Consider the following 57,671-nt stretch of genomic DNA (forward strand, 5'->3'; position numbering starts at 1 on the left):
TAAGGTTCATTCTCCCGGTAAATGGACTGGTCATTGGACTTAGCTGCCAAAGCTTCCATGGCAGGACTAATGTCTACTAGGGTAGTGGATAGGGAGAAGTTGCGGTAGAGTTTATAGACCTTGTCAATGTAGTAATTGAGGATGACTTCGCTTTGGGTGGTGGCAGACAGAAGCAAGGTTTCGGCGGTCACGTAAGGGTTGCCGTCGCGGTCGCCCCCAATCCACATACCCATGGTGATGGGCTTGGCTTGGTCGAGCTCGATCCCCTTTTGAGCCGCTAAGTGGCGGTATTGCCGACTTAACTTGGTGATGGCCCGGATTAAGGAATTGTTATAGTAGGCGGTCACATTGGTGATTTCATTACGAACGGTGAGTTTCTTTTCCCGGATAATGTCCGTCTGCATAATAATTTCAACATAGCGGCGCAGGTCGGTGTACCATTTGTCGCGGTTGACCACGCCAGCCTTGACGTCATGGTACTTGCGCAAGAGTTGGTGGATTTGATTGGTCAATTCCAGGATGGTCTTACGTTGAACTTGGGTCGGATGGGCCGTTAGGACGGGAACCACATTGACGTGTTCGAGAATTTCCTTGGCCTGGTCACTTTGGCTGACCCGGTCAATGGTTAAGGCGAGTTTACCCAGGTAGTCTTGGTCGGTATTGTTTTGATAGTTGATTTCATAGGCGAAATCGACATCTTCAGAAATATTAATCAGTAGCGGCAAAATCGAAAAATAGCGGGAAACGACCACCATTTCATCGTTACTGAGCTGGGCGACGACACTTTCCAGTTGCTTGTAGTCTTCCTTCATGGAGAGATCAACCAAACCTTGGATCATTTCAAAGACTTGGTCCCCCACCATCTTATGGGTGGTGTCATCAAGGATTTCCTTTAAGACATGAACTTCTTCTTTGACCATGGATTGGGTGATATTGGCTTCCAACTTTTTGACTGGCACACTGTTCACTCCTTTATGGAACCGCACGTTCCTTATTTGTCCCTATGATACCACTTTTCCAGCTAATGAAACATGGGGATCGCCCCTTAGGAAACGCTTACTTTTTTTATTTTCTTAACTGATCACTGAAATAATATTACGTAAATATTACAGGAGTTTGTCATAAAGCCAGCTTTAATCAGATTTTCTTTACTTTTAAAGTTAACGAAAACTCATAAAAATGCCTATAAATAAGGTTTTTCACTACTTTTTTGGAAAATAGCATTAGAAAGTTTAAGGAATGGTTAATATTACAGAAATGTTACAATATGACTTTAACTTCTTTTCAGGGCTTGTTATAATATAAGTGAAAAGAGAGCATGGTATGCCGTCTTTCCCTAAGGGAGGTTATTAAAATGAAAGCAAGAAATCAAAAAATGAATCAATATAATAAATGGATCAGCCTGGCGTCACTGTCCTTATTGTCGGCGGCAGCTTTACAAGTGGCAGACGCACCAGAAGTCTTAGCAGAAGCTAATCCAGGTAGTGCATCCAGTGGCTGGGTTCAAGAAGGGCACAGTTTCAAAACTCTTGATGAAGCGATGACCTATGGGAACCAACACGCAGATTGGTCCAAGTATAAACAATACCGGGTCAATTACGCCGGTCCTAATCGCTTTGTCCTTAAATGGGAATTGAAGAATCCTCAAGCGAGTGGTCAAAACACTGAAACGACAAGCCCAGTCAAAACAAGCAGTGAAAAACCTGTAGCGACCAACAAAGCGGTTGAAAAACCAGCTGTCAGTGGTCCCTATACCGTACAATCCGGCGATTCGCTCTGGAGAATCAGTCGCAAGCATGGCGTAAGTATCCAAGACCTCATGACTTGGAACAAGTTAGGCGCTAACTACATGTTACATCCAGGTGACAAGTTAGTGGTTCAAGCGCCTGACAAGGCAGAAGTTCCAGCTGAAAAACCAAGTGTGGAAAAACCAAGTGAAGCCGCAAAGCCTGATGAAAGTACAACTCCTAGCGCATCCTACACGGTTCAATCCGGCGATTCCCTCTGGAGAATTAGTAATAAGTATGGGGTAAGTATCCAAGACTTAATGACTTGGAACAAGCTAGGAGCTAACTACATGCTCCACCCAGGAGATAAGTTAGTGGTCAAAGCGCCTACTAAGGCAGAAACTTCAACAACAAAACCAAGTAGCGAAGCTAGTCAAGAAAGTGAAAAACCAGCTAAAGCGGACACGACTAAAGTAAAAGATGGTTGGCAAAAAGAAGACCAAAGCTTTAAGACTGTTGAAGAAGCCATGGCCTTTGGTCGTCAACATGCTGACTGGTCTAAATATAAACAATATCGGGTCGACTATGCTGGAAATGGTCGCTATGTTCTCAAATGGGAATTAAGAAAGCCAGATGCAAGTCCTGAAGCTAATGAAGAAAAGCCAGCAAAACCAGCTGAAAACACAACCTCAAGTGCATCCTACACGGTCCAATCCGGTGATTCGCTCTGGAGAATTAGTAACAAGTACGGGGTAAGCATCCAAGACCTCATGACTTGGAACAAGTTAGGCGCTAACTACATGCTTCACCCGGGTGACAAATTAGTGGTTCAAGCCCCTGCTAAAGCAGAAGTTCCAACAACAAAACCAAGTACCGCAAAACCCGCTGAAAGCACAACTCCTAGCGCTTCCTACACCGTCCAATCCGGAGACTCACTCTGGAGAATTAGTAACAAGTACGGGGTAAGTATCCAAGATCTGATGACTTGGAACAAGTTAGGTGCTAACTACATGTTGCATCCAGGAGATAAGTTAGTGGTCAAAGCGCCTGCCAAAGCAGAAGCTTCCACAGAGAAACCCGCTGAAACTTCAAAACCAGCCGAAAACACAACCTCAAGCGCTTCCTACACGGTTCAATCCGGCGATTCCCTCTGGAGAATTAGTAACAAGTATGGGGTAAGCATCCAAGACTTAATGACTTGGAACAAGTTAGGTGCTAACTACATGCTTCACCCCGGTGACAAATTAGTGGTCAAAGCGCCAGCCAAAGCAGAAGCTTCCACAGAGAAACCAGCCCAAGCGGTTAAGGTCAATACCAATCATGGCTTCGTCCGTGAACCTCGTCGTTTTAGCTCCATCCAAGAAGCCTTGAACTACGGAAATGGCGTCTTCAATTGGCGCAAGTACAAGAAGTTCTATGTCAATTACGCCGGACCTAATAGCTATACCTTAGACTGGGAATTAAGATAAAATAGACGTAAAAAAAGCCTTCAAGTCAATACTTGAGGGCTTTTACTATGGTCGAAATAAATTTTCAGCCTTATTCATCGTCTCCCTTGTTACGGAAGCCTTTCATGAAGTGGCGGACTCTCGGGATGGCGTAGGTCATCATTTGGTAGAGGCCAGGGATGAGGACATAGTCAAATTCACCGATTTTATCGGAAACCTTGGTCCCCCACATGCGCTTGAAGACCCAAAGTCCCCGGTAAGGCGAGTCTTCATCCGGATCGACGCTGACCCCACCAAAGTCATAGGTAGTAGCGCCTTTATCACGAGCGAAGCGCATGAGATCGTATTGGAGTTGGTAGTTGGGGCTGAGCTTGCGGTAGTGGTTAGAAGAGGCCGCATAGAGATAGTAGGCCTTCTTACCGCAGAAGCAGAGAATAGCTGCTGATAGGGGTAGGCCGTTGGGGTGGTCTTTGCGCAAGTCGTCCGCGTCCGCAATTAATTTTTCTTGCTTAGCTTGCCGGGTAGCCAGTTCCTTCAATTGGTTGTCTTTCTTCTTACTATCGCGGCGGGCTTCCACCTTTTCCCGGTCTTTTGCAATCAGGGCTAGTTCCTGGCGGGCTTCTGCTTCCATCTTGTCAGGCATTAACTTAATCATAAAGTAATATAAGTGGCCTTGGGGATGGAGGTTGTCGTAGAGGGCTTCAAAGTAGGAAATATCCCGGGTAGCAAAACCGTCCCGCTCCCCAGTTTCTTCCATTAAGCGGTGGAAGACATCCAGTTCGTCCCGGCTCCCTTCAAAGACTTCTAGACCCGACTTCATGGCCTTACGAACCAGGTTTCTGGTCTTGGCTTCATAGGAATTTAACAGGTCTTCGTCCGATTGGTCGATGGGGGTGTACATGGTTTGGCGGGGTTGGATATACTGTTCGCTCATCCCATCCTTAAAACCGGTATGGCGAAAGCCCAGAGTCTCTAAAAGTTTTAATGTCTCTTCATGACCTTCTCGCTCCAAGTCGGGGTCGATTTTTAGATAGACGGCGTGTTCTTCTTTAGCGGCCTTGACTGCGGCTTGGGTGATAGCAGCAACGGCATCGTGGTTCTTATAGTCGACCACAAAGCCCCGTGAAGCATAGGCAAAGGTCAATGGCGTGCCTTTGATTTTCTTGAATTGAATGTTAGCGACCGCCTCAACCTGGCCGGCGTCATCAGCCACGGCAACATTTTTGGAGTACCAACCGGTAAATTCCTTGGCTTTAGCCCAGTCGGTAAGTTGCAATAAGTCACCATTGGGATGGTTTTCAACGAAGTGGTTGTGGTCCGCGTCACTTAATTGGACGCTATGGTATTGAGTCATTTATTTTCAAATCCTCTCGCATGTTTTACTACTCCCTTAATCTTACCACGGCTTTAATTTTTTTGAAAAGCTGGCCCAAATTTTAAGGAAAGTTTTAGGCCAAATCGTCTTATTTTTCCGGCTGGGCCAGATGGTGGCTGTTGTTCGTCTGACTTTTAGCCAGGTCGCGGTAGAAGTTGAGCCAGATTTGCGCCACCCGGTCCTCACTGTAGTAGTGGGAGGCCGCTTGAGCCTTGTCCTGGTAGCTTTTGAGACTTTGGGGGTCTTGAGCCAGTTGAACAATCTTTTCGCCCATGGCAGCTCGGTCAGCACAAGGAATATAGTAACCGCCTAAAATATCTTGGTAGAGATCCAAATCACGCAGCATAACCGGAGTTTGGCAGGCAAAGGCCTCGAGAATACTCATGGGAAAGAGCTCGCTGTAACTGGGCAGGAGGAAGAGGTCGGCCAGGTTGTAATACTTGACCATGTCGGCCCGGTCCACCACCCCGGCAAAGTGAACATTGGCTGGCAGGTGTTTGAGGGCCTCTTGGTAGCGGTCATGGTCATCACTCAACTTCCCAAAAGTAAAACCACCCACCCAGTAAAAACAAATCTCTGGATGGTCGACGCCTAACTGGATAAAGTCATCGATCCCCTTACGACCCTGGATTTGCCCCACGCCTAAAACCACAAAGTCATTGGGACTGAGGCCTAGGGATTGGCGGAAGCTAGCTTTTTCTTCTTGGCTTTGCGGGTAGAAAGTATCGGTTGAGACAAAGTTGGGGATATAGGAGAGTTTCTTGGGATCAAAGTGGTAGTCTTGGACCAACTTATCAATAAAAACGGGGTTCACCACCACCAAATGGTCCATTCGCCGGTAGAAGGCAATCAGATACTTATCGAAGAGGGTCTGGATCCAGCCGGGCAGGTGGATAGACCCCCGCAAGGTCTCAGGGAGAAAATGGACATAGCCCAAGCGGACCCCGCGACGGCGTTTTAAGAAAGTTGATAAAAAGAAGGGAAAATTAATGGTATGGTAGTGGGAAATATCGCTGGTTTTAAGGGCATTATAAGTGACTTTGAGGTCTTTGGGGTAGTGCTTAACCAGGGTATTAACCAGTTCCCGGTAGGCACTGCCCACTCCTTGACCGGCTTTACTTTCGGCTTTTGAGAACATGTTAATCGATAAAGACTGCATAGAAAATCCTTTCTAAGGCTGGCGGGGCTAGGGATTTAGAGACCCAGTAGCTGGCCGATCCAGCTGGACAAGTAGAGGAGGCCGTAAGTATAGATAAATAAGGTAAAGGGTTTTCCTAGAGATAAGAAGAGGAAGAACCGTTTAAAGGACATGTTGGAGAGGCCAGCTAAGAGACAGAGGGCGTCCGCCGGAGAGACCGGAAAGAACATGCCAAAGATAAAGATCCGGTCAAAGGCCTTGGTGTTGAGATAGTGGATGTACTTGTTGTAGGACTTGGGCCCAATTAAGGCCATGACCAGGTGGCGACCGTAGCGACGGGCCAGCCAGAAGTCAATCACACTACCGATCATAATCCCGATAAAGTTTAAGAGAAAACCGTACCAGACCCCAAAAATGGCGGCCCCGGCCGGACAGGTCAAGCCTCCGGGAATAACGGGAATAACGGTTTGGACAATTTGAATCAGGATGAAAAGCCAGGGCGCCCAGCCACCAAAGCCACGCAAAAAGGCCTCCAAGTTATCTTGGGAGGAAAAGAGCCCCCTTTGGTAGGCCGCGTAGATCAGCCAGATGGTTAAGATTACCCCTAGAATTCCGACCAGATTGAAGACCCGGTTGGCTAAACGGGCCCGCTTAAGCGACCGCGTTTCCCGGGCCAAGTGTTGGCCTTTATTGGAATCAGATTTCAAGGCCTTCTCTTGCTTTCCAGCCCCATTCCGCTGGTCCGGCTTGTCTTTAGGACAGGAGGGCTCGGGGGAGACTGAATTCGGGTGAAAATCCTTGGGTGTGGGCATAGCGGTCGCCTCGCTTTCAACGTGTCTAGAGAAAAAATCAGGTCTTGAAAGCTGTCACAACAGCTCCGTTAAATCCATTATACGTTAAGGAGAATTGAAATAATATATAAAAAAACTAAGGATTTTTTTAAGAAATAGGTGCAAAGTGGCCCAGATGGCTTTGAATTTAAGCTTTTCTTAAGCAGATTTTAAGGCGAATGAAATTATTGCTGGGCGGATCTTTGGTAGAATAGATTCAAAACCAAAAAAGTTTCACAGAAAGTGCGACAAGCGCAAAAAGAGGCTAGGATTTTTTGCCTCAGTCTTATTAAAAATAAACAGAGGAGGGATCCTTGTGAAATTATTGATCGTTGATGACGACAAGGAAATTGTTGAATTACTAACTATTTATTCCAGCAATGAAGGTTATGATGTGATCCAAGCTTATGACGGGGATGAAGCTTTAAAGCGGATTAGTGAAAACCCCGATATTGCTTTAATTATTTTAGACATTATGATGCCCGGTAAGGACGGCTTGACCGTGGTTAAGGAATTAAGGAGCCGGGATGTTGACGTACCGATTCTTTTATTGAGCGCCAAATCCGCTGATATGGATAAGATTTCCGGCTTAACTACGGGTGCCGATGACTATGTGACCAAGCCCTTTAACCCCTTAGAAGTGATGGCCCGGGTCAAGTCACTCTTACGCCGGTCGGGAGCGAGTGACCAAGGCAGTGGCGATACCATTGAAATTGGTCCCTTGATCATCCATAAAAACTCCCACGAAGTAAAAACCATTGACGGGGAAGACATCCAGTTAACCGCCCTCGAGTTTGGTATTCTCTATCTCTTGGCTTCCCACCCAAATGAAGTCTTTTCAGCCGATGAAATCTTTGAACGGGTCTGGCAACAAGAATCCGTGGTCTCCGCCAAAACGGTCATGGTCCACGTCAGCCACCTCCGCGATAAAATCGAAACCGCAACCGGCGGCGACAAAGTCATCTCCACCGTCTGGGGCGTCGGCTATAAGATCAGTGAATAAAAGAAGGATGTGAGAACGCGACTAAAGACTTGAATTGCTGGAAGAAAATACCATAAGCACAGCAAGTCTGTGCGTTGGAATTTTCTGAAGCAACTTCAAGGCTAGCGTTCGAACTCAACTAGAGAGTGCGACAAGCGCGTTAGAAGGCAAGACCACTGGAGCTAAAGGGAGAAGAATTCTCAAAGAGAATTCGCAGGTCTTTAGTGAAGTGGACGCTTGCTCTGCGCTTGGAACAGGTTTAGAAGAGAGTGCGACAGTCACAACAAAGGACGAAAACGCTACGCATACTATATCTGTAACTCGCTAACGCTTCGAACAGCTATAGCAACTGGAGAAAACTGGGATAAGCTCAGTTATAAGGATGTGAGGACGCCTTCAGAGACTTGAAGCAACTTCAAGGTGGGCGTCTGAACGCGACTGAAGAGTGCGACAGTCACATAAAAGGGTTTAAGACAAGTATAGAGTAGCGTTTTGACGCTACTTTTTGCCCTGCCCATCGCCTAGGAAAGAAGGAAAAGAGCGCATGCCCGCTAAAAGACGCCTACGTATTTTTACGGAATTACTATTTGAAACCATCGCCGTGACAGCCTTACTGGTGATCGGTTATTTTGGGATGGTCTTTGTTTTTATTACCCTGACCGACTATTTCATGCCGCTGGTGGCTTCGGAAAATCCCTATTGGTTGCTCTTCTTTCCCCGTTTCCAACGCTATTTTGTCCTTGGTTTTACCGCTTTTTACTTGATGGCGGGCTTGATGATTTTGATTTGGCGGGTCTACCGGCGCAACCGGACCATTCAATTAGGCTTTATCCTCGATGAGCTCCACTACATCTCCAAGGGCAATTACAACCATAAAATTTCCACCAAGCATATGAACAGTATGGAACCCGTGGTTTCGTCCATTAACCGTTTGGTCGATTCGACTGTCAAAGCCATGGAAGAAGAGCGCCGGATTGAGGAATCTAAAGACGAACTTATCGCTAATATGAGTCACGATATCCGCACGCCCCTGACCTCGGTGATTGGCTACTTGGGCCTGATTGAAAATAAGCAAATCGATGACCCCGAGAAGATCCAAGAATATGTCCACATTGCCTATGACAAGGCCCTGCAGATGCAGAAGATGGTGGAAGACTTGTTCGAATACACCAAGATTCAAAATATCAACACTAAGATCAACACGCAAAAGACCAATGTGGTCCGTCTCTTAGAGCAATTAAGTGCTGAGTTTGAGCTCCAGGCCGATGAGGTCGGCCGGCGGATTGAGGTGGATAGTTCGGGTCAAGAGGACATTTGGGTCGAAATGGACCCTGAAACCATCGTCCGCCTTTTCTCCAACTTGATTACTAACGCCATTAAATATGGTGGGGAGGGTGACTATATTCTCCTTAGAGTGATTCCCAAAAAACAAAGCACCCGCTTTGAAGTGATTGATGACGGGAACGAAATATCGAAGGAGGCTTTGGAAAACCTCTTCCAACGTTTTTACCGGGTGGACCCCTCTCGGACGACCAAGGGGAGCGGGCTCGGACTTGCCATTGCTCAAACCATTGTCAACTTGCACCACGGCAAGATTTGGGCTGAATCCGACCATGGCCAAACCCGCTTTATTTTCGTCCTACCCAATCAACAACCCCGCGACAAGGAGGCTGATAAGCATGAAGACAGTGACTAAGAAGATCGCCAGCAGTGTGGCTGGGGCAATCCTGGCCCTGCTCTTGTTTGCCAGTCCAGTCTTAGCCAGTGGCGAGACGGTGGCTGATTTTTCTGACCAACTCACCCAGAGCCAGCAATACGGCTTCAAGCATGCCATCGCTATTGACCAAGAGTCGGGACAAATTCTCTACCAGAAGGCCGCTGATGACTTGCATGGGATTGCTTCCTTGACTAAGTTGCTGAGCCTCTATGTGATCTATGACCAACTAGCCCAGGGCAAACTTTCCCTCGATGAAGCCGTCCCCGTCTCACCTGCCTTGGCTAAGCAGTCCCAAGCAGAAGGCCTATCCAACGTGCCTTTAGTGGCGGGACCGGCCAACTACAGCGTCGACCAATTGATCGATGCGGTCATTATCGCTTCCGCCAACTCCGCCACGGTGGCCCTAGCAGAAAAGGTGGCTGGCAGCGAAGACCACTTTATCGAACTCATGGCCCAAAAGTTAGACCAACTCGGCATCAAAGATTATAACTTGGTCTCCGCTTCTGGCCTCCGCGGCGAACTCCGAGCTGACGCTCGCCCTGGCCAATACAGCGAGACGGAAGAAAACCAAATCTCAGCGAAAAGCCTGGCCCTCGTGGTCCAAAGATTGCTCAAGGATTACCCCGATATCCAAAGTCGCTCCCAAGTGGAAGAAAAAGTCTTTCAAGTGGCTCCTGACTGGCAGGTGACCATGACCAATAGTAACCAACTCCTGCCCGGGATGACCTACGGACGGCGGGATATTACTGGACTGAAGACCGGGACGGAACTGGGGGCTGGCTATTGTTTGGTAGCCACCAGTTTCATCAACCAACGACCGGTTATCCTAGTGACTTTGGGAGCGGGAAGTAATGAAGACCGTTTTGTGGAAACTTCCCGCCTGCTCACCGACCTCCAAAACCGTTTAGATTGGATTGTCTTGATTCCCCAAGGCGCCCTCTATAACAATGGTGAGGAAGTCGAGATCTATGGCGGAAATAAGGCCACGACCCAGCTCCAATACGGCAATACCGTGGCCTGCTTTGTTCCGCAAGATTACACCATTAGTGACAGTCCCGAAGCTGACTTTACTGAACCGGCTTCTTATTCCATGAACGGTAATTTGGAGGTCAACGCCCCTCTTGAGGAAGGGGAGGCAGTCAATACGGAAATCCTCCATATTCCCTTTGTGGACAGCGTGGACGGTCAATTAGCCTTGGCGACGGACTTGATGCCAACGGAAAATGTCAAACGGGTCAGCCCCTTCGTTCAAATCACCCGCAAGGTCCATGAAAGCATGCAGTTCATCAGTGACTGGTTAAATGCCAAAATTGCGGAGTATAGTCATTAAAAGAAATGAAGAAAGCCCCTCAGTGGAAGTGTCTTATCCACTGAGGGGCTTTTTTGACTGCTTTAATAGGCTCGTGTTAATCTTTTTTCTTTTTCAGTTGCTGGTTAATTTGATTGATCTTGTGACGATTGTAAAAGTAGTAGCAGGTCCAAATGGCAAAGAAGATTAGGGCGAATTGAAGACAGGCTCCCACTAGAATCGGTGCATCTAAAGGGATCCAGTGGTTGGCAATATTCATCACAAGAAAGGCAAAAAGAGAAACAGTGAAATGGATGGAAACCTTGGTTAAGAGGGGCCAAGCGCTGTATTGATAGATCGCTGAGGTCCCGCCGATCACCGCGCCGAAGAAGATGACTGAGCCTAACATGGTGACATAGGACCAATCTTCAGTGTAGAGAGCGCCCATAACCACCCAGATAATGATGGCTAGGGAGATACTTTGTGTGATCGCGTTGAGAATATTTTTCATGGTGAGACTCCTTTCAGATACCTAAGCGGACTTTGAGGCTGTTGACGAAACGCCGGGAAACATTGACCCGTTGACCGGTAGAAAGGTAGGCATACATATTCCCGGAAAATGCCATCTCCAAACGTTCAATAGCTTGGATGCGGACCATGGCGTACTTAGAAATACGAATGAAGTCCTGGCTGTTTAACTTATCAGCTAGGCTGGAGAGACTTTGCCGGGTCTGGTACTTGCCTTTTCTAGTCGTGATGGTCAAGATGCCCTGGCTAACTTCCAAGTAAAGAATCTCCTGGGTGTGAAGGATAAAATACTGGTCGTCGACTTTCAGGGCAATATCTTCTTGGTTTTGGTTTAAACAGGGGCTAATCTGCTGGGCCAAGGTCTGGGCTTGGGACTCGGTTTGGGCGTGGATAGTGATGTAGTTTTCTTCTAAGCTTGGATCAATGACTTGCTGGATCTTGATCTTACGGTCATCCATAAATTCACTACCTTTCTAGGGAGATGATGAAGAACTTAGCCGGCCTTTTTTTTCAGTTTTAGTATAGCAAATCGCTTGGATAGCAGGGAGATTTCTAGCTAAGCGGTGGAAAATGTGGTCCAAGCGGTGAAGAAGATGGGTTGAATTCAATTGATTTTAAGAAGAGACTGGATTGTTTGCTCTAGTCTCTTTTTTATTTTTTTGAAAAAATATTCAGCTAAATTTAACGACTCTTTATTATATAAAAAGTACATCCCAAATGATCGCTAGGGGGAATCGTTTATAAAAAAGAATGCTGGTGTTAAGGGGATTTCTAGAGACATGGCTTCTTGAAGAGGCATTTAGGCTAATTTTAAGCCGATTGACTTTTTTATTTAAAGGTTATATCTTCTTAATCACTATACAAAAATAAGTAGATTACACGATTGGAGTGATCAGATGCAAAAGAGTGTCAAGCGAACTCAGACCTATCTGGGTTTAGCGCTAGTTATTATATTATTGGGGTTTGGATATTATTTAAATGGCTTAAAGGCTATTCTCCCCTTACATTTATTAGCCGGGGTGTCCTTTGGCTATGCCTTGACTCGGTCCCGCTACGGTTTTGCGGGTGGGGTGAAACGCCTCTATATGCGTGGTGAAGCGAGTTTATCCAAGGCCTTGTTGCTATTATTTGCTTTTACGTCATTTGTCTTTGCAGGTGTTCAATGGAAGGCGGCCAGTCAAGGGGCCTTGCCAGCCTTCGTTGAAGGAGCAGGCGACTTTATTATTCCAGGTACCCAGAATGTTGAGTTTGTTAACCTGGCAACCCTAGTCGGGGGCTTTCTTTTTGGTGTTGGTATGATCATGGTTGGTTGTTGTGCTTCAGGTACCCTGTCAGATTTAGGAGAAGGACGAGTTCGTGCTTTGATTTCCCTGATTTTCTTTGTTTTATCAGCGGCACCTGGACAAGCTGCCCGCGCAGTCTTTGACCGGACTGCTCTCGGACAGGTCGGTTTCCGACTCCATCTTCCCCAAGTCTTTGGTTATTTTGGGGCCCTGGTGATAACCCTAGCCCTACTCGCTGGACTCTGGTGGTGGGTAGTGAATTATGAGAAAAAACGCAAGGAAGATAAGACTTACCTCGATCCTTATGGGGATTGGGAAGAGGTTGAGAAACCGCTCGAGCTGTCGACACCAGCGCCACTATTCTCATATGCGACCTATCATAAGTTATTTATTGAACGCTGGACCTTCTTCACCGGGACTGTCATTATTGCGCTCACAGCAGTCTTTGTCCTAGTGACAGCTGGATCGCCTTGGGGGGTTACCTCACCTTTTGTCACTTGGGACGTGGCTCTCTTACAAAACTTTGGTCTTGAATTTTCAAAAGCGAATTTTGCTGGCTATTTGGAAAAGGTCAACCGTGGTCTCTTAGTTGACGGCCCAACGATTCGCAATATCGGTCTATTTGCAGGGAGCTTGCTGGCCTTCTTACTAGCTAACCGTTTCCGGATTCGGTCAGGTTTCTCTATTAGAGACGGGATTTATTATGCCATTGGCGGAACCTTACTAGGCTTTGGCTCACGATTGGCTCTGGGCTGTAACATTGGTGCCTTGTATTCAGCAATTTCAAGCTTCTCTATTTCGGGCTGGTTCTTCCTTTTTGCTACCATTGCTGGTGGTGTGGTTGGCCTCAAGCTCTTCCAAGGTAAGATTAATATTATACCGATTCCTATCCAATGTGAACGTGAACGATGAAAGGTGTGACTAAATATGTCAAAACATAATAGAGTTGTTGTTGTTGGAGGTTGTGCCGGTGGGGCGTCAACCGCTGCCCGTATCCGCCGCCTGGATGAATTTGCGGAGATCACTATCTTTGAAAAAGGCCCCTATGTGTCTTATTCCAACTGTGGTATCCCTTTCTACCTGAGTGGACAAGTGGCATCCAGTGAGAATTTACTCTTGATGACGCCGGAAAATTTTGACCAACAATATAATATCCAAGCCAAGGTCAACCATGAGGTGGTCGAAATTGACCGCCAAGAGAAAACAGTCACGGTCTTAAATCATGAGACTGGAGAAAGCTTCAAAGAAGCTTATGACTACTTAATTCTGGCTCCCGGAGCCCGTGCTCTTAGACCAGAAAGTATTCAGGGAGTGGATAGCGACCATGTCTTTACGATTAAGACGGTTCCTGATGTCCGCAAGCTGGCTGACTATCTGAGTGAGCATGAGGTAGAGGATGTGGCGGTAGTTGGTGCTGGCTTTATTGGACTAGAAGTCTTAGATAACCTCCATCAACTGGTCTTGAACCTTTCCTTAATTGAAGCGACTGACCAGGTCCTAACTCCTATCGATGAGGACCTGGCCCAAATTCTTCACCGGTCTCTTTATGACCATGGGGTGAAACTTTACCTGGGTCAGAGCCTTAAAGCCATTCAAAAGGATGCGGTGATTCTCAAGTCAGGAGAAAAAGTCAAGGCCCAGGCTGTGGTCTTGGCACTTGGGGTGGCCCCTAACAGCGATTTAGCTAGTCAAGCTGGTCTAGAAACCTCTGAAACGGGACACATTGTGACCAACCACCACTATCAAACCACTGATCCTAATATTTATGCGGTGGGAGATGTTATTGAAATCAATGACTATCTCACCGGTAAGCCAAGAAGCCTCGCCTTAGCGGGTCCTGCCCAGTGGCAAGCCCGGGCAGCAGCAGACCATATTTATGGTCGGACTGTTCAGAATAAGGGTGTGCAAGGGTCGCTTTCGATTAAGCTCTTGAATTATAACGTGGCCAGCACTGGTTACAACGAAAAATTCTTGCAAGCTGAGGGGATCCCTTATGACTTTGCCTATATTATCCCTAAGGACCGGGTAGGCCTCATTCCAGGGTCTAAAAATCTCTTCTTTAAACTCTTATTCGCTAAGCCATCTGGACGGATCTTAGGGGCTCAGGCCATCAGTGAAGGGGATGCGGTTAAACGTGTCGATGTGGTAGCCACAGCCATCCGGGCAGGGTTTGACCTGGAAGACTTGAAAAACTTAGAGTTAACCTATTCTCCCCACTTTGGAACCGCAAAAGATCCGGTTAACCATGCGGCTTTAGTCGGCTTGAACATATTGAATGGAGAATTCAAAAAGGTGCCGGTGACGGCTGTGCGTGGCTTAGTCGAAGAAGGTGCCTTCATCATTGATGCGCGCGAGGAGGATGAATATGAACAAAGTCATCTCAAGGGCGCTAAGAATATCCCACTGAGTCAATTTAGACAACGTTTGGATGAAATTCCTAAGGATCAACCGGTTTATATCCACTGCCGGTCCAGCCAACGGTCTTATAACATGGTTCGGGCCTTAGAACAGCGAGGCTATAGCAATGTTTATAACATTGATGGGTCTTACCTGGGCCTTTCCGAATATGAATATTACCATGACCAAGTGACCGGCCGGAAATCGCTCCTTACCGCCTATAATTTTGAATAAATGATCGTTTAGCGAGTGAGGAGATGGGAATGAAGAAGTATAGTCAATCAAAGGGCCTAGGTCTGGTCTTTTGGCTACTTATCTTAGTCAGCTGGCAGCTTGCCTTTGCAGGTAGCGATGGCCAAGGCCTGAATATACCTTCTATCACGGAAATTTGGCGAGCCTTTCGGGTTCTCTGCCAGGAGGGCTATGCCGGGATTCCTTTGTTGATCCATTTAAGGGCTAGCTTTGTACGCTTGTTTCTTGCCTTATTATCCGCGACAATGTTAGCTCTGCCATTAGGTATTTTGAGTAGCTTTAGCTCTGTAGTTCACTACATCGTCCAATCCCTGGTGAATTTTGTCCGGCCCATTCCTCCCTTAGCCTATTATCCTTTGCTGATTATGTTAGTGGGGATCAGTGATACTTCCAAGATCATTCTCTTGTTTATTGCTGCTTTTGCGCCCCTCTACTTAGCAGTGCTTTCCGGGATCGAACAGGTGCGTTCGGACTATATTCTGACTGCTGAATCGCTAGGGGCTTCTCAACTGATGATCATGCGTAAAGTGATCTGGCCCAGTGTCTTAGCTAATTTTATTGTGGGCTTACGGACGGCCTTTGGCTTTGCCTATACCACCCTGGTTTCAGCGGAGATGACGGCCGCCGAGTCAGGATTGGGATGGCTGGTCATTGATGCCTCACGTTATTTGAAGATTGATGTCGTTTTTGTCGGAATTGTTTTGATGGGCTTAACCGGATTAATCTTTGACCGCATACTGGATTACATCGAAAAGCAAATCATATTTTGGAAAGGACAGGGTTAAGGGTGGCAAGAAGGAGACAATGGATAAAGATTGCAATTGGTGTTTTCATCGTCGTCGGTTTGTTGATCAGCGGCTGGCACTATGGTTTATTTGATAGAGATGCAGACTCTGGGGCTCATGAGGTGCGGATTGCTTATCTCCGGGTTCCTAATGATGAACTACTGGCTAAGAGTCAGGATACTCTTGAAGACAAATTAGCAGTAATTGGGGTAAAGGCTAAGTTCGTCGAGTTCGATTCAGGGGTTGAAGCCAATAAGGCTTTAGCTTCGGGAAGTATTGACTATGCCAGCATGGGGATTACCAATGCCGTCGTTGCCTTGGCCAAGCAAATCCCTACTGAACTAATCTGGATCCATGAACTCCTAGGTGAAACGGAAGGCTTAGTGGTCAAAGATTCCATTAATAGCTTGTCAGACTTGGCCGGACAAAGGGTGGCGACGACTTTTGCTTCCACCTCACACTATAGTTTGGAGAAGGTGCTTGAAGCCGCCAATCTTAGCGGTCAAGTGAAGCTTATTGATATGAAGTCAACCGATATTGCAGCTTCCTGGGCCAGTGGCGATATTGTTGGCGCCTATACTTGGGAGCCCAATCTTTCCCAACTCGTGAGCCAGTCCGGTCATGTTTTGTTGGATTCTAAAGCTCTCCAAGACCAAGGCATTATGACAGCTAATGTGATGTTGGGACGGAAAGCCTATTTAGAAGACCATCCCAAAGTGACCCAGGCGATTATCCAATCCTTAGAGGAAGCTCATCAGCTCTATGCCAGTCAGCCTGACCAAGCGGCGAATAGCTTAGGCAAGGAACTTGGAATGCCAGCAGATGAGGTGCTCAAACAAATGAGGGGATCCAAATGGTTAAGGGCCAGAGACCAAGTTCAGTCTGACTACCTGGGATCCTCTGAGAAAAAAGGTCAATTGGTTCAAGTAATCCAATCGATTGCTGATTTCTTATCAAGTAACGGTCAGTTATCGGATGAGCCTAGTCAGAAAGCCATCGAAGACTTCCTTCGTCCAAGTGACATTGAAAGGTATTTAGATAAGGAGAGATAGCTATGACAGAGTCCTTATTAAGGATGGAAGATGTTTCCTATCGCTATGATTTCCAATCACCTGAAGTGATCCAGGGACTTAACTTTTCTATGAATAGGGGAGAGTTCGTCTGTGTCTTAGGGCCTTCAGGTGTGGGCAAGAGCACTTGGCTTAACTTGCTAGCCGGTTATGAGCGGATCAGCTCGGGTAAACTCGCTTTCAAGGGCGAGGAGATTACCGGTCCTTCTTGGGAGCGGGGCGTAATCTTCCAGCGTCACACTCTCTATCCTTGGTTGACGGTGGGGGAGAATATTGCTTTTGGTTTGGAAGCGCGCAAGGATAATCCCCAGAAAATCAAAAACCGGGTAGCCTATCTCTTGGAAAATATCGGTTTAGCGGATTACCAGGATGCTTATATCTTTAAACTATCGGGCGGCATGCAGCAACGGGTCCAGCTGGCCCGGAGCTTGGCTCCCCAGCCGGAATTGATTTTAATGGATGAACCTTTTTCGGCCCTGGATGCCTTGACCCGACTGGATATGCAGCACTTTGTCAGACAAACTTGGCAGCAGGAAGAGACGTCTATATTCTTGATTACTCACGATATCGATGAAGCCTTGACCTTGGCGACACGTTTGATTGTCATTCCAAAAGGCAAGCCTGGACAGTTCGTAGAGTTTTCCCTTGATTATACTCAGCGCATCTTAGCCGGGCAGACGGCCAAGGACTATGTCGATGAGCGCTATCTAAGGGTTAAGGATCAAATTTACTATCATTTGAGCATAAAGCCTTAGTCTTTGGATAGTGGCTCATCTTGATCTATAAATTTTCGTTTTGTATATGAAATAGGCCGGTGCGCTAAGTTAGCGACCGGCTTTTTAGTTTTTAACCGTATAATATTGATGAGCATTCGTTCTGCTTTTGAATTTTGGCCGTTGAAAAGCCATGGCACCGGCTCGAGCCAAGGTCTCTCGCCTAGCGAGCTTCAAACGGATAGTACGGCTGATGCCTACTATCCGGTAATTCACATCGCTTGCTTCTTCATGGCTAACGGTCAAATTCAAAGTGTTACTACTGCTCATAGGTAATTGATCATAAAGAATCTAAACCTTTATTTTTCTAAGTCTATTAAGAAAAATTCGTTATGAAAAATCTTACTTTCCGATATATGACTATTTTTATTGGATAGTTGTGTAGAGTCATTATTTAAATGGTGAGTCCAATAATTTAGCAAAGCAATAAATCTTCCTGCTTTTAGCGGAAGGACACAAAGTATGTATAAGAAAAAATAAGAGTAAAATCCTTGAACAACAGGGTTGCTATTTTCAAGATCAAAACTTCCCTTTTCTAAGGCGTTAAGCAGATAAGGAATGACTAATAATGAAAATAAGCTTAATTCTAGCTTACTAAATCTATAAGAAGTATGGTCAATTTTTTTAATCAAGGTAGAGTCTTTAAAAAATAATTGTTTAATGATAATAATTAAAAAACTAGAGATAATACATGTTAAAGTGAAACCTAATAAAATAATTATATCTTTTGGAAGAGAAGAGTTAAGTACGTATAAAAGAGAGGCAAATAATGAAAATAATATTACAGTTTTATATAAAAATGATCTATTGCCGATAACTTTAAAGTTTATGTTAAGAGATATAAAGCGATCACTCTTCAATCTAATTAGATAAAAATAAATGGTATAAGTCATTGAAATAAAGATAAATGTAACAAGAAAAGTAGTAGAAAAGTCAATATCTGATTCATATTTGCTGGCAATAATCGCATACGGTAAAAGTATAAACATTAAGACAGTACTTTCTATAATAGTTATTATTAATCGAACAGGAGCTTCAAACTCTTTTCTATCTTTGTCGTTCATTAGGAAGTACACTCCTTTAAATAAGATTTTGTTTTAGCTAAACGCTAGTAAGTATAACTATTGTTTCAAAAATTTAAAGCTAAAATTACTTTACCATTTTATTTACTTAAGAATAGGTAATTTTTAAATTATCTTATTTATAGGCTAATTGAATAGTTAAGAATAAGAATTGAATGGCTATAAAAAAGGCTCCGATTGTTTTCGGAACCTTTTCTTGTTTTCTAATCAAAATATCTGGGGATGATTTTGATTATTTACTAAATATTTTCCTTATCCACCACTAAGTTGCCTTGGACCCAGACCTTGCGGATGTTTTCGGGGGTGACTAGGTAAATGATGCGTTCAAAGATTTCTCTAGGATCATTGAAGACGCCGAAGTCAGGGAGAATGTTATTAGCAACTTTGGTGTCGACTAGTTGGAGGTCACAGGCTTGGCCGCTTTCGATACTGCCTAATGGGAGATCGAGAGACTCGCCACCACCCTTAGTAGCCAGGTAGAAGGCTTCCACCAAGGAAATCCGGCTGTCACTGACCCCGCGTTCTTCAGGCCCCACTTGGGTATCGACCCCGTCTTCGAGGATCCGAGAAGAGACCACGGCTTGGCGGATATTTTCATAGAGGCTTGGGGAGAAGCCGCCAGAAATGTCCGTCCCTAAGCCGATGTTGACCCCTTGGGCCTTCAAGCGCTTAACTGGGAGAACCGCATTGGCGAAGTAGGCATTGGAATAAGGGCAGTGGCCGATACCAGTTCCGGTTTCTTGGAAAATTTTGCCGTCAGCTTCATTAAGGAAGTTGCAGTGAGCCATGACCGACTTGGGGCCTAAGAGGCCGAAGTTGCGTAAGACCTCGGTATCGCGTTTACCCTGGAAGCGTTCCATGACAAAGTCGTGCTCCCATTGGCCTTCGCTGCAGTGGGATTGAACATGAGCACTGTATTTTTGTGCTAATTCCCCTAAACCAGCTAAGGCTTCATCGGTACAGCTAGGGACAAAGCGCGGGGTAACGACCGGATAGACGCCTTGCTTGTAATCTTTGCTGAGTTGGCGGACTTCTTGGATGAAGGTCTCGGTATCTTTGAGGGCTTGGTCAGTAGAAGCGTCCCGGTAAAAGTCAGGGTTGGCTTGGGGATCATCCATGACCACCTTACCGACTAAGCCGCGTTGCCCCGCTTGGGCACAAATTTTGGCCAATTCATAGGAGGATTCTAAATGAGCAGAGGCAAAATAGAGCCCAGTTGTGGTACCTCGGGCGAGTAGCTGTTGGACGAGGTCGGTGTAAACCGCGCGGGCGAAGTCTAGATCGGCGTACTTGGCTTCTAAGGGGAAGGTACACTCATCCAACCAGACATTGAGGGGCTCATCTAAGGCAATCCCGGCTTGAGGCCATTGAGGGGCATGGATATGGAGGTCCACTAGACCAGGTAGGAAGTATTGGCCAGCCTCTAAACGGACAAAGTCGGCGGATGCTTGGGCTTTCTTGACGGCTTCAGCGTAGCTAGGATCCTCTTGGCGGTAGACTTGGTCGATCTTACCGTTATCATCCACCGCGATCAGGGCTTGGGGGACATAGTCTAACTGGCCGTAAACAGGGGTATGGAAGAGGTCACCTTGGAAATACTGGGTCATCGATTGAATATCCTTTCTATTCTGTCGCTTATCATTTGTGGCAATAAGCGAATATTGATAGTGTTCAGAGTGATTATTATTCATGAAATGATTGATTTTTAGTGATTTAATTGTCAACTAACAGTTTTATTCTAACAAAAAGCGGATAAAAATCAACAGAAACTTAAAATTGTCCGGAAAATACTTGTATTAAGAGACTTTTCCTAAAACACCTGTAAAAAATCACTCAATTCCAGCCTTCAGCCAGGTTTGGCCTTTTATGGGTTATTTTTTATCGAATCGTGCGATTCAGTTGATTTTACAAAGTGATCACTTTTTGCTAATATTATTAGAATGCCATGATAAGAAAATGAAATGGAGGTGGGAAAGGATGGCAAGAGTACTTGAAAAAAGGAAAATTGACCTCGTTCCCCGAATTATATTAGCAATTATTTTAGGTATTATTGTCGGACAGTTAAGTTTGGTACCGGAGTGGTTTTTCCGGCTCTGTGTGACTTTTACCGGGATTTTTTCTAGCTTCTTAAGCTTTGTGATTCCCTTTATGATTATTGGTTTTGTGGTCCAAGGGATTGCTGACCTGGGTCAAGGAGCGGGTAAGTTACTTGGGATTACGGTCTTGACCTCGTATTTATCGACCATTGTTGGGGGCTTTCTGGCTTATTTGATGGCCAGCCAGATCTTTCCTTTCTTTATCAGTGAAAGTTTGGTTGAGCGCTTAAGTCAAACTGCGCCCAGTCTGGAACCGCTCTTTGTGATTCCGATCGAACCCTTCTTCGACGTAACTGGGGCGATTATCTTTGCCTTTATGATGGGACTGGGGATCTACTGGCTCCGCCAACACGGCCGTGGCCAGGTGCTTTATGAAGGTTTTAGCGATTTTGGCGGGATCATCAGTCAAGTCCTGGCCAAGATTGTGGTGCCCTTATTACCGATTCATATTTTTTGTAATATTAGTAACCTGTCCTATAGTGGCTCGGTTTTTGCCATTATTTCGGTCTTTTGGAAGGTCTTTATCTGCGTGATTCTCCTACAGATCATCTATGTGGCTTTCCTCTTTATTTTATTTGGAATCTACGCCGGCAAGAATCCTTGGGAACTGATGAAAAACCAAATCCCGGCCTATATGACCGCGATTGGGACCCAGTCTTCAGCTGCGACCATTCCGGTTAACCTGAAGTCAGCGGCTAAAAATGAGGTTTCAAAAGACATTGCCAACTTTGTCGTGCCTCTCTGTGCCACTATTCATTTGACCGGGTCCATGATTACCATTACAGCTAATGCCACAGCGCTCTTGTTAATTTACGGTATGCCCCACAACCTCACCATGGTTTTAGGCTTCATACTCACCTTGGGCGTCTGCATGGTGGCGGCACCGGGAACCCCTGGGGGCGCGATTATGTCGGCCTTGCCTTTCTTACCAATGGTAGGCATTGTCGACACTGGCATGCAACAAATCATGATCTCTCTCCACTTGACCCAAGACTCCTTTGGGACTGCGGCCAATATTTCTGGAGATAACGCCATTGCGGTCTTTATCGATAAGATTTACCATAATTACATTAAGCAAAATGAGACGGAAAGCTCTGACCTGGCTTAGCTAGGCAAATCCCATTTGACAAGGCCAGCTTTTCTTCTTAAAATAGGGTTAGCTTTGGAGTTTAACTCCAGTAAAGTCATTGAAGACTTTATTTATAGACCAAGTGATGCTTGTGACTAGTAGCCTAGGAAACTTTTTAGCGAGTCCATGGTGGGTGAGAATGGATAGGGGACCTGGGTGAATCCACACAAGGACTGCCTACGACTTAGTATTAAGGAAGTAGTGCCGGCACAAACCGTTATTTGTAAGTGTAAGGCAAGAAATGCCTTGAAGCAGGGTGGTACCGCGCAGAATGATGACCATTTCGTCCCTTTGATTGAGAGGGCGGGATGGTTTTTCTTTTGCCCAAATGTTGTTACTGAGCATTCGTTCTGCTTTTGAAATCTAGTCGTTCAAAAGCCATGGCATCGGTTCGGGCCAAGGTCCCTCACCTAGCGAGACTCAAATGTCTCGTACGGCGGAAGCCTACGATACATAATTCGCTTCGCTTGCTTGTTCATGGCTAACGACTTATTTCAAAGCGCCACTACTGCTCACAACAATTTAGCAAAATAAATATTATTAAATAATTAGACAACAATATTAATAAAGAAATGAGGATTTGTAATGATTGATGTACGTTTATTACGGGATAATTTTGACCAAGTGGCTGAGGCTTTGAAGGGCCGCGGTGTGGAGAAGGAAACTCTAGAACACTTACGCGACCTGGACCAAAAACGCCGCCAAGTGATTGTCGAAGCGGAAAACTTGAAGAAGGAACGCAATATCGCTTCTGAAGCTATTGGTCAACTCAAGCGCAATAAGGAAAATGCGGATGACAAGATCCAAGAAATGAAAGCCCTAGGGACCAAGATTAAGGCCTTGGATAGTGATTTGGCTAAACTTGACCAAGAAGAACATGACATCCTGGCGCGGATTCCTAATTTACCAGCTGAAGGCGTACCAGTGGGGGCGGATGAAGATGAGAACGTGGAAATTCACCGCCATGGCGAAACCCCAGAATTCGACTTTGAAGTCAAAGCTCACTGGGACTTAGCCGAAGATTTAGATATCCTTGATTGGGATGCTGGGGCCAAGGTGTCAGGTTCTCGTTTTGTCTACTATAAGGGTCTGGGTGCGCGTTTAGAACGGGCTTTGTATAACTTCATGTTGGACCAACACCAAAAAGAAGGCTACATGGAAATGATTACGCCTTTCTTAGTCAACGACCAAGCCATGTACGGAACCGGACAATTCCCTAAATTTACCGAAGACGTTTACCAAATCACCAATGAAGGCCAAGACCTGACCTTGATTCCTACCGCAGAAGTGCCATTAACCAACTACTTTGCTAAGGAAATCTTGAAGGAAGAAGACCTGCCTATCCGAGTAACTGCTCTCTCACCTTGTTTCCGTTCTGAAGCTGGTTCAGCGGGACGGGACACCCGGGGCTTGATCCGGATGCACCAATTCCAAAAGGTAGAAATGGTTAAAGTAGCGACTCCAGACCAATCCTTCGATGAACTAGAAGCTATGACCCAAAATGCAGAAAATATTCTCGATTTACTCGGTTTACCTTACCGTCGCATTATCCTCTGTACTGGGGATATGGGCTTCTCAGCAGCCAAGACCTATGACATCGAAGTTTGGATGCCCGCCCAAAATACCTACCGGGAAATTTCTTCCTGTTCTAACTGTGTCGACTTCCAAGCACGCCGGGCCCAAGTCCGTTACCGGGATGTCGATGGCAAGACCCAACTGGCTCACACCTTAAACGGCTCTGGTTTAGCCGTGGGTCGGACGGTGGCTGCAGTCTTAGAAAACGGCCAAAATGCCGATGGTTCAATCACCATTCCAGAAGTCCTCGTGCCTTACATGGGTGGGGTAGATAAAATTACCAAGGAAAACGCTCGTGGATTAAACTAAGAAGATTCAGAGCGAATGCTCATAAAATGAAATTGTCTAAATAATACGAAACAGCTTTCTCAAGCATAATGGTTGGGAGAGCTGTTTTTTAGTCAAGTCAGGCGCCCTGCCAAGCAAAAGTCTTGTTTTCGGCTGGGCCAGTCTTTACAATGAATCATGATTGAAAGACTACCATATAGAAAGAAGGATTAAGGATGAGTCAAGCATTAGCAACTTTTGCCGGGGGCTGTTTTTGGTGTATGGTGCAACCCTTTGAGACCATGCCGGGGATTTTAAAAGTCGTGTCCGGATACACAGGTGGGCACACCGAAAACCCCACTTATCGCGAAGTTTGCCTGGGGGGAACGGGCCACACGGAAGCGGTGCAAATCACCTATAATCCCGAACTGATTTCCTACCAAGACCTGGTGGAGATCTATTGGCAACAAACCGATCCTACTGACGCTATGGGCCAATTTGCTGACCGGGGGGACTCTTACCGTCCCGTAATTTTCTACCACGATGACCAACAAAAGGCCATCGCCCAAGCCTCCAAAGAAGCCTTGGAAGCCAGCGGTCGTTTTGACAAACCCATCGTGACCCAAATAGAACCGGCCCAAACCTTCTATCCTGCCGAAGAATACCACCAAGACTTCCATGCCAAGAACCCTGACCACTACCAGGCCTACCGCCAAGGCTCAGGTCGGCAAGCCTTCATTGATAAACATTGGCAAAAATAGGTGGAGAGTGCGACAGTCACAACAAAGGACGAAACCGCTACGCATATTATATCTGTAACTCGCTGACGCTTCGAACAGCTATAGCAACTGGAGAAAACTGGGATAAGCTCAGCTATTAGGATGTGAGGACGCCGTCAGAGACTTGAATCACTGGAAGAAAATACCATAAGCACAGGAAGTCTGTGCGTTGGCATTTTCTGAAGTGACTTCAAGGCTGGCGTCCGAACTCAACTACGCTGAGTGTTACCAGTTTTTGAAGTGGACGTTCGTCCTGTGACTGGAGCACGTTTGAATAGAGTGCGACAAACGCCTCAAAAGGCAAGACATTAACTTCTTTTTTGAAGGAATTCGGCTTACTCATGGATGACAAGTAAATATTGAAAAGTAAGCTGGGCTAAGTCCCGGCTTATTTTTATGACTTCTTTATTAAGTGAACTTCAAAGTGGAAAGCACGTGCCTGACTTCCTTTGTAAAAATATTTTATAGGTTAAATTTTTCCTTGCCTAGCCACGGAAAAGGTCTTAAAATATGCTAAATAAAAATTGTCTTTTATTTAAATTGTCGAGCAATTCAAACAAATTCCCCCTAAAGTATTTACAAATGTTTTCGAAAAAGGTATTATAAGTCTACTTAACTAATGGGCGCCGCTCTTAGAACACAGTTCGGGCGAGTGCCCAAAATTGTAATTTTGAAAGGGGAATGACAATGTCTGTAAATATCGATTGGAATAATTTAGGTTTTGCTTATATGGACCTTCCTTATCGTTGGCGTGCTTATTGGAAAGATGGCGAATGGTATAAAGAAGGCTTAGAAGAGGGAAAGACTTTTCCAATTGCTGAAGGTGCTCCGGCCTTACACTATGGCCAAGAAGCATTTGAAGGCTTAAAAGCTTACCGTCGTAAAGATGGTCAAATCCAACTCTTCCGTCCAGACCAAAACGCTAAACGGATGGCTAACTCCGCCGAACGAATGTTGATGCCAGCTTATCCTGAAGAAAAATTTGTTGAAGCGGTTGTCAAAACAGTTCAAGCGAACGCTGACTACGTCCCACCTTATGGGTCAGGCGCTTCGATGTATATCCGTCCATTATTAATTGGGGTAGGCGACAACATTGGCGTTTCCCCTGCTAAGGAATATATCTTTACTATCTTCACCATGCCAGTAGGTCCTTACTACCGTGATGGTTTAGCACCAATGCCATTTGTCACCAGCAAGTACGACCGTGCCGCTCCTTACGGGACTGGTGCTTCTAAAGTTGGTGGGAACTACGGGGGTTCGCTCTTACCAGGTGAAAAAGCGAAGAAAGCCGGCTATGGTGACGTGGTTTACCTAGACCCAGCTACTCACACCAAGATTGAAGAAGTTGGTTCCGCAAACTTCTACGGGATCGAAAAAGATACCAACAAGTTTGTGACACCAAAATCACCTTCAATCCTCCCATCCATCACCAAATACTCCATCATCCACTTAGCTAAAGAACGTTTAGGCTTAGAGGTTGAAGAAGGCGACGTTTACGTGGATGAATTAGACCGCTTTGCTGAAGCAGGTGCCATGGGAACCGCTGCCGTAATTTCTCCAGTGTCACGGATTGACCACGGCGACCGTTCCTTCAAATTCTACTCCGACACAGAAGTTGGACCAATCACCCAAAAACTTTATGACGAGTTAGTGGGTATCCAATACGGAGACATCGAAGCCCCAGAAGGCTGGATCGTCGAAGTCCCTGAAAAATAATAGGATGTGAGGAAGGATCAGTGAGGGAGATTCCTTGGAAGAAAAGATGAAAAGGTCAGTAAACTGGCCGTTCAACTTTTCTGAAAGGACATCCCCTCACCCTTCCGAACTCAACTAACAGGATGTGAGAACGCCGTCAAAGGCTTGAATCGGTGGAGGAAAATACCATAAGCACAGCTAGTCTGTGCGTTGGGATTTTTTGAAGCGACTTCAAGTCTGGCGTTCGAACTCAACTAATAGAGTGTGACAGTCACAAAAGCGGATGTTCGTCCTGTGACTGGAGCCGATTTATAAGAAATTTCTCATAGAAAAAACTAAGTCCGTTTTTTCAAATCATCCTTTTAAAACCTGTCAATCAATTGTCACCCAATAAGCAATTGATGATAAAAAAAGAACCGTCTACTGAAAAAGTAGGCGGTTTTTGTTTGTGCAATTTTTACAAATAATTGATCCCTAAGTAACCATTGGAGAGGCGGTTAGTAACGATATTCACTTTAAAGACTTGACTTAATTGTGGACTGATCAGGACTTCTTCGGTGGGGCCATTCAGAACAATAGCTCCTTGATCGAGCAGGATGAGACGGTCACAGAAACGGGCCGCTAGATTTAAATCATGAAGGGAGGTAAATACGGTCAGTCCTTCCTGTTTAATCGTTTTGAGGATCGACAGTTGGTAATTAATATCTAAATGATTGGAAGGCTCATCCATCAAAAGAATATCGACTTGTTTGGCCAGTGCCATAGCAATCATGACCCGTTGTTGTTCACCACCGGAAAGGTTGAAATAATTTTTATTCTGCAAGTCGACAAGGCCCACTTTCTCCAGAGCCTCTTGGACGATAGCAGCGTCCTCTTGATTATTTCCTTGGTACCACGGGTGGTGGATGAAGCGGGAGAGCTGTACCAGGTCGATCACCTTAAAATCAAAGGCTAGATTATGTTCTTGGGCGACGACAGCACAAGCCTTAGCAAATTCCTTAGTCGATAAGTGGTCAGTGTTTTGGCCGTTAAAATGAATCTCTCCAGATTGGCGGTTTAAGCTCTTATCTAAGGCCTTTAGCAAAGTAGACTTACCTGACCCATTGGGACCAATTAACCCCACGAACTCACCTTTTTCCACTTGAAAACTCAGTTCTTGAAGGATCGGCCGACCGGATAGGCTAATGTTAAGCTGGTCTACTGAAATTTTACTCATAACATCTTACCCTCCTAAGCCAATTTATCTTTACTGCGCTGCATTAAGAAGATGAAGAAAGGAGCGCCCACTAAAGCCATCACGATACCAACCGGTAATTCTTCTGGGGAGAAGACCACCCGAGAAACAGTATCGGCGACCACCATTAAGATTGCTCCCGCTAGAGGTGCAATCAATAATAAACGGCGGTGTGTAGGTCCTACGAGCAAGCGGGTAATGTGAGGGATCACCAGGCCCACAAAGCCAATCACCCCACTTTTGGCCACTAAAATCGCTGTTAATAGGGAAGTCATCACAAAAATCAGCGATTTAAGAGCGAAAACATTGATCCCGTTCATCCGAGCCCGATCATCACCCAACAAGAGAAGGTCGAGGGGCTGATGGATTAAAAATAGGATAAGGCTGGAAAGCAATACGGCGATCGCCACTGGAGCAACGTCCTTCCAACTGATTCCTGAAAAACTCCCACTCATCCAGAAGAGGGCACTCGAAATAGCACGAACATCAGGCGTTAAAAAGATGATAATGCTGGTTAGTGCCGAAAACAGGGCGGATAAGGCCACCCCAGTTAAAATCAGGTGAATGGTGGAAAGCTTGCCTTGCTTACCGGAAATCAAAAAGACCAGACCAGTAGCAAGTAAAGCTCCTAGGAAGGCCCCAACTTCTAAGGGAAGATAACCGATCACCGGCACAGTGCCCACTAGAATCGATAGGACGGCTCCTGTTGAAGCCCCCGAGGAAATCCCTAAAAGATAAGGATCCGCCATCGGATTATGGGTTAAGGTCTGCATGAGTGCTCCCGCTAAACTTAACCCCATCCCCGTTAGCGCGGCAACAAGGGTCTTTGGTAAACGCAAGTCCCAGACAATGGTTTCGGCTGAAGCTTGCCAAGTGACCGGGAAGATTTCTTGCTGGCTTAGACGGTTAATAATAATCTTGCCAACGTCGCTTGCTGCAAGGTCGACACTGCCGACATAAATGGAAATAGTCATCGTCACGCCTAAAATAAGAACTAAGCTGACTGCTAGGACAAGTATCCAAGGGCGATTAGGCTGTTTACTCATTAGCGAAGGCCTCTGGGTGGAAGAATTGTGCGAGGTCTTCGACGGCTTTGACATTCCGCACCCCAGGCATTAAATCAGATAAGCCGATGACAGTAATCCGGTTATTCTTTACCGCTTCAGAATCTTTAAGGGGTGATTTATTTTTGAGGTAATCGAGTTTTTCTTCAATTGGGGTGCTTTGTTCGTAATCGATCACGATAATGGTATCGGGATTCTTGTTAACCGCGTCTTCCCATGAAACAGTCGCATAGCCCTTGTCGCCACCCGCAAAGACATTTTCTCCACCAGCTAAGCGAATCAGTTCAGTTCCTAAGGTAGCGCTCGCAGTTAGAGGAGCATCTTCACCACTGTCATAGACAAAGGTAGTTACCGGTTTTTTATCTTTTACTTTATCAACAACGGGTTGGATGCCAGACTTCATCTTCTCAATAACTTCATTAGCCCGGTCTTCAACGGCAAAGATCCGACCAAAGTTTTGGAAGTCTTGGTAGACGGTATCCATGGTGGCATTAGGAGCTTCAGATAGTGGGACATAGAACTTCATTTGATTATCATTTAGGAATTGGGGTGGAAAATTCTTATCGGAAAATGATGAAGTCCAGCCAGTCACAAAGTCTGGTTGGCTAGCGATGAGCACTTCTTTGGAGGGGTTTTTGTCGGATAGCTCCTTGACCTTGCTTAGGGCCTCTTTGTATTCAGGGAGTACTTCATTATCTTGGTAAGCGTAGCCGACCATCTTGTCTTCTAAACCAAGAGCCAGTAACATTTCAGTCGTGAAGCCACTAAGCGAAACCGCCCGTTCTGGTGATTGTTCGAAAGTTTGCTCATAAGTTTGTCCTTTTAATTCATTTTGGACAGTAAAGGGATACCCACTTTCAGGGTTTTGAGTACTTGTTTGGGTGGTTTGAGCGCTTGAAGCAGCCTCAGAGTTAGCGTCTTTTTGATTGGCTTGTCCACAAGCTCCTAAGGCCAAGCTAGCGGTTAATAAAAGTCCAAATACTTTCTTATAGGATGACATAAAAATCTCTCTTTCTAATCGTTAATTGATAGGGGTAATAGATGATAAAGTAAATAATTATTGAATAAAACGAATTTTAATGAACCATACCTCCATTTCTTTAAAAGATGAAAAAAGAAGCTTAAGTAATCGATTACAAAAGTTGAACCCTATATATAGTATCTTGAACATAAAAAGTAGTCAATATATGGTGAGAAATTCCTTTTTAAGTGATATAGCTATTAGCTGAATTGCTTGCTTTTTGACTGCTTTTTCCACCTTGATGTATTATGATGTCTTACAAAGAGGTGAGGCTGATGTCAAAAGTAAGCATTCTTTTAAATAAAGATGAGGAAGAATTATTTAACCAATATGCCAAATTCCGCAATAAGCCACTTTCAACGCTTTTAAAGCAATCCTTGGAAGAAAAAATTGAAGAAGACTTTGACCTTGAAGTCGTCAAAAATTATGAAGCCAATAAAGAAGCGAACGATGTTTCCTATTACAGTCATAATGAAGTCAAAGGCATGTTAGGACTATAATGATGAAATTTTAGGTGAATGATGAAAAAGGAGTGACGACCTTGGCGAAAAAGGCAAGTATCCATGTTAGGGTAGACCAAGACTTAAAAGACAGTGTCCAGTCCATTTTAGATGATATAGGTATGGATATGTCCTCGGCTATTACAGTTTATTTGAAGGCCATCAACCGTAAACAAGGAATCCCTTTTGATCTACGCCTCAACGCAATCGAGGAGGCTTTGGCTGAAGTCGAAGCTGGGAAAGTTGAAAGTTATGACAGTGTGGATGACTGGTGGGAAGCAATGAATGCCGATGATTAAAAAGAGTAGGCAGATGGGCTCAAAGGGAAAAATAAAGAAATAGGATGAGGTTTACAGGTAACTTGATAGGTTGCCTGTTTTTTTTGTCAGCAAATTTCCTACTTTAATCGCCATTCTAAGCAGAAAGACTTGCAATTTTAAGCGGGGGCTTTTATACTAGCAATGCAAGATGATTACAAATGTAGTCAACAAATAAATGAAGTATAAAACGATTGAATCAACTAAGAAAGAAAGGATGAACGAAATGGCAACAGCTTGTTTAGATACTTGCTCGCATGCTTGCCGGCAAGGGGGCGCATGCACCTGCCAACAAGCCTTTTGTGGTAGTCATGAAAAAGTAGAACATACACAACATGAGAGTACCAGCTGCCATAGCCAAGCGACTGATCACGAGAGCCATGGAGCGGCTTCCTGCCACGATGACGCCGGCCATGGTGGCCACCACATGGGTATGATGGACGATATGAAAGAACGGTTCTGGGTAGTTCTGGTACTCACTATCCCGATTGCGGTCTTATCGCCCATGTTGATGATGATTTTTAATTATTCCATTACTTTTCCCGGCCAAGGCTGGATCGAATTTATCTTAGGGACCATCGTCTTCTTCTATGGGGGTAAACCTTTCTTAGAGCACGGCTGGATGGAAATTCAAAACAAACAACCCGGCATGATGCTTTTGATCACTTTAGGGATTATGTCTTCCTATCTATATAGTGTCATGACCACCTTTTTCCTCGAGGCCAGCATGAATTATTACTTCGAACTGGCTACTCTGATTCTGGTCATGCTCTTGGGCCATGTGATTGAAATGAAGTCACAAATGCGGGCCAATGATGATTTGGAATCCCTGGCCAATCTTCTCCCTAATGAGGCCAGTCGGATCACAGCTGACGGGGACATCGAAGTGGTGCAAATCGACCAGTTACAAGTCGATGACCTGGTCCTCGTCCGTCCGGGGGAAAAGGTGGCTGTGGACGGCACCATTGCTAGCGGTCATTCCACTCTGGATGAAGCAGTCATTACTGGGGAATCCGTTCCTGTGGCGAAAGACGATGGCGATGAGGTCATTGCCGGCACCATTAATGGCGACGGCGCCCTCCAAGTCCGGGTGGCTAAAGCTGGTAATGATTCTTACGTCAACCAAGTCCTTGACCTGGTCAAAGGCGCCCAAGCCCAAAAATCCAAGGCCCAAAGTTTGGCTGACCGGGTAGCGGCTTGGCTCTTCTACATTGCCTTTGGGGTCGGGATTATTGCCTTAGTGATTTGGTGGAACTTGACCACGGCCTCGACCGCTATTCAATTTATGGTTTCCACCTTCGTGATTGCCTGTCCCCATGCTTTAGGCCTAGCCATTCCTCTGGTCAACGCTAAGTCGACCTCCCTCGCAGCGCGTTCAGGCCTCCTGGTCCAAAACCGGATTCCTTTCGAGCAAGCCTACCAAGTCGACACGGTGGTTTTCGATAAAACTGGAACCTTAACCAAGGGTGAATTTGCGGTTGACGGGGTTTACCCACTATCCGATGCCAGTGAAGACCAAGTCCTCGCCTTGGCTGCTTCTTTGGAAGCCCAATCCGAACACCCCATTGCTAAGGGTATTGTCAAAGCCGCCAAGGAAAAAGGCTTGGACTTACAAGCGGTCAACAACTATCAAAACCATAGCGGGGCTGGCTTAGAAGGAGAAGTGGATGGTGATCTAGTCAAAATCCTCAGTCCTAAAGCTACCCGTGAAGCAGGTTATGACTATGATCAAGTCCAATTGGAAAAAATTACTAGCCAAGCTAAGACCGTAGTCTTTGTCATCGAATCTGACCAAGTCATTGGTGCTCTGGCGGTTTCTGACCAAGTTCGGCCCGAAGCCAAGGCCGTCATCCAAGAGCTCCATAAGCAAGGAGTAGAAGCCGTCATGTTAACTGGCGATAATGACCAAGTCGCCCAAGCCGTGGCCCAAGAAATCGGCCTAGACCAAGTCTTTAGCCAAGTGCTTCCTGACCAAAAATCAGCGGCCATCCAAAGCCTGCAAAGCCAAGGCAAGGCGGTCATGATGGTGGGGGACGGGGTCAATGATGCTCCCGCCCTGGCTCAAGCTGAGGTGGGAGTGGCGATCGGTGCCGGGACCGATGTGGCCATGGATTCCGCCGACATTATCCTGGTAGAAAGTCAATTAAAGGATGTCTTGAACAGCCTGAGTCTCTCCCAAGCTACCAACACTAAGATCAAACAAAACCTGGCCTGGGGAGCTGGCTATAACATCTTTGCCATCCCTCTGGCTGCGGGCTTACTGGCACCCATTGGCCTGACCTTAGGCCCTGCCTTATCAGGTATCCTCATGTCGCTTTCGACAGTGATTTGTGCCGTCAACGCCCAAAGTTTGAACTTTGAAAAATATGACTAATTGAGAAAAGCCAAGTCCTCCTAAGGAGGACTTGGCTTTTTCTTTGCTTTTATAAATGATTTCATACTTGTTTGTCTTATAATAAGAAAAAAGGAGGGGAAGTTTATGGATAGAATAGGAAAGGATACGCTAGCTTTTGAAACTAGTGCTGATAAGGAGCGAGAAGCTCTTCTGGAAGAATTGCAATCTGAAATTAGTCAGAGCTTTGCTGGTTTAGAAGAGGGGAGGGCTTATAGCCTCAGTGAAGTGAGAGATCAAGTTAAAAATTATTCCCTTTCTCCTGATAATTGGCTATAATAACTTATCCAAATCCTTGACTAGAGGTGATAAGATGTTTAAACAAGTGCTTCATTCTGGCCACAAGTATTGTTTTTGGCTGGGAATCTTGGTTCTAGTGCTGTCTATTTTACTGCCTGACTTATTCGGCTCTACCATGCGCCCCTTAGCCTATGCCACCATCTTTATTTGTCCTGCCTTAGGACTAGTCGGCGGTGTCTTGGCCCTCTACCACAAGCGTTTCTGGTACTTTCTCGGTAATCTCTGCCTGATCTTTTCCTTTGGCATTCTCTGGTTTGTGGGGACCTTAATCTTTGGTCCTTAGAAAATCGTCATCAGTTCATTCAGACGGCTTCCACGCTTAGCGAGTGGAAGTCTTTTTACATCAGTTATCGCTTTTAGGGATAGCTAGTGATCAGCTTTTAATATGGCGGGCGAGAGGTCAGCGAGCAGTTCAGCCGCTAATCTATGCTACACTTATAGAAAAGACTGGGAAAGGGAGGAATTTGATGAATAAAGCAGATTTAATCGTAGATAGAAGAGGGACCCAAACCACCAAGTGGGGGCAGTTAGAGAACAGCTTTGGGGACAGTGACCTGATTCCTTTGTGGATTGCGGACATGGACTTTGCCACTGCACCGGAAATTAAAGAAGTCCTCCACTACTATGTGGAACAAAACCAATATGGCTATGCGCCTGTCCGTCCCGAATACTACCAGGCTATTATTGACTGGACTAAGACACATTTCGATTATGACACCGAAAAAGACTGGTATTTCTATACGCCAGGAGTCTGCACCGGGATTGCCTATGTCCTCTTGGCGCTCTTGAATGAAGGGGACAAGGTCTTGATCCAAAATCCGGTCTACAATCCCTTCCGCACCGTGGTGGAAGAAGCCAACCGTACCCTGGTCATGCAAGACCTCTTAGGTGACGATGACACCGGCTACACCATTGACTTTGAGGCCTTGGAAAAAGCTTTCAAGGAAGACGATATCAAAGCCCTGCTCTTCTGTTCCCCGCAAAATCCGACTGGCCGGGTATGGACTGAAGAAGAACTCAAGCAAGTGGTCGCCCTCTGTAAACAATATGATGTCTTACTGATTTCTGATGAAATCCACCGCGACTTTGTCTGGGAAGGTCACCACCATATCGCCATCGATAAAGTGGCTCAAGACCAAAACTTTGATCAAGTGATTACCCTGACCGCGGGATCTAAGACCTTTAACTTGGCCCAATTCAGTCACTCCTTGATGATTGTGCGTGATCCTGACTTACGGGCTAAAATTCAAGCCTTCTATGACAAGTTGCACTTGAATAATCCTGGTTCGCCAGCAGGTTACTTGGCTCTGGAAGCGGCTTACCGCCACGGGGAAGACTGGCTTGAGACCATTAAAGAAATTATTTACTCAAACTACCAAAACTTGCGCGACACTCTTACAGAGGCTCTCCCGGAAATCAAGGTGGCTGACTTGGAAGCGACATATCTGATGTGGATTGACCTGGGTGCTTACCTGCCAAGTAAGGACTTGAAGCATGTGGTCCAAGATAAGGCCAAATTAGCGGTAAACTATGGCCATACTTATTGGCCAACCAAAACTAATGATACTCATATCCGCATCAACCTCGGGACTGACCCTGCCTTAATTGAAGCAGCCGGCAAGAACCTCGTTCAAGCCATTAAAGACTATCAAAGTGCCAATTAAGCAGCATTTTATAGACAAGTGAATAAAAAGATAAAAGGGCAAGGGACTTGCCTTTTTATGTGAGATAAAGTAACATATTCATGACAGAAACTACTAAGAGTTAAAAAAAGAAAGTGGGGTTTTAGATATGGCAGAGAAACAATTACGGCGGTCACGGGCGGTCTTTCCGATCGGGACAGTGATGAAGTTAACCGATCTCACCGCGCGTCAAATTCGTTATTATGAGGAGCAAAAGTTAATTGCCCCGCACCGCACCGATACCAATCGGCGGATGTATTCCTTGAATGATGTGGACCGTTTACTGGATATTAAGGATTATCTCGATGATGGCTATAGTATCCAGATGATTTATAAAATTTATAATGAACCTAAGGACGTGACCCATGAAAGTAAGCAATTAACTGAGGATGATGTCCGTCGTATTCTTTATAATGAGTTTCTCGCCGCCGGGGGCTTTGATAATGTTCCGGGAGAGAAACCGCGCTTTTAAGACATACCAGGGTTTTATGCAGCAGCCTGTCCAATGGGGGGATGGGTTGCTTTTTGTTTTCAAAGATAGGGTAAAGTGAAAACCACTTTTTCAAAGAATGAAAGGTAAGAAGTTATGACAAGTCTAAAAGATGCATACGATGTGATTATTATCGGTTCCGGGGGCGCAGGGATGACTGCTGCTATTACCGCCCATGACCTGGGACTAGAGACCATCATTTTTGAAAAAACTGACAAAATCGGTGGTAATACCAACAAAGCTTCCAGCGGGATGAATGCCAGTGAGACCAGCTACCAAAAGGCGGCTGGCGTGGATGACAAGAAGGAAGACTTCTTTGAAGAAACGCTCAAAGGGGGGCATGGAACCAATCACCAAGACCTGCTCCATTACTTTGTTGATCATTCGGCTCAAGCCATCGATTGGTTAGCTGATCTAGGCATTGTCCTGGATAACTTAACCATTACTGGTGGCATGTCCAAGGCCCGCACCCACCGTCCCCATGATGGTTCGGCGGTAGGCGGTTACTTGGTTAAAGGGTTGAAAGCCAATCTGGAAAAACGCCAGATTCCTGTGGTTACCCAGTCAGATGTCCAAGAGATCTTGGTTGACCAGGGCCAAGTGAAGGGCGTTAAAGTGACTGTTGATGGAGAAAATTACCAAGTCCAAGGCCAAGCCGTCATTATTGCGGCAGGTGGCTTTGGGGCCAATGCCCAATTGGTTGAAGCCGCTCGTCCAGAGTTGGCTGGTTATGTGACGACTTCTGGCCCAGGAATTACCGGAGACGGGGTCCTCATGGCCCAAGAGCTCGGCGCTGGCACGGTTGATATGGATCAAATCCAAGTCCATCCTACTGTCCACCAAGAGGAAGGCATATTAATCGGGGAAGCGGTCCGCGGTGAAGGAGCTATCTTGGTTGACGGTCAAGGCCAACGTTTTACCAATGAACTGGGGACTCGAGATGTGGTTTCCCAGGCTATCACTGACCTTCCTGACCACAAAGCTCGCTTGATTTTTGACCAAGGGGTGCGTGACCGGGCTAAGGCGATTGAGTTTTACGCCGCTAAGGGTTACGTGGCTGAAGGAGAGGATTTCGACCAATTAGCTGAAAAGATCGGCTTACCAGCAGACCAACTGGCTCAAACTGTGGCGGATTATAACCATGGTATCGCTGACGGAAACGATGATTTCGGACGCACAACTGGTTTACATGAACTCGACCAGGCCCCTTATTATGCCATTGAAATTGCGCCAGGAGTTCACTACACCATGGGTGGCTTAAGCATTGACCAGGCAGGTCGTGTTCTCAAGGCAGACGGTAGTGGCTTTATTCCTGGTCTTTATGCTTGTGGCGAAGTCGTGGGTGGCTTGCACGGGTCTAACCGGATTGGAGGAAACTCCATCGCTGAAATTATTGTCTTTGGCCGCTTAGCTGGACAGAAGGCGGCGGAAGCGGTGAAAGATAAAGCCTAAGTTAGATGTAATATCCATTAAAATTACAAGATAGAAAACTCCAAAAGTTGTTTTCTTAATCAGCTTTTGGAGTTTTTTTAATTAATAATAAATTTATTTTAATTGGACATAATATAATGAAAGCGTTATACTCCTTGTGAGAGTAAATGATTATCTCTAAAGCTTCGCTTACCCATCTATTTAGAATTAATCATTTACTTATTTTTGTTTATTAGGAGGCTTATGATGTCTGAAATTTTAATTTGCCCATCAATGATGTGTGCAAGATTCGGTAATTTGCATGATGAGGTTAAAGAACTCGATGAGGCAGGTGCCGATGTTTTCCATATGGATATCATGGATGGTCAATTTGTACCCAATTTTTCCATGGGAATTCAAGATTATGAATATATTCGCTCGGTTACCGATAAGAAGATGGATGCCCATCTCATGATTATGAATCCAGGGAATTATATCGATTTATTTGCTGACCTAGGAGCTAATATCATATATATTCACCCGGAAGCCGACCTGCATCCTACGCGTACGCTAGCTAAAATAAAAGATCGCGGAATATTGGCAGGGATTGCTATTAATCCAGGAACATCGGTTGAATCTGTTAAAGAATTACTGTATTTAGCTGATGTTGTCATGGTAATGAGTGTTAATCCTGGTTTTGCAGGGCAAAAGTACCTACCTTTTGTTGATAATAAAATCCAGGAATTAGTAGATTTAAAAGCGGATTATCAATTTAAATTATCTATTGATGGTGCAATCTCTGAAGAACGGATTAAAACTTTAAGCAAAGTGGGTGTCGATGCATTTATTTTAGGAACTTCCGCATTGTTTGGCAAAGATGCTAGTTATAAAGAACTCATTCAAAAATATAAAAGTTTTAAATAGCTAGATCTTCTAGCTTATTGATTACGCGTCTTTTTATTGTGAATATTATCACTAAAATATGAATGATAATGCATATTAAGAATGAAAATCTTAGGTGAAAATTAATATAATTTATATTTTTACCTATAATATATAAAAAGATTTTAAGGAGGGACAGGATATGGTCGATATCTTGAATCAAGGTTTTAACTTCTTGATTGGATTAGGAGGTGCAGCTCTTACATTTATATTTATAACAATTATTTCCTTATTTATGGGAGTTAAATTTTCTAAGGCAGTTGAAGGTGGCCTTAGGATGGGAATTGCCTTAACTGGTATGGGAGCGATTATTTCTTTATTGACTAATGAATTTGGTGATTCCCTGTCAGCATTTGTGGAGAGAACAGGCACTAGTCTAGATATTGTTGATTTAGGCTGGGCACAAATGGCAGTTATTACTTGGGGATCGGCTTATACAATGGTATTTGCTCTGATTTGTTTATTATTAAATTTATTGATGCTTTATTTTAAAAAAACGAACACAATGAATGTCGATTTATTTAACGTTTGGCATCTATCTATTATTGGTATGCTGACTATTTACTATACCAATAATATATTTATTGCTTTAGTTTTCGTTATTGGTATTTATGCAATGATGCTTATCAATAGTGACTTAATGAAACCTCAATTAAATCAATTGTTGGGCTATAGTGAGACGAACGTAACCGCTACAGCTCATCCAGCTTTTCTTTTTAACCCTATGGTTATGTTTATTGACAACTTAATTACAAAAGTTTTTCCGTCCATTGATAAATACGATTTTAATGCAGAACAATTAAATGAAAAAATTGGCTTTTGGGGGTCTAATTTTGCTGTAGGTATTTATCTAGGAATATTTATAGGTATTTTAGGTCAAGAACCTATCGCTAAAATTATCACAATGAGCTTTACAGCTGCCGTTTGTTTAGAGTTGTTCGGGGTCATCGGAGGCTGGTTTGGTCCAGCAATGGAACCGATCTCTGAAGGTATTGTTCAAAGAATGAAAAATTCAAATAGTGATCGTAAATTTATTATTGGGGTTGACTGGGCAATTACTGCAGTTCGTCCCGAAATTTGGGCGGTAGCTAATATCCTAGCCCCAATTTTAATGGTTATTGCTATGTTTTTACCAGGTAATAAAACTTTACCTTTGGGTGGTATCATTCTAACCGCCTTAGTTCCTTCATTACTATTTGTTACTAAGGGGAAGGTAATGCGCATGACTATTATTGGGACGATCTGTATACCTTTATATCTTTGGGCTTCGACCTTAATTGCTGACTTCATGACGCAAACTTCTATTAATTTAAATGTCTTCCCTGACGGCTTAGCAGAAGGATCCTTATTTACGTCAATAGAAGCTATTCCACTAGAGAAGATAATCACAGTTTTATTTGGGGAAACCTTTAAGAATCCTACTATTCAAGGTGTTTTAGTGGTTGCTTTATTATTAGTCATTCATATTGGTTTGTTTATCTGGTATCGCAATAGAATGATCGTTCTTAACAAAACGGAGGTAGATTAGTTATGAAGAAATTATGTGTAATCGGCGCTGTAAATATGGATATTATTTTAGAAGTTGAAGCCTCACCCTTACAAGGGGAAACGACTGTTGCCAACAGTACCCATAAAGCGTTGGGAGGTAAAGGATCAAATGCAGCCATTGCCACTAAGCGTTTAGGCTTAGATACTCATTTTTATGGCTGTGTTGGAAATGATGAAAATGGTGATGAATTAAGAAAGAACTTAGAAAATGAAGGCATTGATATCAGCAGTATGACAATCTTTGATGAAGTTGCAACTGGAACGGCTTATATTATCTTAGAAAAAGACGGAAATAACCGGATCATTGCAGCACCTGGCGGCAACCAAGCCATTACAGAAAAAGAAATTAGAGAAAATTGTGCACCTCTAATTGAAGAAGCAGATCTTGTCTTTATGAATTTAGAAATTAGCCAAGAGGCAGCTAAAGCCGTTTTAGAGGTCTGCAAGGAAAAAGATAAGAAGATCGTTGTTGATGCTGGACCTGCTAAAGGATGGTCCGCGGAAGACTTTAAAGATATCTATATGATTAGTCCTAACGAACAGGAACTATCAGACTTAATGCACTATGAAATCAAAACGCGTGATGAAGTCATCGAAGCCGGTAAAAAACTGCTGGACTTGGGGATCGAGCACGTCATTGTTAAATTAGGAGAAAAAGGTTCTATTTATATTGGGCAAGATGATATTTATGACCAAAAGAAATATGATGTCGATGTGAAAGATACTACAGCAGCAGGAGATATTTACATGGCAGGCCTATGTAAAGGACTATTGGAAGAACAAACTATTCCGGAAAGTATGGACCTAGCAAGTAAGGTTGCTGCAATTTCTGTCACCCGATTAGGGGCATCTCCAAGTGCACCAACTTTAGCTGATCTGGATAACTTTGATTCATTTTTAAAATAAGTATAGACTTAAAAAGGTTACCAATCTTAGTAGATTGATTTGATGATATTTTTAATTTTAGCTTATCCTTTTATGTTAAAATCTAATGTGGAAAAAAGCATAGGAACGTAAAAGAATAGCCAAGTAACAGTCGCTATGCGGCTGTTTTTTATTGCCATATAGGTAGACTTAGCTAGTGATTAGGGTTCCAAAACTATGAAAAGGGAAGGATGAGCTCCTTGATTCAAGCAGTTGGCTGGGATTTGGATGACACTTTATATGACCGTAATTTACCTTATTTAGCCGTTTACCAGTATATGGAAGAAAACGTGGTGGAGACTGGGATTGATTTTGACACTTTTAACTATTTCTATCAAATGAATAGTGATATTGAATTCCGTCGTTATACAGACGGCCGGGCTTCGGTGGACCAATATCGTAATAACCGGGTCTTGATGACTTATGCTCAATTTGGTTACACCATTAAGAAGAAGGACGCCATCCTCTTCAATCAAAAATACGAAGAAGCCAAGGAAGGTATCGTCTTACGTCCAGGGGCTAAAGCGTGCCTAGATCTTCTCCAAAAGTCAGGCGTGCAACAGTTTCTTTTGACCAATGGCCCGGCCCAACAAGCCCATAAGATTGACTTATTGGGGTTAGAAGACTATTTTGGTGAAGAAAATACCTTCATCTCCAGTCAGATGGGAACGGCAAAACCAGCTATAGAAATTTTTCAAAAAGTGGAAAAGCGTTTAGCTTTAAGTCCAGCCACTACACTTTATATTGGTGATAACTATGAAGCCGATATGTTAGGGGCTTCCAATGCCGGCTGGCAGGGACTGTTTTTAAATGTTCACCACAAAGATGCAGCAGAGATTAGTGATAAAATAACGATCTGTAAAGATATGGATGATATTTATAAGTCGCTTAATAGCAAATTAGGAGGGAAAAAGTAGCTTTTCCATTGTGAAAGCGCTATAAATTATAGGTATAGTTAGTTATAATAAATAAAAAAGGAGGCATATTGAATGGATAATAAAGAATTAGTTGGGAAGAGTGCCGCATACTTGGTTGATAACAATAGCATATTAGGTATCGGGACAGGTTCAACTGCGGAAATTTTTATTAAAGAGTTAGGAAAACGAGTTAAGGAGGAAGGACTCCAAATCCAGGCAGTTTCGACTTCTGTACGCTCAGCTGACTTAGCCAAAAGTTTTGGCATTGACGTATTAGCAGTCGATGACGTTGATCATATCGATTTATGTATTGACGGGGTTGACGAGTTTACTGATGACTGTCAAGGGATAAAAGGTGGCGGTGGAGCCCATCTCGAAGAGAAAATTGTTGCTACCTATAGCGATCGTGTCGTTTGGATGGCTGAAGAAAGAAAACATGTTGATTATCTTGGCGCATTTTCTTTAGCGGTTGAAGTGATTAAAAACGGCCATGCCCAACTTTTCAAAATTTTTGAAGATCGTGGATATAAACCAAGCTTAAGAAAAGTAGATAGCGGCAAACCATTTATTACTGATAATGGGAATTATGTTATTGACTTACATATGGAAAAAATTGATAATCCTCAAGCGTTAAGTGAAGAATTAATTAAAATGGTTGGGGTTGTTGAGCATGGTTTGTTTATTGATATTGCAGACGATGTGTTGATTGCTGACAATGATCAGGTTTATTTTGTCAGTGGGGCAGAATACAGCCGTAAATCGGTTTAAAATTTAAATACTAGAAGTAAGACCAGAGTCTGAGTGTTTGGACTCTGGTTTTTTCTTGTCTAAAAAGTAGACTTGTGTTATTATAAACGAAAATAAATAGAAAATATAACGAAAGAGAATTGAAAATGGATAAGCTAGAGCGTCTAGATAAAATTACTGAATATATTAACCAATTAGAAAGAGTTAGCACTCATGATATTGCTAAAAAATATGATATTACTGAGCAGACGGTACGTTCTGATTTAAACATTTTGGAAAATCAAGGGAAGATCATTCGTGTACATGGCGGAGCTAAGTCATTAGCAGTTCCTGATTCTTTTGCAGACCGGATGACTAGTAATCGTGAAGAGAAGAAAGAAATCGGAAAGTATGCAGCAAAACTAATTAATAATAACGATATTTTGTTTTTAGATGGTGGAACGAGTCACCTATACTTGGTTGATTATCTCCCATTTGACAAATACATTACTGTTATAACAGCCAGCTTACCCATTGCCTTGAAGTGCTCTCGACTAAAAAATGTTCACCTGTTTTTATTAGGAGGCGATTTTGACCAGCGAACTCAACAATTTTATGGCCCCCGAACTATTGCAGATATTGAAAAAATGAATATAAACAAGGCCTTTATAGGAGTCAGTTCCTTTCAATTAGCGCGTGGCTTTTTTGAGGATAATACATTGACACTGGCTGTAAAACAGAAAGTTATTGAACAAGCTGGTCAAGTGATTATACTGGCTGACTCAAAAAAAGAAGAAAAGATGGGTATTCAAAAGGCTTTTGATAAAAAAGATGTGGATATTTTAATTACTGGTAAAAAAGATAGGAAAAATTCTTCAAATCTAACAGACTTACCCTTTAAAATGATCGAAATTTAGGAGGCGAGAGCAGATGATATACACGATTACATTAAATCCAGCCATTGATCATATCTTAAATATAAAAGGTGAATTGATTCGTGGGAAAACTAATCGTATACAGGAAAGTTCCTGTCTGGATGTTGGTGGGAAAGGAACTCATGTTTCTGTAGGGTTGAAACTCTTAGGTCATGACAATTTATGTTCAGCAATCTTAGGTAAAAAAGACTCAGAGATATTTGAAGAATTGTTGAATCAATATCAAGTGGAGACATCCTTTCTCAAAGTAGAAGGGCAAACCATGCGGCATAACTATGTTCTTGTTGATGAGTCTAATAAAGGGAGTTTAATGGCTGCTGAATATGGATTTCCTGTCAGCCAGGAAATCATGCAGGCTTTTATTAATAGTCACTTAAAAGAAATTAAAGCAGATGACATTGCTATCATTTCTGGTAATCCAAGTAAAGATACGCCGATGGAAGTATTTGAATATTTATTAGATGTATTAGTGGAGCGCAAGGTGCGGTTAGTGGCGGATGTTTCAGGAGAATTCTTAAAAACGATGCTAAGGTATCCCTTATTATTTGCTAAACCAAATTCTCATGAGTTGGGAGAAACGCTTGCTAGTAAGATTAATAGTCTAGAAGAATGTTACCAAGTATATTTAGAACATCAGCCTTTATTAAAAAACATAGAGTACTTAGCTGTATCGATGGGGGCTGAAGGATCAATTTTTCTTAAAAATGAAAGCGCTTATATATTTTATCCTCCAAAAGTTAAAACAATTAATGACACAGGAAGTGGAGATGCTTATGTTGCAGGAGTTGTAGCAGCTATAGTCAATGGGAAAAGTTTGTCGGGAATTGGTCGTTTAGCGACAGCAGTGGGGGCAAGCAAAGCTTTGGAACACTTAAGTACGGGCTTTAATGTCGACAAAGTTGATGAATTGCTAGAGCAAGTGACATATAGAAAGTTGGATTAATAAGATGATGTATTATGAAGAAAGAAAACAGCTAACAAAATTTGTTAAAAATATGTTTGAGAGAAAAAATACCAATACTGGCGGCGGAAATATCACTGTTAAAGTGAGTGATGAACATATCTTGGCAACACCTACCTTAGCTTCTAAAGAATATTTGTGGGATATTGATCCAGAGCAAATTTTAGTGATGGATATGGACGAAAATGTTATTGAAGGTCGAGGGAAAAAGACCCGGGAGATTTATATGCATTATGCGTGTTATGAAGAAAATCCTGAAATTGGCTGTGTGATTCATGCACATAGTCAACAAGCCTTGGTTTATGCCACTCTAGGACTAGATATGCCAAATGTCACAGAAGGCACCCAAAAATTAGGCGAAATAAAATGTCTTCCTCCACATAAAGCTTATTCTAAAGAACTCGCTTCAGAAATTAGAAAGCATGTTAGAGAAGATCAATGTTATCCAAAAGCCTATATATTAGCTGGCCATGGCATATTAATGGTAGGAGACACCTTAGTTAATACTTACGATAATGTGGATCGCTTGGAATATAATGCTTACGTTGCTATCGTGAAAACCATTTTTGAGAAATTAGGTGTCGAAGGGATCCGAGACACTAACGTAAAATAAGATGATAACCTGAACTTCGAATTTTTAAGAAAATATTAAATTGAAAAAAGTCATTGTCTTGAATTTTATAGAAATAATAAATAATCTTATACGTTGAACATTTTATCTCAATTTGCAATAACAACTAAGCATGCACAAACAGCCAAATTGGCAATCGTAGTAAGAAGGAATTTTTATAATTTATAAGTTAATAAAAACTGAACTTATTTCGGTTTTTATTAACTTAGCGATTAAAAATATAGCACTATGTATTTTTAACTTAAAAGAAATTAACTATTGTAATTTTATATGGAAAATCATATCTTTTTCTGTGTTTTTGATCAAATGATCATTTTTTGTCGGGAAATGGATACTAAAATATAAAGATTGAGCCTTACAAGGGACTTTTTATCGATTGACACTTCACATCTTTCAAGCTAACATAAAATCAAAGAAAGTTACCGCTTACAAAAATTTTGGCAGTTTAATATTTGTGAAGTAAAGGAGAAAATGATGTTTAATCAAACAGATGAACTCGCTGTTAATGCAGTGCGTATATTAAGTATTGATATGATTAACAAGGCTAATTCCGGCCACCCCGGCCTACCGATGGGTTCGGCGCCTATGGCCTATGCTTTGTGGGCTGAACACATGGTGCAAAACCCAAGTGATCCGCATTGGACCAACCGCGACCGCTTTGTTTTATCAGCGGGGCACGGTTCTGCCTTACTCTATAGCTTGTTACACTTATCCGGTTACAATGTGACCATGGATGACATTAAACAATTCCGGCAATTGAATTCGAAAACCCCAGGCCACCCTGAAGTCCACTTTACCGAAGGGGTGGAAGCAACGACCGGTCCACTGGGCCAAGGTTTTGCGAATGCGGTGGGAATGGCGATGGCTGAAGCCCATGATGCTGCCATTTATAACCAAGGCGACTACAAGATCGTTGACCACTACACCTATGCCCTCTGTGGGGACGGGGACTTGATGGAAGGTATTTCTCATGAAGCTGCTTCTTTAGCTGGCCACCTTCAATTAGGTAAACTGATTGTCTTCTACGACTCCAACGATATTTCCCTGGATGGGCCAACGGATAAGGCCTTCACCGAAGACAATAAAGGCCGTTTTGAAGCTTACGGCTGGCAACATATCTTAGTGGAAGATGGCCGTGATTTAGACGCCCTTTCCAAAGCCGTGGAAGAAGCCAAAGCTGAAACCAATAAACCAACCCTCATCCAAGTCAAAACCGTGATCGGTTACGGATCCGAAAATGAAGGCACTTCTGCTACCCACGGCAACCCAATTGGGGAAGAAGACCGGGAACATGCCGCTAAGGTTTACGGTTGGGAACATGAAGCCTTTGATATCCCTCAAGAAGTCTACAACCGTTTCCAAGAACGGGTGGCTGACCGCGGGGCCAAATCTCAAGCAGAATGGCAAGAACAATTCAAGGCCTATGAAGCCGACTATGCTGACTTAGCCGCTCAATACAAACGGGCTTATGCCGGCGAACTGCCTGCGGACTGGACTGACTGCCTGCCAAGCTACGACGTCAATGATGAGGCGATGGCTTCTCGGAAGACCAGCCAAAAAGCCATTCAAGCCATTGCCCAAACCTTACCAGAATTCTGGGGTGGGTCAGCTGACTTGAAGTCTTCTAACAATACCTATATTGATAGCGATAGTGACTTTGAAGCCGGTAATTACGCTGGCCGCAACATTTGGTATGGAGTCCGTGAATTTGCCATGGGTGCTGCCATGAACGGGATTCGTTTACACGGCGGGTCAATTCCTTATGCCGGAACCTTCTTCGTCTTCTCGGACTATCTCCGGGCAGCTATGCGGGTAGCGGCATTGTCCCACTTACCTTCAACCTTTGTCTTTACCCATGACTCTATTGCGGTTGGGGAAGACGGACCTACCCACGAACCCATCGAGCAATTAGCGGCCTTCAGAGCCATGCCAAATATCAACACCATCCGTCCTGCTGACGGAAACGAAGTCTCTGCCGCTTGGAAAGTTGCTATCGAAGCCAAAGACACTCCAACTGTGCTGGCCCTTTCTCGTCAAAACCTGCCTGTTCTTAAAGGCACCGCTGACAAAGCTATGGAAGGCGTGGCTCGCGGGGCTTATGTCTTATCCGATGCCAAGGGTGAAACGCCAGACGGCATCTTGATTGCGACCGGTTCAGAAGTTAATCTGGCTATGCAAGCCCAAGAAGAGCTAGCTAAAGACGGTATCGATGTCCGCGTGGTATCTATGCCTTGTCAAGAGCTCTTCGACCAAGAAGACCAAGCTTATAAAGAAAGCGTCCTTCCGAGTGAAGTTAAAAACCGGATGGCTATTGAAATGGCCGCAACATTTGGTTGGGAACGCTATGTCGGCGACCAAAGCGTCGTGCTTGGCTTAGACCGCTTCGGCCAATCTGGTAAGGGTGGCGAAGTCATGGAAGCATTAGGCTTTAGCTTAGACAATGTCGTAAAAACCTACAAAAACGCCTTTTAAAAAATAGTCAATATTGGAAAAAAGAAAATGAATGGATTAGCGTTGTTACTTAGGATTTGATAGATAAAAATCACTGCGATTAGTTTTCAAGGAGGCTATCATGAAATTTTTCTTAGATACTGCAAATATTGATGAAATTAAGCGAATCAATGATCTGGGACTCTGTGACGGGGTAACCACTAACCCATCCCTAATTAATAAAGAAGGCCGCGACTTTGAAGAAGTTATTAAAGACATTGCTTCAACCGTTGATGGACCCGTTTCTGCCGAAGTCACCAGCTATGACTACCAAGGCATGGTGGAAGAAGCCCGTCAATTAGCCGCTTGGGCCGACAATGTGGTCGTTAAGATTCCTATGACTGAAGACGGCTTAAAAGCTACCCATACTTTAGCTCAAGAAGGCATCAAAACCAACGTGACCCTGATCTTCTCGGTGTCCCAAGGTCTCTTAGCGGCCAAAGCCGGAGCCACTTACATCTCCCCATTCATCGGTCGGATTGACGACATGGGTGAAGACGGCCTCCGCTTAATCGCAGAATTGCGTGAAGTCTTAGACATCTATGGCCTAGACTCACAAATCATCGCTGCATCCATCCGTCACATCGGCCACTTCGAAGGCGCAGCCCTAGCCGGCGCCCACGTCGCCACCATCCCAGGCACCACCTTCCCTAAACTCTGGAGCCACCCACTCACCGACAAAGGGATTGAGGGATTCAAGAAGGACTGGGACGCATTCACGAAAAGATAGAGTGCGACGGGTGTGCTAAAGATCGATAGAGCTACGCATACTATATCTGTAACTCGCTAACGCTTCGAACAGCTATAGCAACTGGAGCTAAAGAGCAAAAATTCTTGAAAAGAATTTCTTGCACTTTAGTGAAGTGGAGTTCACTTTTGTCAGCGAACAGGTTTGAGATAGAGTGCGACAGCCGATACTCTTGTTCAATCAGCTGTAATCGCTTTTTAATCGGTCTTTTAAGCCAGTATTTTGTCACTTTTCTTGCTTAATAAAATAATTGTGTTAAAATTGTATCAGTTCACTCCTTTATGGGAGAACTAGTTATCAGTGCATGGTAAAGAAGAGAGGTTGTGACTTCGGTTGCAGCCTCTTTTTTTGATCGAAATTTTACTAGCTTTCCCGACTTGTGATCGTTTATCGCTCTTTGACAAGAAGACCATGAGGGAGTATTCTTTATGTGAAAATAATTACATGACTAAATTTTAGGAAAGGGAAAGCTGGTTTAACAATGACTGGAATAAAAAATAATGATTTTTCTGATGTGGTCTTTAAGCGGCGGTCCGTCCGTCACTTCGATCCAAACGTCAAAATTAGCCGGGACGAATTAAAGCAAATCGTGAAAGAAACCGTGACGGCGCCTTCCGCATGTAACCTACAATCTTGGCATTTTGAGATTGTTGATAATGAAGCGGGCAAGGAAAAATTAAAATCTTACTTTATTCCTTTCAACACCCCACAAATTGATTCATGTTCTGCCATGATCCTCGTTTTTGGCGATACCCAATCCCATAAGAATTATCGCAAGGCCTGGGAAGACGACTACCATGCTGGGAAGATTACGAAGGAAGAGATGGAAGATAACTTTTCCAGAATCCTCTACCGCTATGAAAAAGGCGCGCGTGACTTCCTGGTTAATGACGCTACCGTGGACGCCGCGATGGCTGCCATGCAACTGCTCTTAGTGGTCCGGGCCCATGGTTATGAAGGTAACGCCATCGCCGGTTACGATACCAAAAAGGCCGCGGAAACTTTTGGCCTCGATCCTTACCGCTACATTCCCGTGATGGCCGTTGCCCTAGGCGTGCCCGCTAAAAACGGTCCAGCCGAAGAAGATCATTCTGACCGATATGGCTTAGATACAATTCTTCACTTCGTGGATGAATAAAAGATTCTCGGCAACTAAAAAATTATTATTAAGCATACTTGTTTATTTAAAAATCCTAATAATCACTCCTTCTAAAGCCCGGTCTTCTCAGTTTGAAGAGCGGGCTTTTTTGTGGGCATATAATGATAAGGAGTATTCGCTTGTTGGGGGACAATCTTTTGACAAGGGATAGGGAAAATGCTATTCTTTATGTGAAAAATATAACAATACACTATTATAGAAAGTGTCACTGTTTATTAAAAAGAAAGTAGGCGAAGAAGATGAGTACATTTAAAAATAATGACTTTAGTGATGTTCTTTTACAGCGGCGGTCTGTACGTCTATTTGACCCAGAGGTAAAAATTAGTCGAGAAGAATTGCAAGAGATGGTCGAAGAAACCATCACTGCGCCTTCTGCATGTAATCTGCAATCCTGGCATTTTGAGATTGTCGATACTGAGGCGGGCAAGGAAAAATTAAAATCCTACTTTATGCCCTTTAACTATCCGCAAATTGAGTCTTGTTCTGCTATGGTGTTAATCTTTGGGGATACTCAGTCCCACAAAAATTATCGCCGTGTCTGGGAAGAAGCTTATGAAGCAGGGCGGATAAGTAAGGAAAAATTAGACGAAGTCTTTGCCACCTTCTTACCGCTTTATGAGAATGGCTCAAGAGAATTTTTGATGGCAGATGCGATGATCGACTCGAGTATGGCTGCTATGCAGTTTCTATTAGTCACTCGTGGACATGGTTATGAGGGGAATGCCATTGCTGGTTATAATAGCCAAGTGGCTGCAGAGACCTTTGGCTTAGATCCTAAGCGCTATATTCCTGTTGTAGCAGTAGCTATTGGTAAACCAGCTGAGAATGAGAATCAAACAGCTGTCTACCAACAACGCTATGATGTCGATCAAGTCCTTCATTTTGTTGATGAATAAGCGCCAAGTTTATTATTACTGAAATAACCATCATCCAGTAAAAAGTCACTGACTTATTGAGTGAGTGACTTTTTATACTTATGCCTAAATTAGCTCTGAATTCCGTATCAGGGCTTTTTTGACTTTAGTCACACTTTTCCCTTTTTCAATTAAAAGTGTTGGCGCGACAACAGGACTAGACTTGGGCTTCTGCTATAATATGGATGTAGAAATAAAGCGCTCTCATGTGATATTTCGAGCAAGTACTAAGTTTCGATTGACTACTGATAGTCGGTTGATTGATTAATAAATACTATGAGGAGGAAAGACAATGTCACAATATGATTTAGTGATTGTGGGGGCCGGACCTGCCGGAATGACCGCAGCGATTTATGGGGTACGGGCCGATTTAAAGGTTTTAATGTTAGATAAATTAGCGCCCGGTGGCCAAGTGATCAACACCAATGAAGTCGATAACTATCCCGGCAAACCTAAGATTAACGGGGCGGAATTATGTATGGACATGTTCCAACATACCCAATCTTTAGGGGCTGACTTCGACTACAAGACCGTTACCCGGGTTCAAGTAGCGGATGACGGTGTCATGAAGACCATTTACTTTGCGGAAGATGAGGAAACCGTCCAAGCCCCAACCGTGATTGTAGCAACCGGTACCCGGTCGCGGACCTTAAACATCCCTGGGGAAGAACAATTCAAAGGGTCAGCCATCTCCTGGTGCGCCATCTGTGACGGGGCCAAATACCGCGACAAGGATGTTGTGATTATTGGGGGAGGCAACTCGGCTGTTGATGAGGGGACTTACCTAGCTGGCATTGTTAACCACCTCACCATCGTCACCGACTTTGACCTGACTGCTGACCCCGCTTCTTGTGATTACCTACGTTCCTTAGATAATGTGACCGTTTATCCTTATAAAGCCGTGCAAAGTTTTGAAGCCAATGAAGATGGCAGCCTCAAAGGGGTTAAGTTCGCTGATAAAGAAACCGGCGACAACGAACAAGTGGTGGAATGTGATGGGGTCTTTGAATACATTGGTGCGGTTCCAAGTACGGAATTCATCCAAGACCTAGGCATTACCGAATCCCACGGTTACGTGGAAACCGATGCTCATATGGCGACCGCTGTACCAGGCATCTATGGCGCGGGAGACTCCAATAGCAAATTCTTACGGCAAATTGTTACCGCTACTTCAGACGGCGCAACCGCAGCCCAAGAAGCCAGTGGCTATATCAAGAAATTACGGGCAGAAGGCAAGTACGAATAAGAAGCCGCTGCTTTTATGCTAGAGTATAAGTAAATCAATCAGTAAGGAGTGACCCTGAGTGATCAAAGAATTAGAAAAAGATACCTTCAAAGAAGATTTACAAAATGGGACCGTTTTGGTGGACTTCTATTCCAAAACCTGTGGCCCCTGCAAGATGCTATCCTTTAACCTAGATGACGTGGATAAAACCAAGGGCGATGACCTCTCCATCATCAAAATTTCCTTTGAAGAAAACCCTGACTTAGTCGAAGAATATGGCGTCGAAGGTTACCCAACCTTAATCGCCTTTAAAGACGGAGAAGAAGTCTCCCGCAAAGCCGGCCTCCAACAAAAACCAGTGATTTTAAAGATGATTGAAGCTGCTGAGTAACAGAGTGCGACAAAAGCCAACAGAGCCCTGAAGCACTGGAGCAAACTAGGGGAGATAGGCATTCACCTATCTTCCCTAGTTTGTGAAGTGGAGGTCAGGGCGGGCTTTTGGAGCAGGTTTAGGTAGATTGAAAAAAGAGCGTCAGTTTTAAAGTAACTGGCGCTTTTTTGCTTTTATTTGGTTAAAATTTTGCCTTAAGACTTTTTGTCAGAAGTTGATTAGAAAGTGGAATAGCTATGGAAAACAAAGAAATTGCCAAGCTCATGGTCACTTGGGCTGAAGAAGCCAAAGCTCGGGTGGATGCTGGTTTAGAAAAGGACCTAGGCGTTCAAGAGAAGACCGGGGCCCGGGACCTAGTCACCATTTTAGACGGAGAACTGGAACGTTTTTACCGCCAAGAAATTAAAAAGCACTTTCCCAAGGACCGTATCCTAGGAGAAGAGGGGCAAGGGGACCAGGCCCAATCCCTGGACGGGGCGGTGTGGATTATAGATCCTATCGACGGTACCCTGAATTTTGTGAAGCAGCGGGCCCATTATGTGACTATGCTGGCCCGCTATGTGGATGGGATTGGTCAAGTGGGACTGATTTATGGCTTGGATTCGGGCCAGTCGCTTTTGGCCTTGGCTGGCCAAGCTGCCTACCTTAACGGCCAAGCCCTAGACCTCAGCCACCAAGCCAATCTGGCTGAAATGACTTTGGACCAAGTCCTCATGTCAACCGAAGCCTTGCCCCTAGATGGGGACCTCGGTCTCTATCAGCTATCTAAAGAGAGCCTAGGCCTAAGAATTTTTGGTTGTGCGGGACTCGATGTGGTCCACTTGGCTCTGGGTCGGACTGGACTTTACCTCAACCAGCTCTATCCCTGGGACAATGCGGTGGCCTTGATCCTGGCAGACCTTTGCGGCTTTAAGGTGACTGACTTTAAAGGTCAACCGCTCAACTTACTGGACCGTCAGTATGTCCTGATGGCTTATCCTAATATCCACCAACAAGTACTTAACTATTTAAAAAACCGCACCTAAAATACACAAGCGCTGAGCCGGGAATTTTTCTTGTCACTTAGCGCTTTTTTTATTGGTCAATTGACTGAGCGAGCGGGTCTTTTTCCTGGCTGAAGAGCTGGATAAAGTCTTTGGCGGCGGGACTGAGTTGGGCCTTGGCCTTGTAGATCAGGTAAGTTTCGCGGTAGAGCTCCATGTCGCGGACCTCCAAGTACTTGACTTGGGGATAGGTCTGGCTGGCGCTTTTGGTGGTCAGGCTAATACCGAAACCGGATTGGACTAGGGAGATGATGGAGGCATCGTTCATGACCTTGTGGCGGATATAAATGTCATTGTAGTGGATATCGCCCGTTGAGTGCCCATACTTCTCCATGGCCAGGCGGCGGAGGTGTTCGGAGTCATAGGTGCGAAAGAAGGTCTCTCCTTGAATTTGCTTGAAAGTGATGGACTCATATTTAGCCAGGGGATGGTCTTTCGGCACCAAAATACCTAACCGTTCTTTAAGCAGGCGGATACTTTTTAATCCCGGATAGCTAGGGTCGAATTCCTCGCCACTGAGGCAGGCCAGGTCGTAGCTGCCGTCCATGACGCCCATGACCACTTCCTGGCTGAGGACCTCGGTGTAGTTGATGGCGGTCTGAGGACATTTTTCTTTAAAGCTTTTGAGTAGTTCGGGGACCACAAAGTAGGTCGTAGAAAAAAGGTTAGAGGAAGACAAGGACAGGCTATCCGTAGTCCGGGCTAGCTCTTCTTGGACTTCGCGGATACTGTCGGTGATGTAAGTCATCCCTTGAACCAGACGTTGGGCCAGCTTGCGACCGGCATAGGTGACTTGGATATCGCGGCCCGCTTTGACAATGAGGGGGATGCGGAGTTTCTTTTCTAGTTTGGTAATGGCCTTGGACAGGGTAGAGGGGGACAGGTAGAGTTGGGCAGCTGCCTTAGTCAAACTTTCACATTCAACCACCTTGATAAAGTAAGTCAGGTGTTGCCAGTTGAGTTCTTTCATTGTCGATATCCTTTCATCGTTGAAAAATATTCATCAATAGCAGAAATTATTTCAATTTATCTTTTCTAAAAAATAATGTATGATTAATCACAAGAGGAACAGTAACCGCTTCCATCATGGCATGACTTATTGTTGAAGTCAAGAGCGCGTTTTTCCTCTCATTGTATTGGATCGGATGAATTATGAATATTTTTCACTGAAAAGGGATTTTAAAAGAGAGGAGCTGGACGATGTTTGATAATTTACTTTATGAAATTGATCACCAAGTGGCGACCATTACCATGAATCGTCCCGACAGTGCGAACGGCATGGACCAAGGGATGATCAAGGACTTAGTGGCCGCTTTTCGCCGTGTGGAGACTGAGCCAGATGTCCGGGTGGTAGTACTCCGGGCCAAGGGCAAGCTGTTTTCCGGCGGTGGTGACATGGAGTGGATGAATGACATGGTTGACCAGGGTCAGACCTTTGACTCCACGGATATCTACCGGGCCAATGAGATTGCCCAAGCCATCCGTAGTGTCTCAAAACCAGTGGTCGCCGCCGTTCACGGCACAGTGGCTGGTGGAGCGGCGGGGATTATCATGGCCTGTGATTTCCGTATTATGAGCGACAAGGCCAAGATTGTGCCAGCTTTCTCTAATATTGGTTTAAGTGGGGACACGGGCTTGATCTATTCCTTGATGCTGTCACTGGGCTTTAGTCGAACTTATGAAATCATGGCGCTAGGCCAAGTCATTACCGCCCAAGAAGCTAATGACTGGGGGCTAGTCACCCGCTTAGCTAGTCCGGATGACTTTGAACAAAGAGTCGCTGACTTTATTGACTTATTAATGGAGCGACCAACCCTAGCTCTAGCCAGACAGAAACAGGCGATGAATGAATTTTTCTACCAAGACTTGGCTAAATTTGGCCTCAGTGAAGCCGTTAATATCCCTTATCTTTCCGGGACAGAGGACTTCAAGCAAGCCATCAAGGGCTTTGTTAATAAGGAAGAAGTTCACTTTCAAGGCAAGTAGGCTTAAAAATAGTTAATTAAATTAAAAATTATATTAGAAAAACCTAAGGAGGAAATGTCAATGACCGATGTATGTAAGATGTTAAATATTAAATACCCTATCTTCTGTGGTGCTATGGGAGGAATCTCTCGTCCAGAATTGGTTGCTGCGGTATCTAATGCCGGCGGGATGGGAATCTTGATGACTGCTGGGATGAAAGATGAAGCTAAAATCCGTGTAGCGGTTCAAAAGACCCGGGAATTAACCGACAAACCTTTCGGGGCTAACGTGGCCATTATTTCTGGTAACGCTAAAGAAGTGCTCGAAGTTCTGATTGATGAAGGCGTGAAATTCTTTACCACCGGTGCTGGGGACCCTGTGCCTTTCATTGATATGATCCATGAAGCGGGTGCTAAGATTTTCCCAGTGGTACCAAGTGCTCGGGTAGCCCGCAAGGTGGAAGACGCTGGCGCTGACGGTGTGGTAGTAGAAGGCATGGAAGCTGGGGGCCACGTGGGTCAAGCCACCACCATGACCCTGACCCGCCAAGCCGTTGAAGCGGTTGACCATGTTCCTGTTATTGCAGCAGGTGGGATTGCGGACGGCCACGGTTTAGCCGCTGCCTATGCCTTAGGTGCAGACGGGGTCCAAGTCGGAACCGTTCTCGTTGCCTCCACTGAAGCGCCAATCCATGACAACTACAAGCAAGCCATCGTGGATGCCAACGACACCGCCACCTTTGTGTCAGGTTCTATGACCGGAGCCCCTATCCGGATTGAAAAGAATGCTGCCGCTAAGAAACACCACGACATGGACATGGATCCAGATGTGGACGTAAAAGCCATTGAAGCCTACACCATTCCTTCCCTGACCAAGGCTGCTGCAGACGGTGACGTTAAGGAAGAAATCGTGACTTACGGGCAAATCGCTGGCTTAGTCCATGAAGTCCGCCCCGTCAAAGAAATTATCGAATCCATTTTCCAAGAAGCCAATGAAGTCATTGATGCTCTAGCGGATAAGAAAATTTGAGTCAAATAAATAGAAAAAACGGATTAAAAAATCATTCAAGGAGGAAGACAAAGCATGACAGAAACACGTAAAGACTTAATTCCTGAATATGGTCCCTTACACGGGGTGAGAATCCTCGGTTTAGGATCTATTGTGGCCATGCCACATGCCGGTAACCTCTTAGCTGACTTAGGGGCGGAATTTATCCAAATCGAACGTCCTGGTGTGGGGGACTCGCTCCGCATGTTGGCACCATTCTCTAAGAAAACCAAGGTGTCCAACGGTTGGATGCAAGACGCGCGTAACCGTTTAAGTATTACCTTAGAATCCAACCTCAACAATGAAGAAGCCAAGGCGGTTTTCCTCGACCTGATCAAAGAAGTCGATATTTTCATGGACAACATGGTCTGGTTGAAGAAATTAGGCATTGATGACGATGAAATGTTAGAAGCTAACCCTAAACTTGTCATCTGCCACGTGTCCGGTTTCGGCCAAGAAGCCTTTGGAGGAGCAGAAGGGGTTTCCGGACGGGCATCTTTTGACATGATTGGCCAAGCTTACGGGGGATTCTTGAACTTGAACGGGGAACCTGATGAGGCGCCAATGATCGTTAAACCTTACCTCAACGACTATGTGTCCGCCTTAAACGCGACTTACGGGGTTCTAGCAGCTTATATCCACGCCCAAAAGACCGGCAAAGGCCAAGTGGTGGACGTGGCCCAATACGAAGCTATGGCCCGGATCCTGTGTGATACCTTTGTCACCTATACCGAAAATGGGGAAGACAAGGAACGGACTGGAAATAAGACCACTGCCTTCCAACCTTACGGCCTCTTCTTTGACAAGAATGGCGAATACGTGGTGGTTGGTGCCTTTGGACGCAACGTTTATAACCGTTTCCTTGAAGCAGTCGGCTTTGACAAGGAATACTTCGCCTATGAAGTCGCTGGTAACGGGGTCGAAGCCGTGATGTCTGAACGTGGCCAAGAGCTCGACCAAAAGATTAAGGAATGGTGTAGCCAACGGACCGCTAAGGAAATTGAAGAAACCCTAAACGCTCACCGAGTGCCCGCTTCCAAGGTGAATAAGGCCTCTGATGCCTTGAATTCCGAACACTTCAAGGCCCGTAACAATTTTGTTACCTATACCGACCAAACCAGTGGCGAAGAAGTTACTGCCTTCGGGGTGGTGCCACACATGAGTGAGACCCCAGGGAAAGTCTGGCGGGGCGCGCCAGCCATGGGTCAAGACAATGAATTAGTCTATGGCGACCTCCTAGGTTACTCCGAAGAGAAAATTGCCGAACTTAAAGAAAAAGGGCTTATTTAGTGATTAAAAATGGCTCTATCAGTTAATGTCGACGAGCATTCGTTATGCTTTTGAAATTTGGTCGTTAAAAAGCCATGGCACCGGTTCGGGCCAAGGTCCCTCACCTAGCGAGCTTCAAACGGCTCGTACGAATAAATTCTACGATCCGTATTTCACATCACTCGCTTATTCATGGCTAACGACCTATTTCAAAGCGTCACTACTGCTCATAGTTAACCGATAACGCACATTTTTAATTACTATTCACAATATAAAAAAAGAAAAAATCCAAAAACAGCTCCCTCATCAGTATCAAAATACTGGGGGAGCTGTTTTCGTTTATGACAAAAAGCTAATAATGATACTTACACGATAGGACTTCAATGGCGGATGATTTTATCCGGTAGACTAGGCGATCTTGCTGGGTTAATCGGCGGAACCAGTAACCAGACAGGTCATATTTAAAAGGCTCGGGCTTGCCTAGCCCCTGGTAGGGATTTTCTTTAATCGCCCTTAGTAGCTTATAGAGCTTGTCGTAAATTTTCGGGTCGTGGGACTTCCAGTAATCTCTTTCGAGGACTGCTCGCTTACTCCAATGGACTTCCATTAAATCTCCTCAACTTCATAATCGCCCTGGTCGAGTTCCTCCATGGCTTGGTAGAGGTTTTCCCGGTTAGCTCGACTAGAAAGCAGATGGTAGGTTTCCATTAAGCTATCAAAATCCGATTTTGCCATCACCACGACATCATTGCCATTTTGAGAAGTGACGGTGTACTCCACAGAATCTTCGTTGATCACGTCCATGTATTTTTTCATATTTTGCCGAAAATCGCTATAATTAGTAATTTCCATCATTCTCACCTCAGTACTATTGTACAAATACTTGTACAATAAAGCTAGTATTTAATAATAAAACAGCTCCTTCCCTAGTGTTACTGGTGGAGGAGCTGTTTTGGTGAGCCTGGAATGAACGACAACGAGGAAGTCCTCAACGATGATAAAATGGCTCCAGCGTCACCTTTCACCCCCCTGCCAGACCTCAAAATCATTTAGTATTCGCCTAATTTAAAGCACTGTTCAAACAGGACTGCACTATCTGGTTTGAACGCCTTAGTTATTAATGAAATCTTTAAAACTGTATAGCCCGTATGAATTGATAAGTGAAATATGAGATGTTACTTTGGAATAGAAGTTAATAAAGAAGCAACTT

General features: G+C 44.5%; 54 protein-coding genes and 1 other annotated feature (1 of these 55 only partly in view). Of the genes, 39 read left to right on the top strand and 15 right to left on the bottom strand.

The annotated features are described in order from the left end of the window. Positions 1–959, bottom strand: partial view of a phosphoenolpyruvate carboxylase gene (ppc, locus tag JFU01_RS05140; RefSeq protein WP_195856084.1) — the 5' end (the start) only. Its footprint begins 1,753 nt before the window's first position; the window shows 959 of its 2,712 coding nt (coding positions 1–959); its start codon is at positions 957–959; its stop codon lies off the left edge, out of view. 395 nt (positions 960–1,354) lie between these two features. Here ppc and JFU01_RS05145 point away from each other — a divergent pair, with 395 nt between their 5' ends. Further along, complete coding sequence (locus tag JFU01_RS05145) at positions 1,355–3,196, top strand: muramidase family protein (RefSeq protein WP_195856085.1); 1,842 nt, start codon at positions 1,355–1,357, stop codon at positions 3,194–3,196. Between the two features lie 70 nt (positions 3,197–3,266). Here the strand turns inward: JFU01_RS05145 and JFU01_RS05150 are convergent, their stop codons facing one another. The 3 genes from JFU01_RS05150 to JFU01_RS05160 form a co-directional block, all read right to left on the bottom strand. After that, the gene (locus JFU01_RS05150; protein ID WP_195856086.1) at positions 3,267–4,529 is read right to left on the bottom strand and encodes a lipid II:glycine glycyltransferase FemX; all 1,263 of its coding nucleotides are present in this window, start codon (positions 4,527–4,529) and stop codon (positions 3,267–3,269) included. Between the two features lie 109 nt (positions 4,530–4,638). Beyond that, positions 4,639–5,709 carry a glycosyltransferase family 4 protein gene (locus JFU01_RS05155; RefSeq protein WP_195856087.1) on the bottom strand — a complete coding sequence of 357 codons (1,071 nt, stop codon included), beginning with the start codon at positions 5,707–5,709 and terminating at the stop codon, positions 4,639–4,641. Between the two features lie 35 nt (positions 5,710–5,744). Next, entirely contained in the window at positions 5,745–6,500 is a 756-nt protein-coding gene (locus JFU01_RS05160; RefSeq protein ID WP_195856088.1) for a TVP38/TMEM64 family protein, read from the bottom strand. Positions 6,501–6,834: 334 nt separating this feature from the next. On the opposite strand from JFU01_RS05160, the gene JFU01_RS05165 reads away from it, so the two are divergent. The 3 genes from JFU01_RS05165 to JFU01_RS05175 all read left to right on the top strand — a co-directional run bounded on the left by JFU01_RS05165 (position 6,835) and on the right by JFU01_RS05175 (position 10,547). Beyond that, the gene (locus JFU01_RS05165; RefSeq protein ID WP_064293174.1) at positions 6,835–7,521 is read left to right on the top strand and encodes a response regulator transcription factor; all 687 of its coding nucleotides are present in this window, start codon (positions 6,835–6,837) and stop codon (positions 7,519–7,521) included. A gap of 523 nt (positions 7,522–8,044) precedes the next feature. Then, on the top strand, positions 8,045–9,196 hold the full coding sequence (locus JFU01_RS05170) for a sensor histidine kinase (protein WP_195856089.1): 1,152 nt from the start codon (positions 8,045–8,047) through the stop codon (positions 9,194–9,196). After that, positions 9,180–10,547, top strand: a complete 1,368-nt coding sequence (locus tag JFU01_RS05175) for a serine hydrolase (protein ID WP_195856090.1) — start codon at positions 9,180–9,182, stop codon at positions 10,545–10,547. The genes JFU01_RS05170 and JFU01_RS05175 overlap by 17 nt, the downstream gene beginning before the upstream one ends. 76 nt (positions 10,548–10,623) lie before the next feature. On the opposite strand, the gene JFU01_RS05180 is transcribed toward JFU01_RS05175, so the two are convergent. Together JFU01_RS05180 and JFU01_RS05185 are read right to left on the bottom strand one after the other, a co-directional pair. Further along, the gene (locus JFU01_RS05180; protein ID WP_195856091.1) at positions 10,624–11,016 is read right to left on the bottom strand and encodes a DUF3021 domain-containing protein; all 393 of its coding nucleotides are present in this window, start codon (positions 11,014–11,016) and stop codon (positions 10,624–10,626) included. A gap of 13 nt (positions 11,017–11,029) precedes the next feature. Next, positions 11,030–11,491, bottom strand: a complete 462-nt coding sequence (locus JFU01_RS05185) for a LytTR family DNA-binding domain-containing protein (protein WP_195856092.1) — start codon at positions 11,489–11,491, stop codon at positions 11,030–11,032. A gap of 438 nt (positions 11,492–11,929) precedes the next feature. Here JFU01_RS05185 and JFU01_RS05190 point away from each other — a divergent pair, with 438 nt between their 5' ends. From JFU01_RS05190 to JFU01_RS05210, 5 genes are read left to right on the top strand one after another with little or no spacing between them, the layout of a single operon-like run. Beyond that, a complete protein-coding gene (locus JFU01_RS05190) occupies positions 11,930–13,228 on the top strand; it encodes a YeeE/YedE family protein (RefSeq protein ID WP_195856093.1) in 1,299 nt (432 codons plus the stop codon). 15 nt (positions 13,229–13,243) lie between these two features. Next, positions 13,244–14,947, top strand: coding sequence for an FAD-dependent oxidoreductase (locus JFU01_RS05195; protein ID WP_195856094.1), 1,704 nt, complete (start codon positions 13,244–13,246; stop codon positions 14,945–14,947). A gap of 29 nt (positions 14,948–14,976) precedes the next feature. Next, positions 14,977–15,750 (top strand): ABC transporter permease, encoded by a 774-nt coding sequence (locus JFU01_RS05200; protein WP_195856095.1) that lies wholly within the window; start codon positions 14,977–14,979, stop codon positions 15,748–15,750. A 2-nt stretch (positions 15,751–15,752) separates the two neighbouring features. Further along, positions 15,753–16,802: a taurine ABC transporter substrate-binding protein gene (locus tag JFU01_RS05205; RefSeq protein ID WP_195856096.1), complete on the top strand. Its 1,050-nt coding sequence runs from the start codon at positions 15,753–15,755 to the stop codon at positions 16,800–16,802. 2 nt (positions 16,803–16,804) lie between these two features. Next, entirely contained in the window at positions 16,805–17,575 is a 771-nt protein-coding gene (locus JFU01_RS05210; RefSeq protein WP_195856097.1) for an ABC transporter ATP-binding protein, read from the top strand. An 84-nt stretch (positions 17,576–17,659) separates the two neighbouring features. Here JFU01_RS05210 and JFU01_RS05215 read toward each other — a convergent pair whose 3' ends face one another. From JFU01_RS05215 to guaD, 3 genes are all read right to left on the bottom strand, one after another. Then, the gene (locus JFU01_RS05215) at positions 17,660–17,863 is read right to left on the bottom strand and encodes a hypothetical protein (protein ID WP_195856098.1); all 204 of its coding nucleotides are present in this window, start codon (positions 17,861–17,863) and stop codon (positions 17,660–17,662) included. Positions 17,864–17,892: 29 nt separating this feature from the next. Next, complete coding sequence (locus JFU01_RS05220; protein ID WP_195856099.1) at positions 17,893–18,657, bottom strand: hypothetical protein; 765 nt, start codon at positions 18,655–18,657, stop codon at positions 17,893–17,895. A 257-nt stretch (positions 18,658–18,914) separates the two neighbouring features. Beyond that, the gene (guaD, locus tag JFU01_RS05225; protein ID WP_195856100.1) at positions 18,915–20,282 is read right to left on the bottom strand and encodes a guanine deaminase; all 1,368 of its coding nucleotides are present in this window, start codon (positions 20,280–20,282) and stop codon (positions 18,915–18,917) included. Between the two features lie 370 nt (positions 20,283–20,652). On the opposite strand from guaD, the gene JFU01_RS05230 reads away from it, so the two are divergent. The 4 genes from JFU01_RS05230 (at position 20,653) to JFU01_RS05245 (ending at position 26,237) form a co-directional block, all read left to right on the top strand. Continuing rightward, positions 20,653–21,879, top strand: coding sequence for a dicarboxylate/amino acid:cation symporter (locus JFU01_RS05230; protein ID WP_195856101.1), 1,227 nt, complete (start codon positions 20,653–20,655; stop codon positions 21,877–21,879). A gap of 97 nt (positions 21,880–21,976) precedes the next feature. Then, positions 21,977–22,194 (top strand) — a binding site (T-box leader). A gap of 291 nt (positions 22,195–22,485) precedes the next feature. Further along, positions 22,486–23,784 (top strand): serine--tRNA ligase, encoded by a 1,299-nt coding sequence (gene serS, locus JFU01_RS05235; RefSeq protein ID WP_195856102.1) that lies wholly within the window; start codon positions 22,486–22,488, stop codon positions 23,782–23,784. A gap of 194 nt (positions 23,785–23,978) precedes the next feature. Then, entirely contained in the window at positions 23,979–24,503 is a 525-nt protein-coding gene (msrA, locus tag JFU01_RS05240) for a peptide-methionine (S)-S-oxide reductase MsrA (protein WP_195856103.1), read from the top strand. A 699-nt stretch (positions 24,504–25,202) separates the two neighbouring features. Then, entirely contained in the window at positions 25,203–26,237 is a 1,035-nt protein-coding gene (locus JFU01_RS05245) for a branched-chain amino acid aminotransferase (RefSeq protein ID WP_258447293.1), read from the top strand. 436 nt (positions 26,238–26,673) lie between these two features. Here the strand turns inward: JFU01_RS05245 and JFU01_RS05250 are convergent, their stop codons facing one another. Genes JFU01_RS05250 through JFU01_RS05260 form a run of 3 tightly spaced genes read right to left on the bottom strand, consistent with a single transcriptional unit; the run spans position 26,674 to position 29,514 of the window. After that, complete coding sequence (locus tag JFU01_RS05250; protein ID WP_195856104.1) at positions 26,674–27,432, bottom strand: ABC transporter ATP-binding protein; 759 nt, start codon at positions 27,430–27,432, stop codon at positions 26,674–26,676. A gap of 14 nt (positions 27,433–27,446) precedes the next feature. Further along, positions 27,447–28,496, bottom strand: a complete 1,050-nt coding sequence (locus JFU01_RS05255) for a FecCD family ABC transporter permease (protein ID WP_195856105.1) — start codon at positions 28,494–28,496, stop codon at positions 27,447–27,449. Continuing rightward, positions 28,489–29,514 (bottom strand): ABC transporter substrate-binding protein, encoded by a 1,026-nt coding sequence (locus tag JFU01_RS05260; RefSeq protein ID WP_195856106.1) that lies wholly within the window; start codon positions 29,512–29,514, stop codon positions 28,489–28,491. The genes JFU01_RS05255 and JFU01_RS05260 overlap by 8 nt, the downstream gene beginning before the upstream one ends. A 296-nt stretch (positions 29,515–29,810) precedes the next feature. On the opposite strand from JFU01_RS05260, the gene relB reads away from it, so the two are divergent. From relB to JFU01_RS05375, 23 genes are all read left to right on the top strand, one after another. Then, positions 29,811–30,035, top strand: a complete 225-nt coding sequence (gene relB / locus JFU01_RS05265) for a type II toxin-antitoxin system RelB family antitoxin (protein ID WP_195856107.1) — start codon at positions 29,811–29,813, stop codon at positions 30,033–30,035. A 41-nt stretch (positions 30,036–30,076) separates the two neighbouring features. Then, positions 30,077–30,334: a type II toxin-antitoxin system RelB/DinJ family antitoxin gene (locus JFU01_RS05270; RefSeq protein ID WP_195856108.1), complete on the top strand. Its 258-nt coding sequence runs from the start codon at positions 30,077–30,079 to the stop codon at positions 30,332–30,334. 244 nt (positions 30,335–30,578) lie between these two features. Further along, a complete protein-coding gene (locus JFU01_RS05275) occupies positions 30,579–32,726 on the top strand; it encodes a copper-translocating P-type ATPase (RefSeq protein ID WP_230086943.1) in 2,148 nt (715 codons plus the stop codon). Positions 32,727–32,831: 105 nt separating this feature from the next. Then, complete coding sequence (locus JFU01_RS05280; protein ID WP_195856110.1) at positions 32,832–33,023, top strand: hypothetical protein; 192 nt, start codon at positions 32,832–32,834, stop codon at positions 33,021–33,023. Positions 33,024–33,057: 34 nt separating this feature from the next. Further along, complete coding sequence (locus tag JFU01_RS05285) at positions 33,058–33,327, top strand: hypothetical protein (protein ID WP_195856111.1); 270 nt, start codon at positions 33,058–33,060, stop codon at positions 33,325–33,327. Between the two features lie 184 nt (positions 33,328–33,511). After that, positions 33,512–34,708 (top strand): MalY/PatB family protein, encoded by a 1,197-nt coding sequence (locus JFU01_RS05290; protein WP_195856112.1) that lies wholly within the window; start codon positions 33,512–33,514, stop codon positions 34,706–34,708. 127 nt (positions 34,709–34,835) lie between these two features. Next, complete coding sequence (locus JFU01_RS05295; protein ID WP_060779097.1) at positions 34,836–35,198, top strand: MerR family transcriptional regulator; 363 nt, start codon at positions 34,836–34,838, stop codon at positions 35,196–35,198. 114 nt (positions 35,199–35,312) lie between these two features. Continuing rightward, on the top strand, positions 35,313–36,668 hold the full coding sequence (locus JFU01_RS05300; protein WP_195856113.1) for a flavocytochrome c: 1,356 nt from the start codon (positions 35,313–35,315) through the stop codon (positions 36,666–36,668). Between the two features lie 225 nt (positions 36,669–36,893). Next, positions 36,894–37,550: a ribulose-phosphate 3-epimerase gene (gene rpe, locus JFU01_RS05305; protein ID WP_195856114.1), complete on the top strand. Its 657-nt coding sequence runs from the start codon at positions 36,894–36,896 to the stop codon at positions 37,548–37,550. Between the two features lie 160 nt (positions 37,551–37,710). Further along, entirely contained in the window at positions 37,711–39,096 is a 1,386-nt protein-coding gene (locus tag JFU01_RS05310; protein WP_195856115.1) for a PTS transporter subunit IIC, read from the top strand. Between the two features lie 2 nt (positions 39,097–39,098). Continuing rightward, positions 39,099–40,022, top strand: a complete 924-nt coding sequence (locus JFU01_RS05315) for a ribokinase (protein ID WP_195856116.1) — start codon at positions 39,099–39,101, stop codon at positions 40,020–40,022. 218 nt (positions 40,023–40,240) lie between these two features. Next, positions 40,241–40,957: an HAD family hydrolase gene (locus JFU01_RS05320; RefSeq protein ID WP_195856117.1), complete on the top strand. Its 717-nt coding sequence runs from the start codon at positions 40,241–40,243 to the stop codon at positions 40,955–40,957. A 72-nt stretch (positions 40,958–41,029) separates the two neighbouring features. Next, on the top strand, positions 41,030–41,725 hold the full coding sequence (gene rpiA / locus JFU01_RS05325; protein WP_195856118.1) for a ribose-5-phosphate isomerase RpiA: 696 nt from the start codon (positions 41,030–41,032) through the stop codon (positions 41,723–41,725). A gap of 125 nt (positions 41,726–41,850) precedes the next feature. Then, on the top strand, positions 41,851–42,600 hold the full coding sequence (locus JFU01_RS05330; RefSeq protein ID WP_195856119.1) for a DeoR/GlpR family DNA-binding transcription regulator: 750 nt from the start codon (positions 41,851–41,853) through the stop codon (positions 42,598–42,600). A gap of 13 nt (positions 42,601–42,613) precedes the next feature. After that, positions 42,614–43,561, top strand: coding sequence for a 1-phosphofructokinase family hexose kinase (locus JFU01_RS05335; protein WP_195856120.1), 948 nt, complete (start codon positions 42,614–42,616; stop codon positions 43,559–43,561). A gap of 4 nt (positions 43,562–43,565) precedes the next feature. Continuing rightward, complete coding sequence (locus JFU01_RS05340) at positions 43,566–44,192, top strand: class II aldolase/adducin family protein (protein WP_195856121.1); 627 nt, start codon at positions 43,566–43,568, stop codon at positions 44,190–44,192. A 492-nt stretch (positions 44,193–44,684) separates the two neighbouring features. Further along, positions 44,685–46,682: a transketolase gene (gene tkt, locus JFU01_RS05345; RefSeq protein WP_195856122.1), complete on the top strand. Its 1,998-nt coding sequence runs from the start codon at positions 44,685–44,687 to the stop codon at positions 46,680–46,682. A gap of 100 nt (positions 46,683–46,782) precedes the next feature. Next, entirely contained in the window at positions 46,783–47,430 is a 648-nt protein-coding gene (gene fsa, locus JFU01_RS05350) for a fructose-6-phosphate aldolase (protein ID WP_195856123.1), read from the top strand. A 499-nt stretch (positions 47,431–47,929) separates the two neighbouring features. After that, positions 47,930–48,586, top strand: a complete 657-nt coding sequence (locus tag JFU01_RS05355) for a nitroreductase family protein (RefSeq protein ID WP_195856124.1) — start codon at positions 47,930–47,932, stop codon at positions 48,584–48,586. 260 nt (positions 48,587–48,846) lie between these two features. Continuing rightward, positions 48,847–49,503, top strand: a complete 657-nt coding sequence (locus JFU01_RS05360) for a nitroreductase family protein (RefSeq protein WP_195856125.1) — start codon at positions 48,847–48,849, stop codon at positions 49,501–49,503. 310 nt (positions 49,504–49,813) lie between these two features. Continuing rightward, positions 49,814–50,767: an NAD(P)/FAD-dependent oxidoreductase gene (locus JFU01_RS05365; protein WP_064293404.1), complete on the top strand. Its 954-nt coding sequence runs from the start codon at positions 49,814–49,816 to the stop codon at positions 50,765–50,767. A 58-nt stretch (positions 50,768–50,825) separates the two neighbouring features. Further along, positions 50,826–51,137 carry a thioredoxin family protein gene (locus tag JFU01_RS05370; protein WP_195856126.1) on the top strand — a complete coding sequence of 104 codons (312 nt, stop codon included), beginning with the start codon at positions 50,826–50,828 and terminating at the stop codon, positions 51,135–51,137. Positions 51,138–51,373: 236 nt separating this feature from the next. Beyond that, positions 51,374–52,162, top strand: a complete 789-nt coding sequence (locus JFU01_RS05375; protein WP_195856127.1) for an inositol monophosphatase family protein — start codon at positions 51,374–51,376, stop codon at positions 52,160–52,162. A gap of 49 nt (positions 52,163–52,211) precedes the next feature. On the opposite strand, the gene JFU01_RS05380 is transcribed toward JFU01_RS05375, so the two are convergent. After that, positions 52,212–53,150, bottom strand: a complete 939-nt coding sequence (locus tag JFU01_RS05380) for a LysR family transcriptional regulator (protein WP_195856128.1) — start codon at positions 53,148–53,150, stop codon at positions 52,212–52,214. 230 nt (positions 53,151–53,380) lie between these two features. Here JFU01_RS05380 and JFU01_RS05385 point away from each other — a divergent pair, with 230 nt between their 5' ends. From JFU01_RS05385 to JFU01_RS05395, 3 genes are read left to right on the top strand one after another with little or no spacing between them, the layout of a single operon-like run. Continuing rightward, on the top strand, positions 53,381–54,166 hold the full coding sequence (locus JFU01_RS05385; protein WP_195856129.1) for an enoyl-CoA hydratase/isomerase family protein: 786 nt from the start codon (positions 53,381–53,383) through the stop codon (positions 54,164–54,166). A 54-nt stretch (positions 54,167–54,220) separates the two neighbouring features. Then, positions 54,221–55,174, top strand: coding sequence for an NAD(P)H-dependent flavin oxidoreductase (locus tag JFU01_RS05390; protein WP_195856130.1), 954 nt, complete (start codon positions 54,221–54,223; stop codon positions 55,172–55,174). Positions 55,175–55,228: 54 nt separating this feature from the next. Continuing rightward, entirely contained in the window at positions 55,229–56,482 is a 1,254-nt protein-coding gene (locus JFU01_RS05395) for a CaiB/BaiF CoA transferase family protein (RefSeq protein ID WP_195856131.1), read from the top strand. Between the two features lie 331 nt (positions 56,483–56,813). Here the strand turns inward: JFU01_RS05395 and JFU01_RS05400 are convergent, their stop codons facing one another. Both JFU01_RS05400 and JFU01_RS05405 read right to left on the bottom strand, forming a co-directional pair. After that, complete coding sequence (locus JFU01_RS05400) at positions 56,814–57,068, bottom strand: Txe/YoeB family addiction module toxin (RefSeq protein WP_195856132.1); 255 nt, start codon at positions 57,066–57,068, stop codon at positions 56,814–56,816. Next, positions 57,068–57,313: a type II toxin-antitoxin system Phd/YefM family antitoxin gene (locus JFU01_RS05405; protein ID WP_060778902.1), complete on the bottom strand. Its 246-nt coding sequence runs from the start codon at positions 57,311–57,313 to the stop codon at positions 57,068–57,070. Before JFU01_RS05405 ends, JFU01_RS05400 begins: the two co-directional genes overlap by 1 nt. Positions 57,314–57,671: the final 358 nt, after the last annotated feature.

The organism is Aerococcus sp. Group 2 (assembly GCF_905125285.1).
Classification (GTDB): domain Bacteria; phylum Bacillota; class Bacilli; order Lactobacillales; family Aerococcaceae; genus Aerococcus; species Aerococcus urinae_E.

Excerpts from the sequence above, each read along its gene's own strand:
- JFU01_RS05175 (WP_195856090.1), top strand. The coding sequence starts at position 9,180 with ATGAAGACAGTGACTAAGAAGATCGCCAGCAGTGTGGCTGGGGCAATC.
- JFU01_RS05315 (WP_195856116.1), top strand. The coding sequence starts at position 39,099 with ATGAAGAAATTATGTGTAATCGGCGCTGTAAATATGGATATTATTTTA.
- JFU01_RS05380 (WP_195856128.1), bottom strand. The coding sequence starts at position 53,150 with ATGAAAGAACTCAACTGGCAACACCTGACTTACTTTATCAAGGTGGTT.
- JFU01_RS05400 (WP_195856132.1), bottom strand. The coding sequence starts at position 57,068 with ATGGAAGTCCATTGGAGTAAGCGAGCAGTCCTCGAAAGAGATTACTGG.
- JFU01_RS05395 (WP_195856131.1), top strand. The coding sequence starts at position 55,229 with ATGACAGAAACACGTAAAGACTTAATTCCTGAATATGGTCCCTTACAC.
- JFU01_RS05245 (WP_258447293.1), top strand. The coding sequence starts at position 25,203 with ATGACAATGTCTGTAAATATCGATTGGAATAATTTAGGTTTTGCTTAT.
- JFU01_RS05280 (WP_195856110.1), top strand. The coding sequence starts at position 32,832 with ATGGATAGAATAGGAAAGGATACGCTAGCTTTTGAAACTAGTGCTGAT.
- relB (WP_195856107.1), top strand. The coding sequence starts at position 29,811 with ATGTCAAAAGTAAGCATTCTTTTAAATAAAGATGAGGAAGAATTATTT.
- JFU01_RS05405 (WP_060778902.1), bottom strand. The coding sequence starts at position 57,313 with ATGGAAATTACTAATTATAGCGATTTTCGGCAAAATATGAAAAAATAC.
- JFU01_RS05155 (WP_195856087.1), bottom strand. The coding sequence starts at position 5,709 with ATGCAGTCTTTATCGATTAACATGTTCTCAAAAGCCGAAAGTAAAGCC.
- JFU01_RS05340 (WP_195856121.1), top strand. The coding sequence starts at position 43,566 with ATGATGTATTATGAAGAAAGAAAACAGCTAACAAAATTTGTTAAAAAT.
- tkt (WP_195856122.1), top strand. The coding sequence starts at position 44,685 with ATGTTTAATCAAACAGATGAACTCGCTGTTAATGCAGTGCGTATATTA.
- JFU01_RS05360 (WP_195856125.1), top strand. The coding sequence starts at position 48,847 with ATGAGTACATTTAAAAATAATGACTTTAGTGATGTTCTTTTACAGCGG.
- JFU01_RS05180 (WP_195856091.1), bottom strand. The coding sequence starts at position 11,016 with ATGAAAAATATTCTCAACGCGATCACACAAAGTATCTCCCTAGCCATC.
- JFU01_RS05330 (WP_195856119.1), top strand. The coding sequence starts at position 41,851 with ATGGATAAGCTAGAGCGTCTAGATAAAATTACTGAATATATTAACCAA.
- JFU01_RS05210 (WP_195856097.1), top strand. The coding sequence starts at position 16,805 with ATGACAGAGTCCTTATTAAGGATGGAAGATGTTTCCTATCGCTATGAT.
- rpe (WP_195856114.1), top strand. The coding sequence starts at position 36,894 with ATGTCTGAAATTTTAATTTGCCCATCAATGATGTGTGCAAGATTCGGT.
- JFU01_RS05285 (WP_195856111.1), top strand. The coding sequence starts at position 33,058 with ATGTTTAAACAAGTGCTTCATTCTGGCCACAAGTATTGTTTTTGGCTG.
- guaD (WP_195856100.1), bottom strand. The coding sequence starts at position 20,282 with ATGACCCAGTATTTCCAAGGTGACCTCTTCCATACCCCTGTTTACGGC.
- JFU01_RS05220 (WP_195856099.1), bottom strand. The coding sequence starts at position 18,657 with ATGAACGACAAAGATAGAAAAGAGTTTGAAGCTCCTGTTCGATTAATA.
- JFU01_RS05365 (WP_064293404.1), top strand. The coding sequence starts at position 49,814 with ATGTCACAATATGATTTAGTGATTGTGGGGGCCGGACCTGCCGGAATG.
- JFU01_RS05160 (WP_195856088.1), bottom strand. The coding sequence starts at position 6,500 with ATGCCCACACCCAAGGATTTTCACCCGAATTCAGTCTCCCCCGAGCCC.
- JFU01_RS05290 (WP_195856112.1), top strand. The coding sequence starts at position 33,512 with ATGAATAAAGCAGATTTAATCGTAGATAGAAGAGGGACCCAAACCACC.
- fsa (WP_195856123.1), top strand. The coding sequence starts at position 46,783 with ATGAAATTTTTCTTAGATACTGCAAATATTGATGAAATTAAGCGAATC.
- JFU01_RS05195 (WP_195856094.1), top strand. The coding sequence starts at position 13,244 with ATGTCAAAACATAATAGAGTTGTTGTTGTTGGAGGTTGTGCCGGTGGG.
- JFU01_RS05310 (WP_195856115.1), top strand. The coding sequence starts at position 37,711 with ATGGTCGATATCTTGAATCAAGGTTTTAACTTCTTGATTGGATTAGGA.
- JFU01_RS05275 (WP_230086943.1), top strand. The coding sequence starts at position 30,579 with ATGGCAACAGCTTGTTTAGATACTTGCTCGCATGCTTGCCGGCAAGGG.
- JFU01_RS05255 (WP_195856105.1), bottom strand. The coding sequence starts at position 28,496 with ATGAGTAAACAGCCTAATCGCCCTTGGATACTTGTCCTAGCAGTCAGC.
- JFU01_RS05390 (WP_195856130.1), top strand. The coding sequence starts at position 54,221 with ATGTCAATGACCGATGTATGTAAGATGTTAAATATTAAATACCCTATC.
- JFU01_RS05215 (WP_195856098.1), bottom strand. The coding sequence starts at position 17,863 with ATGAGCAGTAGTAACACTTTGAATTTGACCGTTAGCCATGAAGAAGCA.
- JFU01_RS05185 (WP_195856092.1), bottom strand. The coding sequence starts at position 11,491 with ATGGATGACCGTAAGATCAAGATCCAGCAAGTCATTGATCCAAGCTTA.
- JFU01_RS05385 (WP_195856129.1), top strand. The coding sequence starts at position 53,381 with ATGTTTGATAATTTACTTTATGAAATTGATCACCAAGTGGCGACCATT.
- JFU01_RS05375 (WP_195856127.1), top strand. The coding sequence starts at position 51,374 with ATGGAAAACAAAGAAATTGCCAAGCTCATGGTCACTTGGGCTGAAGAA.
- JFU01_RS05230 (WP_195856101.1), top strand. The coding sequence starts at position 20,653 with ATGGCAAGAGTACTTGAAAAAAGGAAAATTGACCTCGTTCCCCGAATT.
- JFU01_RS05145 (WP_195856085.1), top strand. The coding sequence starts at position 1,355 with ATGAAAGCAAGAAATCAAAAAATGAATCAATATAATAAATGGATCAGC.
- JFU01_RS05190 (WP_195856093.1), top strand. The coding sequence starts at position 11,930 with ATGCAAAAGAGTGTCAAGCGAACTCAGACCTATCTGGGTTTAGCGCTA.
- JFU01_RS05150 (WP_195856086.1), bottom strand. The coding sequence starts at position 4,529 with ATGACTCAATACCATAGCGTCCAATTAAGTGACGCGGACCACAACCAC.
- JFU01_RS05335 (WP_195856120.1), top strand. The coding sequence starts at position 42,614 with ATGATATACACGATTACATTAAATCCAGCCATTGATCATATCTTAAAT.
- JFU01_RS05170 (WP_195856089.1), top strand. The coding sequence starts at position 8,045 with ATGCCCGCTAAAAGACGCCTACGTATTTTTACGGAATTACTATTTGAA.
- JFU01_RS05250 (WP_195856104.1), bottom strand. The coding sequence starts at position 27,432 with ATGAGTAAAATTTCAGTAGACCAGCTTAACATTAGCCTATCCGGTCGG.
- JFU01_RS05295 (WP_060779097.1), top strand. The coding sequence starts at position 34,836 with ATGGCAGAGAAACAATTACGGCGGTCACGGGCGGTCTTTCCGATCGGG.
- JFU01_RS05355 (WP_195856124.1), top strand. The coding sequence starts at position 47,930 with ATGACTGGAATAAAAAATAATGATTTTTCTGATGTGGTCTTTAAGCGG.
- serS (WP_195856102.1), top strand. The coding sequence starts at position 22,486 with ATGATTGATGTACGTTTATTACGGGATAATTTTGACCAAGTGGCTGAG.
- rpiA (WP_195856118.1), top strand. The coding sequence starts at position 41,030 with ATGGATAATAAAGAATTAGTTGGGAAGAGTGCCGCATACTTGGTTGAT.
- msrA (WP_195856103.1), top strand. The coding sequence starts at position 23,979 with ATGAGTCAAGCATTAGCAACTTTTGCCGGGGGCTGTTTTTGGTGTATG.
- JFU01_RS05260 (WP_195856106.1), bottom strand. The coding sequence starts at position 29,514 with ATGTCATCCTATAAGAAAGTATTTGGACTTTTATTAACCGCTAGCTTG.
- JFU01_RS05300 (WP_195856113.1), top strand. The coding sequence starts at position 35,313 with ATGACAAGTCTAAAAGATGCATACGATGTGATTATTATCGGTTCCGGG.
- JFU01_RS05200 (WP_195856095.1), top strand. The coding sequence starts at position 14,977 with ATGAAGAAGTATAGTCAATCAAAGGGCCTAGGTCTGGTCTTTTGGCTA.